46 protein-coding genes (2 of these 46 only partly in view) are annotated in these 57671 nt (G+C 48.7%); 25 read left to right on the forward strand and 21 right to left on the reverse strand.

The window, feature by feature from the left end:
• On the reverse strand, positions 1–888 hold the beginning of the coding sequence (gene gyrA / locus ACM9J1_RS02705) for a DNA gyrase subunit A (protein ID WP_415580361.1). Its footprint begins 1662 nt before the window's first position; only the first 888 of its 2550 coding nucleotides appear in the window; its start codon is at positions 886–888; the stop codon falls past the left edge of the window.
• Between the two features lie 266 nt (positions 889–1154).
• Between gyrA and ACM9J1_RS02710 the strand changes: the two genes are divergently transcribed.
• The 4 genes from ACM9J1_RS02710 (at position 1155) to ACM9J1_RS02725 (ending at position 6197) form a co-directional block, all read left to right on the forward strand.
• Positions 1155–3701 (forward strand): ATP-dependent Clp protease ATP-binding subunit, encoded by a 2547-nt coding sequence (locus tag ACM9J1_RS02710; protein ID WP_415580363.1) that lies wholly within the window; start codon positions 1155–1157, stop codon positions 3699–3701.
• 132 nt (positions 3702–3833) lie between these two features.
• Positions 3834–4658, forward strand: a complete 825-nt coding sequence (locus tag ACM9J1_RS02715; protein WP_415580365.1) for a hypothetical protein — start codon at positions 3834–3836, stop codon at positions 4656–4658.
• Between the two features lie 5 nt (positions 4659–4663).
• Entirely contained in the window at positions 4664–5593 is a 930-nt protein-coding gene (locus ACM9J1_RS02720; RefSeq protein WP_415580366.1) for a tetratricopeptide repeat protein, read from the forward strand.
• Positions 5574–6197 carry an alpha-ketoglutarate-dependent dioxygenase AlkB family protein gene (locus ACM9J1_RS02725; RefSeq protein WP_415580367.1) on the forward strand — a complete coding sequence of 208 codons (624 nt, stop codon included), beginning with the start codon at positions 5574–5576 and terminating at the stop codon, positions 6195–6197. The genes ACM9J1_RS02720 and ACM9J1_RS02725 overlap by 20 nt, the downstream gene beginning before the upstream one ends.
• Positions 6198–6204: 7 nt before the next feature.
• Here the strand turns inward: ACM9J1_RS02725 and ACM9J1_RS02730 are convergent, their stop codons facing one another.
• The 3 genes from ACM9J1_RS02730 to hutH form a co-directional block, all read right to left on the reverse strand.
• On the reverse strand, positions 6205–6474 hold the full coding sequence (locus ACM9J1_RS02730; RefSeq protein ID WP_415580368.1) for a hypothetical protein: 270 nt from the start codon (positions 6472–6474) through the stop codon (positions 6205–6207).
• A gap of 88 nt (positions 6475–6562) precedes the next feature.
• Positions 6563–6775, reverse strand: a complete 213-nt coding sequence (locus ACM9J1_RS02735) for a hypothetical protein (protein ID WP_415580369.1) — start codon at positions 6773–6775, stop codon at positions 6563–6565.
• A 77-nt stretch (positions 6776–6852) separates the two neighbouring features.
• Positions 6853–8361: a histidine ammonia-lyase gene (hutH, locus tag ACM9J1_RS02740; protein ID WP_415580370.1), complete on the reverse strand. Its 1509-nt coding sequence runs from the start codon at positions 8359–8361 to the stop codon at positions 6853–6855.
• Between the two features lie 343 nt (positions 8362–8704).
• Between hutH and thrA the strand changes: the two genes are divergently transcribed.
• Genes thrA through thrC form a run of 3 tightly spaced genes read left to right on the forward strand, consistent with a single transcriptional unit; the run spans position 8705 to position 13378 of the window.
• The gene (thrA, locus tag ACM9J1_RS02745) at positions 8705–11152 is read left to right on the forward strand and encodes a bifunctional aspartate kinase/homoserine dehydrogenase I (protein WP_415580371.1); all 2448 of its coding nucleotides are present in this window, start codon (positions 8705–8707) and stop codon (positions 11150–11152) included.
• A 10-nt stretch (positions 11153–11162) separates the two neighbouring features.
• On the forward strand, positions 11163–12092 hold the full coding sequence (locus ACM9J1_RS02750; protein ID WP_415580373.1) for a homoserine kinase: 930 nt from the start codon (positions 11163–11165) through the stop codon (positions 12090–12092).
• The gene (gene thrC / locus ACM9J1_RS02755; protein WP_415580374.1) at positions 12089–13378 is read left to right on the forward strand and encodes a threonine synthase; all 1290 of its coding nucleotides are present in this window, start codon (positions 12089–12091) and stop codon (positions 13376–13378) included. The genes ACM9J1_RS02750 and thrC overlap by 4 nt, the downstream gene beginning before the upstream one ends.
• Here thrC and ACM9J1_RS02760 read toward each other — a convergent pair.
• Together ACM9J1_RS02760 and ACM9J1_RS02765 are read right to left on the reverse strand one after the other, a co-directional pair.
• Positions 13367–14209 carry an NAD(P)H-hydrate dehydratase gene (locus tag ACM9J1_RS02760; protein WP_415580375.1) on the reverse strand — a complete coding sequence of 281 codons (843 nt, stop codon included), beginning with the start codon at positions 14207–14209 and terminating at the stop codon, positions 13367–13369. The genes thrC and ACM9J1_RS02760 overlap by 12 nt on opposite strands.
• 53 nt (positions 14210–14262) lie before the next feature.
• Complete coding sequence (locus tag ACM9J1_RS02765) at positions 14263–15351, reverse strand: ligand-binding sensor domain-containing protein (protein WP_415580377.1); 1089 nt, start codon at positions 15349–15351, stop codon at positions 14263–14265.
• A 217-nt stretch (positions 15352–15568) separates the two neighbouring features.
• On the opposite strand from ACM9J1_RS02765, the gene gcvT reads away from it, so the two are divergent.
• Genes gcvT through ACM9J1_RS02785 form a run of 4 tightly spaced genes read left to right on the forward strand, consistent with a single transcriptional unit; the run spans position 15569 to position 20225 of the window.
• The gene (gene gcvT, locus ACM9J1_RS02770) at positions 15569–16651 is read left to right on the forward strand and encodes a glycine cleavage system aminomethyltransferase GcvT (RefSeq protein WP_415580378.1); all 1083 of its coding nucleotides are present in this window, start codon (positions 15569–15571) and stop codon (positions 16649–16651) included.
• Positions 16652–16706: 55 nt separating this feature from the next.
• A complete protein-coding gene (locus tag ACM9J1_RS02775) occupies positions 16707–18761 on the forward strand; it encodes a S41 family peptidase (RefSeq protein WP_415580380.1) in 2055 nt (684 codons plus the stop codon).
• Between the two features lie 31 nt (positions 18762–18792).
• Positions 18793–19503 carry a YebC/PmpR family DNA-binding transcriptional regulator gene (locus ACM9J1_RS02780; RefSeq protein ID WP_415580381.1) on the forward strand — a complete coding sequence of 237 codons (711 nt, stop codon included), beginning with the start codon at positions 18793–18795 and terminating at the stop codon, positions 19501–19503.
• Positions 19500–20225: a DUF3667 domain-containing protein gene (locus tag ACM9J1_RS02785; RefSeq protein WP_415580382.1), complete on the forward strand. Its 726-nt coding sequence runs from the start codon at positions 19500–19502 to the stop codon at positions 20223–20225. Before ACM9J1_RS02780 ends, ACM9J1_RS02785 begins: the two co-directional genes overlap by 4 nt.
• A gap of 114 nt (positions 20226–20339) precedes the next feature.
• Here the strand turns inward: ACM9J1_RS02785 and ACM9J1_RS02790 are convergent, their stop codons facing one another.
• Positions 20340–21380 carry a PLP-dependent cysteine synthase family protein gene (locus ACM9J1_RS02790; RefSeq protein ID WP_415580383.1) on the reverse strand — a complete coding sequence of 347 codons (1041 nt, stop codon included), beginning with the start codon at positions 21378–21380 and terminating at the stop codon, positions 20340–20342.
• Positions 21381–21459: 79 nt separating this feature from the next.
• The gene (locus ACM9J1_RS02795; RefSeq protein ID WP_415580384.1) at positions 21460–23520 is read right to left on the reverse strand and encodes a S9 family peptidase; all 2061 of its coding nucleotides are present in this window, start codon (positions 23518–23520) and stop codon (positions 21460–21462) included.
• A 144-nt stretch (positions 23521–23664) separates the two neighbouring features.
• On the opposite strand from ACM9J1_RS02795, the gene ACM9J1_RS02800 reads away from it, so the two are divergent.
• Complete coding sequence (locus tag ACM9J1_RS02800; RefSeq protein ID WP_415580385.1) at positions 23665–23979, forward strand: YbaB/EbfC family nucleoid-associated protein; 315 nt, start codon at positions 23665–23667, stop codon at positions 23977–23979.
• Positions 23980–24147: 168 nt separating this feature from the next.
• Here ACM9J1_RS02800 and ACM9J1_RS02805 read toward each other — a convergent pair whose 3' ends face one another.
• Positions 24148–25170 (reverse strand): threonine aldolase family protein, encoded by a 1023-nt coding sequence (locus tag ACM9J1_RS02805; protein ID WP_415580387.1) that lies wholly within the window; start codon positions 25168–25170, stop codon positions 24148–24150.
• Between the two features lie 47 nt (positions 25171–25217).
• Here ACM9J1_RS02805 and prfB point away from each other — a divergent pair.
• The 3 genes from prfB to ACM9J1_RS02820 all read left to right on the forward strand — a co-directional run bounded on the left by prfB (position 25218) and on the right by ACM9J1_RS02820 (position 28427).
• Positions 25218–26316 (forward strand): peptide chain release factor 2 gene (gene prfB / locus ACM9J1_RS02810; protein WP_415580388.1). Its coding sequence is split into 2 segments (ribosomal slippage): positions 25218–25280 and positions 25282–26316, totalling 1098 coding nucleotides; the frame shifts between segments, so codons are not numbered across the junction.
• 54 nt (positions 26317–26370) lie between these two features.
• The gene (locus tag ACM9J1_RS02815; protein WP_415580389.1) at positions 26371–27165 is read left to right on the forward strand and encodes an endonuclease/exonuclease/phosphatase family protein; all 795 of its coding nucleotides are present in this window, start codon (positions 26371–26373) and stop codon (positions 27163–27165) included.
• A 53-nt stretch (positions 27166–27218) separates the two neighbouring features.
• Positions 27219–28427 (forward strand): porin family protein, encoded by a 1209-nt coding sequence (locus tag ACM9J1_RS02820; RefSeq protein ID WP_415580390.1) that lies wholly within the window; start codon positions 27219–27221, stop codon positions 28425–28427.
• A gap of 47 nt (positions 28428–28474) precedes the next feature.
• On the opposite strand, the gene ACM9J1_RS02825 is transcribed toward ACM9J1_RS02820, so the two are convergent.
• From ACM9J1_RS02825 to ACM9J1_RS02835, 3 genes are all read right to left on the reverse strand, one after another.
• A complete protein-coding gene (locus tag ACM9J1_RS02825; protein WP_415580391.1) occupies positions 28475–29548 on the reverse strand; it encodes an inorganic phosphate transporter in 1074 nt (357 codons plus the stop codon).
• A 5-nt stretch (positions 29549–29553) separates the two neighbouring features.
• Complete coding sequence (locus ACM9J1_RS02830) at positions 29554–30204, reverse strand: DUF47 domain-containing protein (RefSeq protein WP_415580393.1); 651 nt, start codon at positions 30202–30204, stop codon at positions 29554–29556.
• Between the two features lie 213 nt (positions 30205–30417).
• Positions 30418–31581 carry a hypothetical protein gene (locus ACM9J1_RS02835; RefSeq protein WP_415580395.1) on the reverse strand — a complete coding sequence of 388 codons (1164 nt, stop codon included), beginning with the start codon at positions 31579–31581 and terminating at the stop codon, positions 30418–30420.
• Between the two features lie 97 nt (positions 31582–31678).
• Between ACM9J1_RS02835 and ACM9J1_RS02840 the strand changes: the two genes are divergently transcribed.
• From ACM9J1_RS02840 to ACM9J1_RS02855, 4 genes are all read left to right on the forward strand, one after another.
• Positions 31679–33307 carry an acyl-CoA carboxylase subunit beta gene (locus ACM9J1_RS02840; RefSeq protein ID WP_415580396.1) on the forward strand — a complete coding sequence of 543 codons (1629 nt, stop codon included), beginning with the start codon at positions 31679–31681 and terminating at the stop codon, positions 33305–33307.
• The gene (locus ACM9J1_RS02845; RefSeq protein ID WP_415580398.1) at positions 33307–33588 is read left to right on the forward strand and encodes a hypothetical protein; all 282 of its coding nucleotides are present in this window, start codon (positions 33307–33309) and stop codon (positions 33586–33588) included. Before ACM9J1_RS02840 ends, ACM9J1_RS02845 begins: the two co-directional genes overlap by 1 nt.
• Positions 33589–33632: 44 nt before the next feature.
• Positions 33633–35246, forward strand: coding sequence for a M1 family metallopeptidase (locus tag ACM9J1_RS02850; RefSeq protein WP_415580400.1), 1614 nt, complete (start codon positions 33633–33635; stop codon positions 35244–35246).
• A 63-nt stretch (positions 35247–35309) separates the two neighbouring features.
• On the forward strand, positions 35310–35732 hold the full coding sequence (locus ACM9J1_RS02855; protein ID WP_415580401.1) for a DoxX family protein: 423 nt from the start codon (positions 35310–35312) through the stop codon (positions 35730–35732).
• A gap of 104 nt (positions 35733–35836) precedes the next feature.
• On the opposite strand, the gene ACM9J1_RS02860 is transcribed toward ACM9J1_RS02855, so the two are convergent.
• A complete protein-coding gene (locus tag ACM9J1_RS02860) occupies positions 35837–36892 on the reverse strand; it encodes an AMP-binding protein (protein ID WP_415580403.1) in 1056 nt (351 codons plus the stop codon).
• Entirely contained in the window at positions 36867–37808 is a 942-nt protein-coding gene (locus tag ACM9J1_RS02865; protein ID WP_415580405.1) for a CPBP family intramembrane glutamic endopeptidase, read from the reverse strand. Before ACM9J1_RS02865 ends, ACM9J1_RS02860 begins: the two co-directional genes overlap by 26 nt.
• A gap of 61 nt (positions 37809–37869) precedes the next feature.
• Here ACM9J1_RS02865 and arsC point away from each other — a divergent pair, with 61 nt between their 5' ends.
• Both arsC and ACM9J1_RS02875 read left to right on the forward strand, forming a co-directional pair.
• Positions 37870–38217, forward strand: coding sequence for an arsenate reductase (glutaredoxin) (gene arsC / locus ACM9J1_RS02870; protein WP_415580407.1), 348 nt, complete (start codon positions 37870–37872; stop codon positions 38215–38217).
• Positions 38218–38361: 144 nt separating this feature from the next.
• On the forward strand, positions 38362–40905 hold the full coding sequence (locus ACM9J1_RS02875) for a TonB-dependent receptor (RefSeq protein WP_415580409.1): 2544 nt from the start codon (positions 38362–38364) through the stop codon (positions 40903–40905).
• Positions 40906–41164: 259 nt separating this feature from the next.
• On the opposite strand, the gene ACM9J1_RS02880 is transcribed toward ACM9J1_RS02875, so the two are convergent.
• Positions 41165–41332: a hypothetical protein gene (locus tag ACM9J1_RS02880; RefSeq protein ID WP_415580410.1), complete on the reverse strand. Its 168-nt coding sequence runs from the start codon at positions 41330–41332 to the stop codon at positions 41165–41167.
• A 222-nt stretch (positions 41333–41554) separates the two neighbouring features.
• Between ACM9J1_RS02880 and fumC the strand changes: the two genes are divergently transcribed.
• The gene (gene fumC / locus ACM9J1_RS02885; protein WP_415580412.1) at positions 41555–42952 is read left to right on the forward strand and encodes a class II fumarate hydratase; all 1398 of its coding nucleotides are present in this window, start codon (positions 41555–41557) and stop codon (positions 42950–42952) included.
• 41 nt (positions 42953–42993) lie between these two features.
• Here fumC and ACM9J1_RS02890 read toward each other — a convergent pair whose 3' ends face one another.
• The 5 genes from ACM9J1_RS02890 to rpsA all read right to left on the reverse strand — a co-directional run bounded on the left by ACM9J1_RS02890 (position 42994) and on the right by rpsA (position 50541).
• Positions 42994–44484 (reverse strand): T9SS type A sorting domain-containing protein, encoded by a 1491-nt coding sequence (locus ACM9J1_RS02890; RefSeq protein ID WP_415580414.1) that lies wholly within the window; start codon positions 44482–44484, stop codon positions 42994–42996.
• A 41-nt stretch (positions 44485–44525) separates the two neighbouring features.
• Positions 44526–45146: a peptidylprolyl isomerase gene (locus tag ACM9J1_RS02895; RefSeq protein ID WP_415580416.1), complete on the reverse strand. Its 621-nt coding sequence runs from the start codon at positions 45144–45146 to the stop codon at positions 44526–44528.
• Positions 45143–46417, reverse strand: a complete 1275-nt coding sequence (locus ACM9J1_RS02900; RefSeq protein ID WP_415580417.1) for a T9SS type A sorting domain-containing protein — start codon at positions 46415–46417, stop codon at positions 45143–45145. The genes ACM9J1_RS02895 and ACM9J1_RS02900 overlap by 4 nt, the downstream gene beginning before the upstream one ends.
• 81 nt (positions 46418–46498) lie before the next feature.
• A complete protein-coding gene (locus ACM9J1_RS02905; protein WP_415580419.1) occupies positions 46499–48691 on the reverse strand; it encodes a DUF7619 domain-containing protein in 2193 nt (730 codons plus the stop codon).
• A gap of 80 nt (positions 48692–48771) precedes the next feature.
• Positions 48772–50541, reverse strand: a complete 1770-nt coding sequence (rpsA, locus tag ACM9J1_RS02910; protein WP_415580420.1) for a 30S ribosomal protein S1 — start codon at positions 50539–50541, stop codon at positions 48772–48774.
• A 534-nt stretch (positions 50542–51075) separates the two neighbouring features.
• Between rpsA and ACM9J1_RS02915 the strand changes: the two genes are divergently transcribed.
• The 3 genes from ACM9J1_RS02915 to ACM9J1_RS02925 are packed head-to-tail and all read left to right on the forward strand — an operon-like array spanning position 51076 to position 56592.
• The gene (locus tag ACM9J1_RS02915) at positions 51076–54300 is read left to right on the forward strand and encodes a T9SS type B sorting domain-containing protein (protein WP_415580421.1); all 3225 of its coding nucleotides are present in this window, start codon (positions 51076–51078) and stop codon (positions 54298–54300) included.
• Positions 54301–54328: 28 nt separating this feature from the next.
• Positions 54329–56119, forward strand: a complete 1791-nt coding sequence (locus ACM9J1_RS02920; protein WP_415580422.1) for a T9SS type A sorting domain-containing protein — start codon at positions 54329–54331, stop codon at positions 56117–56119.
• Between the two features lie 8 nt (positions 56120–56127).
• Entirely contained in the window at positions 56128–56592 is a 465-nt protein-coding gene (locus ACM9J1_RS02925) for a DinB family protein (RefSeq protein ID WP_415580423.1), read from the forward strand.
• A 149-nt stretch (positions 56593–56741) separates the two neighbouring features.
• Here the strand turns inward: ACM9J1_RS02925 and ACM9J1_RS02930 are convergent, their stop codons facing one another.
• Positions 56742–57671, reverse strand: partial view of a nucleoside permease gene (locus ACM9J1_RS02930; RefSeq protein ID WP_415580424.1) — the 3' portion only. 342 nt of this gene lie beyond the right edge of the window; the window shows 930 of its 1272 coding nt (coding positions 343–1272); the start codon falls outside the window, past its right edge; the stop codon is at positions 56742–56744.

Here is a 57671-nt window from a genome sequence, read left to right on the forward strand (position 1 = left end):
TTGACGGTCAGATTCGTCACGGATGTTGGCAATGCCTTCGATTTTCTTTTCGTTGACCAGATCGGCGGTTTTCTTGATCATTTCCGCTTTGTTGACCTGATACGGGATTTCGGTGACGATGATGGCTTCACGGCCTTCAACCTCCTCAAAACCTACTTTAGCGCGCATGACAATCCTGCCACGTCCGGTCTTGAACGCCTCACGGACGCCATCGTACCCATATACGACGCCACCGGTCGGGAAATCAGGCGCCTTGACGTATTGCATCAATTCGTCGATTTCAATATCGTTGTTATCAATATAGGCCAACGTGCCGTCCACAACTTCCGTGAGGTTGTGCGGTGGCATGTTGGTGGCCATACCTACGGCAATCCCAGAAGCACCGTTAACCAGCAAATTCGGGATTTTGGTCGGCATGACTTTCGGCTCTTCGAGCGTATCGTCAAAGTTGAGTTGGAAATCGACGGTTTCCTTGTCGATATCTGCCAGGATTTCTTCCGAGATTTTCTTCATCCTGGCCTCGGTGTAACGCATTGCCGCCGGACTGTCGCCGTCAATCGAACCGAAGTTACCCTGACCGTCCACCAAAAGATAACGCAGGCTCCAATCTTGGGCCATACGCACCATGGCGTCATACACGGATGAGTCTCCGTGCGGGTGGTATTTACCGAGCACTTCCCCTACGATTCTCGCAGACTTCTTGTGGGCACGGTTAGAAAGAACGCCCAATTCATACATTCCGAAAAGCACCCGCCTGTGTACCGGCTTCAGGCCGTCGCGCACATCAGGAAGCGCCCTTGATACGATAACCGACATCGAATAATCGATGTAGGCTGATTTCATTTCATCTTCGATATTAATCGGAATTAACTTATCTCCGTCAGCCATAAATAATAGTCAGTTTTATATAGAAATTACAGTGGTTAAAAAAATCCTGCTAATATAATGCTTTTAGCCCTTTTTTCATTTCGCGGAAATGCCTTTTTTGACAGTATTTATTAACAAAATCACAAGATTTTTCGGTTAATAAATTAATTATCTTCCACTGATTTTGATACCGTTTTTTTTGAACTTAGCTGACAAGAGTTCTGAGGGTATGGTTTTTGCCAGCCCGGCGGAAAAAATGAGTAACTTTACGACAATCCTACTTAGTTATGGACGATAATTTTTCCCCAAGAGTTAAAGATGTGATTACCTACAGTAAAGAAGAAGCGCTCCGATTAGGACACGACTTCATTGGTACTGAGCATCTCATGTTGGGCATCCTTCGCGACGGCAACGGAAAGGCCATCAACATCCTGAATAACTTATCGGTTGATTTGGATCATCTGCGCAGAAAGGTTGAAATCCTGAGCCCGGCCAACCCGAATACCGACATCAGCAACGAGAAGAAAAACCTTCATTTGACCCGCCAGGCCGAACGCGCCCTGAAAACCACATTCCTTGAAGCCAAGGTTTTCCAAAGCAGCTCCATCAGCACCGCACATTTGCTGCTGTGCATCCTTAGAAACGAAAACGATCCAACAACCAAGCTGTTGAATAAACTCAAGATTGACTACGATACAGCCAAAGAACAATATTTGAACATGAGCCAAAACGAAGAAGATTTCATGGAAAACCTGCCAAAGAACGAATCCTTCAATGAAGATTCAGGACAAGATGACAGTCTGAAAGAAAGCAGTTTCAACAATCCTGCAAACAAATCCAATAAAAAGTCAAAAACACCCGTGCTCGACAACTTCGGGCGTGACCTCACCGAGATGGCCGAAGAAGGCAAACTCGATCCGGTGGTCGGGCGTGAAAAAGAAATCGAGCGCGTATCGCAGATCTTGAGCCGCCGCAAAAAGAACAATCCTTTGCTGATTGGCGAACCCGGCGTGGGCAAATCGGCTATCGCGGAAGGTTTGGCGCTGCGTATCATCCAGAAGAAGGTGTCGCGTATTTTGTTCAACAAACGTGTGGTGACGTTAGATTTGGCCAGCCTTGTTGCCGGAACCAAATACCGCGGACAATTCGAAGAACGTATGAAAGCCGTGATGAATGAACTCGAGAAAAATGACGACATCATTTTGTTCATCGACGAAATCCATACTATTGTGGGTGCCGGCGGCGCAACGGGTTCGCTCGATGCCTCCAATATGTTTAAACCGGCGCTGGCCCGCGGCGAAATCCAATGCATCGGCGCCACGACGCTCGACGAATACCGCCAATACATCGAAAAAGACGGTGCGCTCGAAAGGCGTTTCCAGAAAGTAATCGTCGAGCCTACGTCGGTCGAAGAAACGATTACCATCCTGAACAACATCAAAAACAAATACGAAGATCACCACAATGTAACCTATACACCGGAAGCGATTGAGGCCTGCGTGAAGTTGACCAATCGTTACATGAGTGACCGCTTCCTGCCAGACAAAGCCATTGATGCGCTTGACGAAGCGGGTTCGCGCGTACACATCACGAACATTGACGTGCCGAAACAAATCCTGGATTTGGAGCGCCAACTTGAAGAAGTCCGCGAACTCAAGAACACGGTAGTCAAAAAGCAGAAATACGAAGAAGCCGCAAAGCTGCGTGACGACGAAAAACGCATAGAGAAAGACTTGCAGATTGCACAGGAACAATGGGAAGAAGACTCCAAGTCCAACCGCATCTTGGTGACAGAAGACAACGTGGCAGACGTCGTTTCTATGATGTCCGGAATTCCCGTAAACCGTGTGGCGCAAACCGAAAGCAATAAATTAGCGAACCTTCCGGAACTTATTGAAAACAAGGTAATTGGACAGCGTGAAGCAGTTGTAAAAGTAGCGCGTTCCATCCAACGGAACCGCGCTGGCCTGAAAGACCCGAACCGCCCGATCGGCTCGTTTATTTTCCTTGGCCAGACCGGCGTCGGAAAAACACAATTAGCGAAAGTGCTCGCAAAGGAATTATTTGATTCTGAAGATGCGTTGGTACGCATAGACATGAGCGAATACATGGAAAAATTCGCGATTTCCCGCTTGATTGGCGCGCCTCCGGGATATGTGGGTTATGAAGAAGGCGGCCAGCTTACAGAGAAAGTACGCCGTAAACCATACGCTGTCGTGCTGTTGGACGAAATCGAAAAAGCACACCCGGACGTATTCAATATGCTGCTCCAAGTGCTAGACGACGGTTTCCTGACGGACAGTCTAGGCCGTAAGATCGATTTCAAGAACACGATCATCATTATGACATCCAACGTCGGCGCACGGCAGTTGAAGGATTTCGGACAAGGCGTTGGTTTTGGCACCGCAGCACGAACGGCCAGCGCAGATGAGAACGCAAAAAGCGTCATCGAAAATGCGTTGAAGAAAGCCTTCGCACCGGAATTCCTGAACAGGATCGACGATGTGATTGTCTTCAATCCGTTGGAAAAAGAGCACATCGATCAAATCATCGAAATCGAACTCAAGAAGCTTTACGCACGTATCGCGGAATTGGGCTACAAGTTGACGTTGTCCGACAAAGCCAAGGCCTTCATCGCAGACAAAGGTTTCGACAAGCAATTCGGGGCACGTCCGCTCAAACGGGCGATCCAGAAATACGTAGAAGACGCGTTGGCCGAGGAAATTATCATCTCAAAAATAAGCGTTGGCGATGAAATCTATATCGATTTGCCTGACGATGCTGCGCAGGAACTGACGGTAACCGTCAACAAAGCACAAGAGCCTACTGTTTAGTAGGCTTTTTTATTCAGCGCGCAGTGAAAAAGCAAAGTGAAAATATGGAACCTAAATCGTTTGGTGTCAACAATATTTGCTTAGATTTGAGACATTAACATTTAAATACAACCAACCCTTTAGTGTTTCAAAATGAAAAAGTTACTTTTATTTTTTTTCGCAATAGCTAGTTCGGCGAACTGTTTTAGCCAAGAATGGAGTGAATGGAAAAGCTTTGACTGTCACCCTGCATTATATTACAGTTTCGCTAATTACGGATACTCCAAAGATGCTGGCGGCTACCTTTGGGGCGTGCGCTTCAAGAACGGCTACACTTCTTCACTTTCTTTTGCTTATAAAATTAACATTGGCGAAAAAGTAGATGTTAAAAACAAAAATTCTTTCCTCGTCACGCCGGAAATCGAACCTGGAGGTATTTTTACCGACGGCGGCAGTATGTTTACTGCGCATCTGTTTCAGAACCCGTCGCCTAATGCTGAAATAGCTGGGGACGACGTCTGTTTCAACAGGGCGCAATGCGCATATTACAGATGCTTCGCCCGTTGCGACCAAGGCACCCCTAGACAGTCAGATTGCAGTGGAAAGACCACGCAGCAGCAACCCGATAATGGCTATGTTCCGGTTGACAATAAAAAACCTAGCAGGGAAAAGCTTCTTGCAACCTTCAGCAAATCAAATGGGACTGCCATCGCCGATAAAATTTTAGACCTATTCCAAACGATGGGCTACACGTTGGTAAATAAAGGCGCCCATGCTAACCTCTACACCATAGTGTTTAAAGAATTTGACATTAGGATACAGTACGATTATGGCCCAGGCAACAATCTTACTAATCCTCAAGTGTCTATTTGCTTCGATGCACAGACTTATGTTAACCGATATGACCTCTTAGTGCAACTGGCACCAATCAACGGCAGCATCATTGAGAATGGGAAATGCATGCAAATCAAAAATTAGACGCCATGAAAAAAACCGCACTAATACTAGTTTTGATTTTCGGACAAGTACAAGCCCAAGATGTCATTGTCAAAAATGACAAGGTAAAGATCAATGCAAAAGTGATCGAGATTACCGACACGCATATCAAATATCGCAAATGGGAAAATCTCGAAGGGCCATTGTACAACATCAAAAAACTGGAAACATCCATGATTGTGTATGAAAATGGTACCGAGGAATATTACACCTATAAAAAGCCAACAACGGCAACGGCAAAAAAGACGGTGTCCAAGACTAATCCCGCACCTGCTAAAAAGGAAATTGCCGAAGTGGCTACAGTTGGCTCAGCGACAGTTCCGGTATCTAGAAAACAAACTGATAACTTACCAGACATAGATTATGTGCGGCTGTCTGAGGAGCAAGCCTCCTTGGGAACAGCCGAAGGTTACCAAAAAGCAATAGAAATACTGACACCATACACTTGGCGACTAGATGGAGAAAGACTAAATTACCTAGGCATGTACCACTGGAAAATAAATGACTTTACGGCAGCAATCCGACTTTTCCGGATGGCAGCAGCAAAAGGTAATGACTTGGGCAATTTTAATTTAGCGCATTGTTACGCCAACGGCAACGGCGTTCCGAAAAACATCGCGGCAGCAATCCAGTTCTATTCGCAAATAAATTCAAACTTTGAGACCATCGCGAACGTTTACCATCAGATAGGCCATCTGTATGAAGCTGACAATATCAACAATGAAAAAACCCAGGATTTCAACTTGGCCTACACCTATTACGACAAAGCCCAAGCCTTAGGGAATGCCGAGTGCATGGATCATATGGGAGACTTTCACCGCGATGGAAAACACAACGGTGCCAGTCCGGATTTAGCCCGCTATTGGTATGTAAAAGCTTGTCAACAAGGATTCAAGGATGCTTGTGGGAAAATATAACATCAAAACCGCGGGCGATTTTCCAAACCTTTTACCCTACGACGGAACCGTAACGTACTTCGGGCCAATCCTTGACCAACACCAGGCCGACGACTTTTTTCAAAAGCTCATTGGACTGATTCTGTGGCAACGGGACGAAGTCACCATCTACGGCAAAAAGTACATTACGTCCCGGAAAACCGCTTGGTACGGCGAACCCGGGCTTGAATACACTTATTCCGGCAATAAACGCACGCCGCTTCCTTGGACGCAGGATTTGCTGACGCTAAAATCTTTAGTGGAAGGCCTATCCGGCGAAACCTATAATTCCTGTCTTCTCAATCTATACCACGACGGTTCCGAAGGCATGTCATGGCACACCGACGACGAAAAAATGCTGAAAAAAAACGGCGCGATCGCGTCAATCAGCTTGGGCGCCGAACGCAAATTTTCCTTCAAACACAAGCAAACAAAAGAAACCGTGTCGGTATTATTGGAACACGGAAGCCTACTGGTCATGAAAGATGTCACACAGCAACATTGGCGTCATGCCCTACCCAAATCCATGAAAATAAAAAGTCCGAGGGTGAATCTCACCTTTCGGACTATTATAAATCACGATTGACACCAGATCAGGCACCGGTATCGGTCGCGGGCTGGTCGTCGGCAGAAGAGTGGTTGCTGAAACTCTCATATCGACGATTGCCGTGCGCCTCGTGGCGTCGCACCCGGTCGCGCTCCTCTTCGGTCTTGTCGTTCCCCGAAACGTCTTTGTTAGATCCAAGGTACGTGTCATCCTTGTGCCTTGAGGTGATATCGCGTTCTGCTGAATCGGAGTTTGCCCAAACCGGCGCATCATCCTTGTCATGATCGCGCAAATAATTGCTTTTTTCCCTTTCCATGGCTTTTGATTTTAATGTGAAAACTAAAGTTACGGAATGTATCGGGAAAGCAAATCACAATTGGCGCAACATTGGCACGCTGTTAAAATCAGAAGCTTGTGTTGGTATGCGGCGAATCGCCGTAAGATGAATGGTTCGAGAACAACTTGTACTTCCTGTTGACATGATGATCCTCGTGCTTTACGCGCTTCTTGGAATCATGCGGTTGTTGTGCGTCGGGGTCATTGATTTCCGGGACGACTTCAACTGGTAAAGTTTCACTTTTTTCCGATTCCGGAACGGTGTTGAATGCTGTTTCCATAACGTTGATTTTAAGCGATTAACCTATCTCAAAGTTACGAAACGTTTGACCTTCCGGGTGAAAATGCGCGTTAAATTTTAACCCATCAAATCCTCATCGATCTGCATGGCCTGCAGGAAACGAATCGTCTTGTCGATGTCATAATGCAGAATACGGTCCTCTTTTAAAAGCGGCACTTCACTGCGATACGATTTCAAGAACATTTCGATGAAATCGCTTGACTTGTGCGGCTTCCTGTATTCAATGGCCTGTGAGGCGTTCATTAGTTCGATGGCTAAAATACGTTCGAGGTTGTTGACGACTTGTAAGGCTTTTACCGCGGCGTTCGCGCCCATGCTCACATGATCCTCCTGGCCGTTGCTCGACACGATGCTGTCTGTGCTGGCGGGCATCGAAAGTTGCTTGTTCTGGCTGGCAATGCTGGCCGCGGTGTATTGCGGGATCATGAAACCTGAATTCAACCCTGGATTGTCCACGAGAAATGCCGGCAACCCGCGCAATCCTGAAATCAACTGATAGGTGCGGCGTTCTGAAATACTGCCAAGTTCGGCCATGGCAATGCATAGGAAATCCAGCGCGATGGCCAACGGCTGCCCGTGGAAATTACCGCCGGAAATGATTTCGTCGGCCTCCACGAAAACATTCGGGTTATCGGTCACCGAGTTCACTTCGGTCTTGAAAACTTTTTTGACATAGTCGATGGCATCTTTCGACGCGCCGTGCACTTGCGGCATGCAACGGAACGAATACGGATCCTGCACATGTTTCTTCGGCTGGCTGATGATTTCGCTGCCTTCGAGGAACTCCAGTATGCGTTTAGAAGTCACAATCTGTCCTTTGTGCGGCCTGATAAAATGGATGAGTTCGTTGAAAGGTTCTTTCCGACCGTCGAAACCTTCTAACGAAATTGTACCGATTAAATCCGCCAGATACGAATACTTCGCCGCCTTAATCAGCACATATACGCCATAAGCGCTCATGAATTGCGTGCCGTTGAGGAGCGCCAAACCTTCCTTGGATTGCAACGTTATGGGTTGCCATCCGAACTTGCCCAAAATATCGGCAGCTGGCTGTTTTTTGCCTTGATAATGCACTTCGCCCATACCCAACAATGGCAAGGACAAATGTGCCAACGGTGCCAAATCGCCGGACGCACCTAGCGAACCTTGCGTATAAACCACCGGCAACACGTCATTGTTGTAGAAATCGATCAGGCGTTCTACGGTGGCCAGTTGCACACCCGAATTCCCGTAAATCAAGGACTGTATCTTGAGCAACAGCATGATCTTTACGATGTCCTGCGGCACTTCATCGCCTGTCCCGCAAGCGTGCGACATTACTAGATTTTCCTGTAGTTTGGAAAGTTGCTCTTTATCGATTTTAATATTGTAAAGCGAGCCGAACCCGGTATTGATGCCGTAAATCGGATCGGTATGCGATTCCATTTTCCGGTCCAGGTATTCGCGGCACTTTTGGATGTTGACCTTAGCTTCTTCAGATAACGCGAGCGCGCTATGGTGGGAAATAATCTGCTGAAGCGTTTCAAGGGAAAGTACATCTGTACTGATGTAATGCGTGTTGTCCATGTTTGTTTTGATTTGCCCGGTTGACGGTGCGCCCCAAAATTCCGAAATGTGGACGAATACACAAAGAAAAGGCGTACAAATTCGACAACGGAAACACGAAATACATTTCAATTTGACATTACGTCATTTATAGCGCAATAAAACCTTTAAAAATTCATACGAATAGTTAAATCATTTTAATTTTCGTAAAAATTTAAGGTTATTGTGCCACAATTCTAAAATTGGCTATTTTTGACGTATGTCAACCTTCCACTTTATCGGCATTCAAGCAAGCACGAAACCAACCCCATTGGGGTAAGCCGTTGACATATTCCAAAAACATTCCCTAACCTAATCCCACGTCATGAACGTACTCAAGTTTGGCGGCACCTCGGTAGCCAACGCCAACCATATCAAACTGGCCTGCCAAATCGCGATAGAAAAAGCCACGCACGAGCGATGCATCGTCGTTGTTTCGGCGCTTGGCGGCGTGACCGATGCCTTGCTGGAGGCCGCCCGCACCGCCGCATCAAAAAACAATGCCTACATCGGCATGGTGGACGAAATCCAAAACCGCCACATAGAAGCCATCGACGGGCTCGTTCCGGCGCAGGCGCAGCATGCATTGCGCGACCACATCAACCAACGGATGTCGTCATTGCGCATGTTACTTGACGGCTGTTTTTTTCTGGGCGAATTGTCCCAGCGCACCGCAGATTCCGTGGCGGGGCTGGGCGAATTGTTATCGTCGGCCATTTTCGCCGAAGCCGTTAAAGTGCATTTCCCGGACTGCGACCTGAAAGACAGTCGCGAACTCATCAAAACCAACAACCAATTTGGGAAGGCCGTCGTAAATTTCGAGGCGACAAATACGTTGATTCGGAACCATTTCAATCATTCGCATGCCCGGATTACCGTGATGCCGGGATTCGTGGCATCGTCTACCGACGGACACAATACCACATTGGGGCGCGGCGGATCAGACTACACGGCCGCCATTATTGCAGCGGCCATGAGCGCCACCCAACTGGAAATATGGACCGATGTGGCAGGGATGTTTACGGCAAACCCTCGCATCGTGAAACAGGCACGCGCCATCGCGTCGATTTCCTATCACGAAGCGATGGAACTGTCGCATTTTGGGGCAAAAGTCCTTTATCCGCCAACGATCCAGCCGGTACTGGCCAAAGGAATTCCTATCGTCATCAAGAATACGTTCGATCCCGATGCGCCCGGTACGCATATTTCCGCACGACCCGACGTCGCCGGAAACCCGATAAAAGGCATCAGCCACATTGGCGACATCGCATTACTTACGCTCGAAGGCTCCGGCATGATTGGCGTAGCCGGCTCTTCGAAAAGATTGTTCGAAGTCTTGTCCAACGAAAACATCAACGTCATTTTCATCACGCAGGCATCTTCTGAGCATTCCATCTGCATCGGCATCCAAAGCGTAGACGCCGACCGCGCCAAAGCTGCCATAGACCAAGGTTTTGAAATGGAAATCGCACAAGGCAAAATCGAGCCTTGCATCGTCGAGCAAAACCTCTGCATCGTGGCTTTGGTGGGCGAAAACATGAAGAACCACCAAGGCATTAGCGGAAAAATGTTCAGTACGCTGGGAAAGAATAACGTCAACATTCGTGCAATCGCACAAGGCGCGTCCGAACGGAATATCTCGGTAGTCATCGCCGAATCCGATGTCAAGAAAGCACTCAACACGTTGCACGAAACTTTTTTCGAGGACAACGTCAAACAGCTCAACCTCTTTGTCATGGGTGTGGGCAACGTCGGCGAAAAGTTCGTGGAGCAAATCCATGGGCAGCGGAAATTCCTGCGCGACCAAAGGAAAATCAATATTCGCATGATTGCGCTTTCGAACTCGCGGAAGATGCATTTCGATGCAGACGGCATTTCGTTGGACCATTGGAAGGATTTGCTTTCCAGCGGCGAAACGGCGGAAAAGTCGGCATTCATCCAACGCGCTAAAACATTGAACATGCGCAACAGTATTTTTGTGGACATTACCGCGAACGCTGAGATTGCTAGCACATACGGTGATTATCTGGCGAAGAACATCGCCGTGGTGACATGCAATAAGATTGCGTGCGCGTCGGCGTTCGAGAATTACATCGGGCTGAAAAACCTGTCTAGAAAATACAACGCGCCATTCTTGTTCGAGACCAACGTCGGCGCCGGGTTGCCCATCATCGACACACTCAAACACATGATCGCTTCGGGTGACAACGTCCGCGAAATCAGGGCGGTTTTATCCGGCAGTCTCAATTTCATTTTCAACAACTTCAATGACTCCAATAGTTTTCACGATGTCGTAAAGGAAGCCGGCGTACAGGGTTTTACCGAACCCGATCCGAAGATTGACCTCAGCGGGGTTGACGTGGCAAGGAAAATCCTAATCCTAATCCGCGAAAGCGGCTACCGCATGGAAATGGAAGACATCGCCAATGAATCTTTCTTACCCAAAGAATGCCTGGACACTACATCCGTGGATGACTTCTTTGTATCTTTAAAAACGCACGCGGCACATTTCAATGATTTGTATCGCGCCGCTGCAGCAAAAGGTTGCCGTTTAAAATACGTAGCCCGGTTCAAAGATGGGAAAGCCAGCGTCGGGCTACAGGAAATACCGGCAGACCATCCGTTCTACAACCTCGAAGGAAAAGACAACATCGTGCTGTTCTATACCGACCGTTACGCCGACCAGCCGCTCATCATCAAAGGCGCGGGCGCAGGCGCAGCGGTAACGGCGTCCGGGATTTTTGCGGATGTCATCCGAATGGGAAGCGTTTAAATTGACTGAAATGAAATCGATCAAACTGTTTTGCCCGGCCACGGTGGCCAACCTTTCCTGCGGATTCGACGTGCTCGGCCTTTGCCTGGACAACGTGGGCGACGAAATGATCATCCACAAAACCAATGAACCCGGCGTCCGCATCACGAAAATCGTCGGGGCAGATTTGCCACTGGAGGCCGAAAAGAACGTAGCCGGTGTGGCCGCGCTTTCCATGCTTTCGCAATGGCAAACCGATTTTGGTTTTGACATCGAAATCCACAAGAAAATAAAGGCTGGAAGCGGCATCGGCAGTTCGGCGGCCAGTGCGGCAGGCGCGGTTTTCGGCATCAACGAATTGCTCGGAAAACCATTCGAACCCAAAGACCTGGTCTGGTTTGCCGGCTGGGGTGAACACGCGGCGAGCGGCAGCTACCATGCAGACAACGTCGCTCCTGCCCTTTTGGGCGGCTTTACTTTGGTGCGCGGCTACAACCCACTGGACGTCATCAAAATCGACAGCCCGCCGGATTTATTCGTGGCCGTCATCCATCCGCAGATCGAAGTCAAGACCGCGGAAGCCCGGGCCGTGTTGAAAAAAGAAGTGCCACTCAAGGCCGCAATCGCCCAATGGGGAAACGTTGGCGGGCTGGTAGCCGGATTGTACACCCATGACTACGAACTCATTGGCCGCTGCCTGCACGACGGCGTGGCCGAACCCTATAGGAAAGCACTGATTCCCGGCTTCGACGAAACCAAGAAAACCGCGATGGCGCACGGAGCTTTGGGCGCAGGTATTTCGGGTTCCGGACCATCGATTTTCGCGCTATGCAAAGGGTTGTCGACCGCCGAGAAAGTGGCCGACGCGATGAGTGATATCTATGAAACCATTGGGCTGCCGTACCACCGACACGTGTCTCCGGTCAATCCGGATGGCGTTAAAATATTGGAACAGCAATGAATTATTACAGCCTCAACCGCACCGCTCCCAAGGTTTCGTTCCGCGAAGCTGTCATCAACGGATTGGCACCCGACAAAGGATTGTATTTTCCGGAAACGATTAGGCCACTGCCATCCGCTTTTTTTGAAGAAATCGAAGTTACCCCCGCGGATGCCATCGCATTGGAAGCCATAAAGCAGTTCGTCGGTGATGACATTCCTGAAGATGATTTGCGACACATCGTGCGTGAAACGCTCAGTTTCGATTTTCCTACGGTCCAGATTGACGACCCAGTTTTTTCGTTGGAATTGTACCACGGCCCGACGATGGCATTCAAAGACGTGGGTGCGCGGTTCATGGCGCGTTGCCTGGCGCATTTCAACAAGGGCGAGACAATGCACAATACCGTTCTGGTGGCAACGTCCGGTGATACAGGCGGCGCCGTGGCCAGCGGTTTTCTGGACGTGGACGGTGTTGACGTGGTCATTTTGTATCCGTCCGGAAAAGTGAGCGACATCCAAGAAAAGCAATTGACCACTTTAGGCCAAAACATCACCGCATTGGAAGTCGATGGAAATTTCGACGATTGCCAGGCGATGGTCAAAAAAGCATTTTTAGATGATTTACTGAAAAACAAAAACTTAACATCGGCCAATTCAATTAATATTGCACGTTGGCTGCCGCAGATGTTCTACTTCTTTTTTGCCTACAAAGCCTTAAAAAAGTTCAGCCGGCCGCTGGTGGTTTCGTGCCCGAGCGGTAATTTCGGAAACATCTGCGCAGGCGTCATGGCGAAGAAACTCGGGTTGCCCATTACCCATTTCGTGGCCGCAACCAACGCGAACGACACCGTGCCGCGTTTCCTCGAAAATTGGCGCTACGAACCAGACGCAACTGTTGCGACATTGTCAAACGCCATGGATGTGTCCGATCCGAGTAATTTTGTGCGCATCAGGGAAATGTATCAGGACGACAAAAGCGCATTCCTTCGGGATTTCTCATCGTATTCATTTACCGACGCGCAGACACGGAAAGCCATGCAGGAAGTATTCTCAAGAACGGGTTATTTGCTTGAACCGCACGGCGCCGTGGGCTATCTGGGACTGACAAAGGAATTGGAGAAACATCCCGAAGCCATTGGCGTGCTGTTGGAAACCGCGCATCCCGTAAAATTCCTGGATTCGGTGACCGAAATATTGGGTGTGACGCCGGCCATTCCGCCGCAGATCGAGGCTGTGCTGCACAAGGAAAAATGCAGCGTAAAAATCAAGACGTATGACGATTTAAAAGCGTTTCTACTGCGCTGAAGACAAGGACAAATAGGCCTTCCCTATATAGTTGATAATGTCCGACGCGATAAAGGCTTGCATCCCTGTTTCCGGTAGCGCCAAGTCGGCAGTCTTTCCGTGCAGGTAAACCGCAATGAGAGCCGCATCCAACGGATGGTATGATTGCGCAATCAGACTTGTGATCATCCCCGTGAGTACATCGCCGCTGCCGGCCGTGGCCAAAGCCGCGTTACCGGTTGTATTCTCAAACACTTCGTTTTGCCAGACAATTTTGGTGGGCGCGCCTTTCAAGACCAGGACAACCTGATGCCGGGCGGAAAATGTTTTGGCCTGCGCGACGCTGTGTGCTACGGAGTCTGATTTCCCGATCAAACGCTCGAATTCTTTCGGATGCGGCGTCAAGACCGATCCTTTCGGGACAAGCGACAACCATTCCTGGTGTCCTGATAAGATATTCAAGGCGTCGGCGTCGATGACCAATGGCTGTGTGCTTTGACGCAGAAACGCATACAGTGCCTGTTGCGTAGCCGCGTCCTGCCCCATTCCCAGCCCGATGCCGATGGCTTGCGGCAGAAAATCAAACTGTATATCCGAGATGCATTTGTGCTGGACGTCAGTAATCGCCATGGCTTCCGGGACAACGCTTTGAATGATGTCATAACCGCATTCCGGGAGAAATACCGTGGCCAAACCACAGCCTGTCCTGAGCGCCGCCTTAGCCGACAAACACACCGACCCGATTTTGCCGTAACTGCCGCCAATAATCAGCGCATGGCCGAGCGTGCCTTTGTGCGACTTCGGGTCGGTTTTCTTTATGCGACTTATGATTTCGCGGTGGGTGATCTTCATGGTTGTAAAGCGTATTTTAAATGATTGGATACCGTTAGCCGATCGATTTCCGGCTAACGTTGGTACTGCGAGTAAGTAAAAAACCTCCCGCCATCAAAAAGTGACAGTCCAGTTGCCCTGGTGCCTATCCAGATATTTCCATCTTTATCCTCTAGGATTGACCAAATACTGTCGTTTATCAGCCCATCTCTTGTCGTAAACTGCACAACCGATGTGCCGTCATAACGGCCAAGCCCCGCCGACGCATCACCACCAAACCACAGATTGCCATTTCGGTCTTCAATTATCTTGGTAACGCCGCCCTTCAGCCCGTCTTTCTTTGTAAAGGTTGTGAAGGTATTTCCATCATACCGATAAGCACCACCCCAATTGCTGAACCAAATATGGCCGTTTTTGTCCTGTAGTTGCGGCCATGCCCAATCGTGGGCTTTTGGCTTTGGACCGTCTTGGAATAACACCTGCAACTTGAGATTGGTTACCGATTCACCATCATACCTATACACGCCCGGATTGGCCCGGCACCCAAACCAGATGTTCCCTGCATTGTCCTCAAGCATGCGTTCAACATTGTGATTTGTGTTGAGAAAGCCGCCTGCATTTTTGTCAATGGTAAACGGCGTGAAGGACTTGCCGTCGTAAATATAGACGCCATTAATCGTGGCGAACCATAGTTTTCCTGTTCTTGATTCCATAATACTGAATATATGATTTGCGCTCCTATAGTAATCATTTCCATTGGGAGGCAGGTTCTTGGGTAAAGGAATCTGGATTTCTGTGAATTTTTTGCCGTCATAAAGGCAAAGGCCAGCTTCCGTACCAATCCAAATCTTGCCCGCCTTGTCTTCCAGAATGGAAAGAATACTATTGCTGTTTAGCCCATTGGCCATCAAAAACTGGGTGAAAGATTTCCCATCATACCTATAAAGTCCATTTTCGGTGGTGCCGAACCATAAGTTGCCGATTTTGTCCTGCAGGATGCATTGGACATTGCCATAATCAGGATTACCAATGGTTTTGGTAAGTTTTGGCAACTTCTCCGCTTTTGTCAAGTTATTATTACGTGGCGCATTACAGGAGATCCCCAAAATCAGTACGGCCAGCAAAGCAAAAGCGCGATGGTAAGAAAACTGTCTGTTTGTCATCGATGAAAGGTGTTTTTTTTTTCGTCACCCGGGATGGCGCTACGTGTGCAACCGGGACACGGTGTGAATTTACGAAATATACCCAATCCGGCACCGCAAGCTACCATCAGTTCAGTAAGTGGCGAACCGTGTAACGCCTAAATAATTCGCCAGCGGTCGCCAACAGCATTGTCAATTATCAATTTCCCCTTACCTTAGCGGCTCAAAATACAACACCATGAAAAACACTCCGCTACACCACATCCACGAAAGCCTGGGCGCTAAAATGTTGCCTTTCGCGGGCTACAACATGCCAATTCAATATGAAGGCGTCAATGCTGAACACGAAACCGTACGCAATGGCGTGGGCGTTTTTGACGTGTCGCACATGGGTGAATTTTTATTGAGCGGGCCACACGCGCTGGATTTGATCCAGAAAGTAACCTCGAACGACGCCTCGACGCTTACTGTGGGGCGCGCGCAATATTCGTGTATGCCGAATGCTGACGGCGGCATCGTGGACGACCTGATTGTCTATAAAATGGCCGATGACCGTTACATGCTCGTGGTGAATGCCTCGAACATCGACAAGGACTGGGACTGGATTTCTGCCCACAACAGTTGGGGCGTGACGATGGAGAATAAATCTGACGATTATGCACTGCTGGCCATCCAGGGCCCGAAAGCCGTGGAAGCGATGCAATCTTTGTCGTCGCTGGATTTGGGCGCGATCCCATACTACCATTTTGCCGTGGGCGATTTTGCCGGATTTGACGACATCATCATTTCGGCGACGGGCTACACCGGATCGGGCGGTTTTGAGATTTACTGCAAGAATGACCAGGTGGAAACGCTTTGGAACAAGGTTTTCGAAGCCGGAAGATCTTTTGGCATCAAGCCAATCGGGCTGGCCGCGCGCGACACGTTGCGTCTTGAAATGGGCTTTTGCCTCTACGGGAACGACATCAACGACACCACGTCGCCGCTGGAAGCCGGACTGGGCTGGATCACGAAGTTCACTAAGGATTTCGTCAATGCCGAAAATCTGAAAAAGCAGAAAGAAACAGGCGTATCGCGCAAACTGGTGGGTTTTGAACTTACGGGCCGGGGCATTCCGCGCCACGACTATGAAATCGTTGACAAGGACGGAAACGTAATCGGCATCGTGACTTCGGGGACGATGGCGCCGTCATTGGGCAAAGGAATCGGGCTCGGTTACGTACCGACGGCGCACAGTACCGCCGACAGCGAAATCTTTGTCCGTATCCGAAACAATGATGTGCCTGCAAAGGTCGTGAAACTGCCTTTTTACAAGAAATAAGAAATCTGCGGATTCATGCACTACTGTTATTCGTGAATTCGCGGGACAATAATCCATGGGAAAGCATCTCGTTGCCTTGTTGCTTCTTTCGTTTGTGGCCAAAGCGCAGACGAACGGGCAAACGTGCGAATTGCTGGGCAAGATCGACGATTTGATAAAGCGCGAGCATTTCCGGCCGAAACCCATAGACGACAGCCTTTCGGCATTTGTCTTTGACCGGTTCATCGACACCATAGACGAAGACCACGCACTTTTCACCAAAACCGAGTACGATTCCTTACGCCTGCACAGGCTGACGCTCGACGACGACATCAGGCAGCGAAACTGCGAGTTCCTGTCGGATTTCGTGACAGCTTACCGTCGCGCGCTCCAACGCAAACGGGACATCATTTTGTCATTGCAAAGCCAGCCGCTGGATTACACCGGAAAGGACTCGATGCGTTTCAGCAAAGATCCTTATCCGTTTGATCTGGAAGCGGCGAAAATGCATGACGTGTGGCGCAAACGGATGGCTTTTGACATGTTGCAGGACATTTCACAGCAGGCCACGTCGGTCGATTCACTGCGGCAGCATTTTTCGGCCATCGAAAAAGCCACGAATGCCCGCGTATTTGAGAGCACGCTTTGCCGCATCAACAGCGAACTAGAACCGCGCAACGGCTTGGAAATGCAACTGCGCAATGATTTCCTGAACGTGTTCTGCCAATATTTCGACCCGCATACGAACTATTTTTTCTTGGACGAGAAAATGAGTTTCATGTCTGGCCTTTCTACGAGCAACCTCTCGCTGGGGCTGGAATTTTCAGTGAACGAGAAGAGCGAAGTCATTATCGTGGATGTTATTCCGGGCGGTCCGGCGGCCAAAAGCAAATTGCTGGAGAAAGACGACCAAGTCATCAAGGTTTCGGACGTATCCGGCCGGGAATTCATCGTGTCGTGCACGTCGCTGGAAACCATTGGCGACATTATATACTCAGATGCCAACAAAGACGTTTTGCTGACCGTAAAAAAGAAGAACGGCGCATTGCTGGACGTCAGGTTGCGCAAACAGGTGATGAAAGCCACTGAAAACAGCGTGTACGGCTTGCTGGCCGAAGAAGGGCAATCAAGGATCGGCTATCTGAAAATACCGAGTTTCTATTCGGATTTCGAAACCTACAGCAGCCACGGTTGCGCCGAAGACGCGTTCAAGGAAATCGAGAAACTCAAGAAGGAAAACATAGACGGATTGGTGATTGACCTTATGGACAATGGCGGCGGATCGATGGAAGAAGCGGTCAGGCTGGCCGGATTATTCATAGACAGCGGCCCGATTGCCGTGGCAGTGAACCGAAACCGCGTGCAGGACATCATGCGCGACTACGTTCCGGGCGCGGTTTACTCAGGACCATTGATCGTGCTGATCAACGGCGGTTCGGCATCGGCGAGCGAGTTCTTTGCGGCGGCCATGCAGGATTACAACCGCGCCATCATTGCCGGGGCAAATTCATTGGGAAAAGCGACCGTACAGGTCGTGCTTCCTGTGGATGAAACCCAGCAGGATTTCGTAAAGACGACCATCGAAAAATTTTACCGCATCACTGGGCAAAGTGCACAGATCAACGGCGTGACACCGGACGTGAAAATGCCCGTATTGTATGACCAGATCACGCCACGCGAGAAAAATGAAAAGACCGCCATGCCGTCTGACCTGAATGTGCAAGTGCCGTTCAGGAAAAGTACGAGCGGTTTTCCGGGTGCCATCGCCCAAAGTAACCAGCGGGTGAAAAACAATGCGCGCTTCAATGGGATTGCGGCATTGGATCATGAAATTACGGCATTGTACGACAGACCGCTCGGTGCACTGGCCATCAAACTGGAAGATGTTTTTGCGCTGATGAAGCGCGTGGACGGTGTATGGAAGAAGATCAAGATCGAATCGGAAAAACCCACCGGATGCAAGGTTTCTGTCATCGGTAAGAAGGCCAAACGCGAAAAGACCGATGCTGTCGGGCAACAAAAAATACAGGAAGCGGCGAGCAACGTTTACCTGCAGGAAGCGGCGCGCATCATCGGTGACATGAAAAATCAGCCGGGCAGGCCAATTCGTATTGGGAAAACTGGGGAATAATTTTAAATTTGCGACATAATTTTTAGAATCAATGGGAAGAGCTTTTGAATTCCGGAAGGGAAGAAAAATGAAGCGTTGGGCCGCCATGGCCAAAGCATTTACGCGTATTGGGAAAGACATTGTCATGGCCGTGAAAGACGGCGGGCCGAACCCGGAAGCCAATTCAAGGTTGCGCGCCGTCATCCAGAACGCGAAGGCAGCGAACATGCCCAAGGAAAACATCGAGCGTGCCATCAAGAAAGCAACCGACAAAGATACGGCCAACTACAAGGAAGTCTTGTTTGAAGGTTACGCGCCCCACGGCATTGCCATCCTGATTGAGACCGCGACCGACAACAACAACCGCACGGTGGCCAACATCCGTAGTTATTTCAACAAATGCAACGGCAGTTTGGGCACGCAAGGTTCGGTGGAATTCATGTTTGACCACATCTGCAACTTCCGCATCCCGAAAGGCACGATTGATTTGGAGGAACTCGAACTGGAAATGATCGATTTCGGCGTAGAAGAAGTGTTCGAGGACGAAGACGGCATCTTGATTTACGCGCCATTCGAGAGTTTCGGTGCCATCCAGAAAGAATTGGAAAACCGCAACTTCGAAATTTTATCTTCAGGATTTGAGCGCATTCCGCAAGTCACCAAGGAACTCACCGACGAGCAAGTGGCCGACGTCGAGAAATTACTCGAAAAGATCGAGGAAGATGACGATGTGCAGAATGTATATCATACCATGCAGGAATGACGACTTCGTCCGGAGCACATCGGGCAGTTGACGATGACCATGCAGAAAAAAAAGGCGTAGATTCGCTTGCCCGCATCGACCGACACTATGTGTCACACGAATTGTTTCACCTCTTTCATCTGGAAAAAGGCTTCCTGTTCAACTTCAAGGAGTTGCTGGTGCGGCCAGCCGCGAGTATCAGGGAATTTCTGTTCGTCAATCGCAGTCGGCACATGAAACCTATAGCGTACCTGATTTTCAGTGCGCTGTTGTACACATTCATTTACAACTATTTCAAGCCGCCGCGTGCGTCGGTTGTCGAAGAAAGTTACTTTCACGGTTCTTCGGTTGAAACGATACAGCATTGGCTCGACGCACATTTCGGGTACACGTATATCATCAAGAGCTTCTTTGTGGCATTTGTCGTAAAATTACTCTTCCGCAAATACCAGCTGAACATTTTTGAGATCATGACCATGATGTGCTTTGTGTCGGCGCAAGGGCTTTGGATCATCGCGTTCTTGTTGCCGCTGCATCCGTTATTGACTCAAACAGCAAACAACATCATTCTCATCGGGGCGTCCGTATTGTATCCCGTAATCGTAATCGCACAGGTATTCGACCGTTCAAAACCGCTGAACTATCTTAAGGCTTTGATCGGTTATTTCGTTGGAAACACGCTCGTTTTCTTAATCGTAGTGGCTTCTGGACTAACCATCGACTGGCTGGCGAAATTACTGTAACGAATCGGCGCCCATATTACGCCAGAGGATTCGGGCCATTCATTCCATTTCCTACTCTAAAACAAAAAAGCCTCGGTTTCCCGAAGCTTCTATTAATTATTTACAGACGATCGATTACTTGATGAATTCGATCCGCTGCGCTTCTTCGGTTTTGTTGCTATCGAAAAAGCCTTGCTCGTTCATCCAATCGTCCGAGAATACCTTACTCATGTAACGCGAGCCGTGGTCAGGGAAAATCGCGACGACATTGCTGTTGGCATCGAACTCGCCTTCCTCGGCGTATTGTTTTACGGCCTGCAACACCGCACCTGAAGTGTAACCCACGAACAAACCTTCAAGTTTGGCGATGTCGCGCGTGGTATGCGCACTTTCCTCGTCGGTGACTTTCATGAACTTGTCGATCAGGTCGAAATCGGTGGCCGACGGAATGAGGTTCTTCCCTAGCCCTTCGATACGGTAAGGGTAAATTTCGTCGGTATCGAACTCCTTGGTTTCGTGGTATTTCTTCAGCACCGAACCAAAAGCGTCAACGCCCAGGATGCGGATCTGTGGATTTTTTTCCTTTAGGTATTTCGCCGCGCCGGAAATGGTTCCGCCCGTACCGCTGCAAGCCACCAAATGCGTAATCTTTCCGCCGGTTTGCTCCCAGATTTCAGGACCGGTGGTTTTGTAGTGTGCATCGATGTTGAGTTGGTTGAAATACTGGTTGATGTAGACCGAACCCTTGATTTCCTCGTGGATTCTTTTAGCGACATTGTAGTAAGAGCGTTCGTCGTCGGCCGAAACGTGCGCCGGGCAAACATATACTTTGGTGCCCATGGAGCGCAACATGTCAATCTTGTCTTTGGATGATTTGGAACTTACGGCCAGGATGCAATTGTAACCTTTGATGATGCTCACCATCGCAAGGCTAAATCCTGTATTTCCTGAGGTGGTTTCGATGATGGTGTCACCGGGTGAAAGAATACCCCTTTTTTCAGCTTCTTCAATAATGTACAGCGCGATGCGGTCTTTGGTGGAATGACCTGGATTGAAAGCCTCTACTTTGGCGTAGAAATTACCGGGTAGGTTATCGGTAACTTTATTCAGCTTAATTAGTGGCGTATTGCCTATCAAATCCAGAACACTATTGTAAGCTTTAATATCTTCTTTCATAAAAATTGGGTTAATCAAGGCGAGCTACCGCTGGCGGCAAACCTCAAATCCTTGCAAATTTAAGAAAAAAATGTTCTCGTTAATTCTTAATTCCTTCTAAATCCAAAAAAAAGGCGAATTCGCGGGCCAGTTCCCTGAGCGCCTCGAAACGTCCGGAAGCGCCGCCGTGGCCTGCATCCATGTTGGTATCGAGGAACAATAACTGGTTGCCGGTTTTGGTCGCGCGCAACTTCGCCACCCATTTCGCAGGCTCGAAATATTGCACCTGCGAATCGTGTAACCCAGTAGAAACGTACATATTCGGATAATCATGTGCCCCGACATTGTCATACGGCGAATACGAGCGCATATAATCGTAATATTTCTTTTCGTTCGGGTTGCCCCATTCGTCGTATTCGCCCGTGGTCAAGGGAATCGTGTCGTCGAGCATCGTCGTTACAACGTCCACGAACGGCACTTGCGCGATTACACCGTTGTAGAGTTCCGGCGCCATATTGACCACCGCACCCATCAGTAATCCGCCGGCAGAACCGCCTTCTGCATACAGGTGTTTGGGCGATGTGTATCGCTCGGCAATCAAATACTTCGAACAATCGATGAAATCCGTAAAGGTATTTTTCTTCTTGAGCAGTTTTCCGTCTTCATACCATTGCCGTCCCAAATCCTCGCCGCCGCGAATGTGCGCGATGACGTAAATGAAGCCGCGATCCAACAATGACAGCCGTGTCGAGGAAAAAGTGGCATCCATTGAATTCCCGTACGAACCATACGCGTATTGCAACAGCGGGTTGTTGCCGTCTTTCTTGATGCCTTTCCGGTAAACGACGGACATTGGGATTTTTGTGCCGTCGCCGGCTGTGGCCCAAAGCCGTTCTTCTACATAATTATTCTTGTCGAACTTCCCGCCGAGCACTTGCTGCTCTTTCAGGACGGTTTGTTCCTTGGTGCGCATGTTGAAATCGATGACCGATGGCGGCGTGGCTAAAGACTGGTAGCTGTAACGTAAAATCTCGGTGTCAAAGTCAACATTCACCGACGGATAGGCCGTATAGGTCTCGCTTTTGAACGGCAGATAGTATTCGCCTTTCCCGCTCCAAGGCATGATCCTTATTTTGTTCAGGCCGTTGCTGCGTTCATCCACGACGAGATAATTCCGGAAAATTTCGATGCCTTCCACCAAAACGTCGTCGCGATGCGGAATCAAATCTTTCCAGTTTTCGATTCCCGTAGCAGTTTCAGGCGTTTTCATAACCTTGAAATTCGTGGCCTTATCGGCGTTGGTCATGATGTAAAAATGGCCGTCGAAATGCGAAACATCGTATTCAAGCCCGCGTTTGCGCTTCTGGAACACACGGAATTCCCCATCGGGATTGTCAGCTTCCAGGAAACGCGTTTCGGTGGTAAGCGTACTGGAAGATTCAATCATCAGGAATTTCCGCGATTTGCTTTTGCTGATGCCAACGTTGAAAGTATCATCGATTTCGTTGAAGACCAAAACATCTTTTGAGATGTCTGCGCCGCGGCGGTGTTTGTAAACCTTATCGGAACGCAAGGTCACGGCGTCCTGCCGGGTGTAAAACAACGTCGCGTTGTCATTGGCCCAGACCGACCTGCCTGTAGTATTCTCAATCTTGTCCGACAGGATTTCTCCGGTTTCGAGATTCTTCACGCCGATGGTGTAAATCCTGCGTCCGACAATGTCCGTGGCGTAAGACGCAAATTTATTATCAGGGCTGACACTTAGTCCGCTCAACTGAAAGTATGCGTGGCCTTTGGCCAGTTCGTTGCAGTCAAAAAGAACCTCTTCCTTGGCGTCCAAGCTGCCTTTCTTGCGGGCGTAAATCGGGTAATCTTTCCCTTTTTCGTATCGGGTAATATAATAATAACCGTTGTAGAGATACGGCACGGATTGGTCGTCTTCCTTGATGCGTGCCTTCATTTCCTCGAATAAATCCTTTTGGAATTGTTCGGTGTGCGCGGTCATTTTATGGTAATAGTCGTTTTCCTGTTTGAGGTAATCGATCACTTCCGGATTTTCACGCTCATTGAGCCAGAAATAATCGTCGATGCGTTTGTCGTTGAACTTCTCTAAAGTCTTCGGGATTTTCTTCGCGACAGGCGCTGGTATGTTTTGGGCCATAAGTGAACTGTTTTGCACAATGCAAGAAGCCGCAAAAATAAAGGTTATGCAGCTTGCCCTACGAGGGAATTTCATAAAAAGTTTTTGACAAGGTTACGGCAATATAATAATTTTGCACCTCGAGAAATCCTAAAACTTATCAACATGTTTGGAGACCTGATGGGCATGATGGGCAAATTGCGCGAAACCCAGCAAAAGATAGAAGAAACGAAAATCCGACTGAATTCGGTACTTATCGACGAGCAAAGCACCGACGGCCTGCTCAAAGTAACCTTAAATGCCAACCGCGAAATCAAAAGCATCACTGTTGATGATTCGTTGCTGCAAGACAAAGAGCAACTCGAAGATTACCTTGTCTTGGTGTTGAACAAAGCCATCGCCAAGGCCACAAACGTCAACGAAGCCGAACTGGGTGCGGTGGCGAAGGAAGGCATGCCGGATATTCCGGGGCTTTTTTAATTGTGAATGGTAAGTTTTGAATGGTAAATTGTGAATTCTGAATGGTAAATGGTGAATTCTGAATGGTGATTTTTATTGCTTTTAATATAATTTATAATTTATTTAGAACCATTGTTGAAGTTTAGAGAGAACACAATTCACCATTTACCATTCACAATTAATTCACCATTATTTCAACTTCCCCAACGTTTCCAGCACATATTCATGCATCACTTGCTTGTAATCCAGGTGCGTGACGATGCGGAGTTTCCCTTGCCCCATCGACGAGATGAAAATGCCTTTTGATTTCAGTTTTTCGATCACCGAATTTTCGTCGATCTGCGGCTGCACCTCGAATATCAGGATGTTGGTCTCGACGGGCTCGACCTTGGCCACCCATTTCAGGTTTTGCAACACCGACGCGATTTCACGGGCGCGTTTGTGGTCATCGGCCAAACGTTCAATATGGTGGTCGAGCGCATACAATCCGGCGGCGGCCAAATAGCCGGACTGCCGCATGTTTCCGCCGAATACTTTCCGGATGCGCAGCGCACGCCCGATGGTTTTCTTGTCTGAAAGCAAGACCGAACCAACCGGCGCGCCCAATCCTTTGGATAGGCAGACAGAAATGGTATGGAACAATTTCCCGAAGCTCTCCGGCGCCTGGTTTTTCTCGACCATCGCATTCCAGATGCGCGCGCCGTCCAGGTGGAATTTCAGGTGGTGCGCGTCGCAGACTTTCCTGATTTTCCTCAGTTCGTCGAGTTCATAACAAGCGCCGCCGCCTTTGTTGGTGGTGTTTTCCACGCAAACGAGTGTCGTCAGCGGGTTGTGGTAAAAATCCGGCGGATTGATGCTTGACTTGACTTGATCGGCGGTAATCATGCCGCGGTTTCCGTCGATCAACCGGCAAGACACACCGCTGTTGAACGACACGCCGCCCGCTTCATAATTGTAGACATGCGCCCATTTGTCTGCGATGAGTTCGTCGCCCGGATTGGTCAGGAGCTTAATCGCGGTTTGGTTGGCCATCGTCCCGGACGGAAAAAACAGCGCCGCTTCCATCCCAAACATCGCCGCCAGCCTTTCCTCGAGGGCAATCACGGTCGGGTCTTGCTTGAACACATCGTCGCCCACCTTGGCACTGAACATCTGCTTGAGCATTCCCGACGTGGGCCGCGTGACCGTATCGCTGATTAAATTTATTTCCATGATTGGGTTTGAAGTGGTATTTTTGCCCGACAAAATTACTACTATTTATGACAAATGCCGAACAAGTGAAAGGTATTGTAGAGCGTCTTGGTGCGCTGAGGAGGTATCTTTGACGTCGATGCCAAACTGATCGAGATCGCGAACGAGGAAGAAAAAACCTTCGCCCCGGACTTCTGGAACAATGCGCGTGAAGCCGAAATCATCGTCCGGAACCTGCGTTCGAAAAAGAAATGGGTCGATGACTACCAGAAAGCTGTCGACTTGACCGAAGAACTCCAACTGGCCTTTGATTTTTACAAGGAAGGTGAATTGTCCGGCGAAGAATTGGACGAAACCTATGATAAGGCCAATTCCCATATCGAAAACCTGGAATTCCGGAACATGCTCTCGGACGAAGGCGATTCGCTGAGCGCCGTATTGCAGATTACGGCGGGCGCCGGCGGTACCGAAAGTTGTGATTGGGCATCGATGCTCATGCGTATGTATTTGATGTGGGCCGAAAAATCGGGTTATAAAATACGGGAGCTGAACTTCCAGGAAGGCGATGTGGCCGGTATCAAAACCGTGACGCTAGAAATCGAGGGCGACTTTGCCTTTGGTTGGCTCAAAGGTGAAAACGGCGTCCACCGATTGGTGCGCATCTCGCCGTTTGACAGCAACGCAAAGCGGCATACTTCGTTTGTGTCCGTATATGTTTACCCGTTGGTTGACGATACTATTGAAATCGAGATCAATCCGGCCGACATCGAAATCACGACCGCACGCTCCAGCGGCGCCGGCGGACAGAATGTCAACAAGGTCGAGACGAAGGTGCAACTCGTCCACAAACCTACGGGCATCCAGATCCAATGTTCCGAAACACGTTCGCAACACGACAACCGCCAGCGCGCGATGCAGATGTTGAAATCGCAGTTGTACGAAATCGAATTGAAAAAGCGTTTGGAACAACGCGCCGACATCGAAGCCAGCAAGATGAAGATTGAATGGGGTTCGCAAATCCGGAATTACGTCATGCAACCCTATAAATTGGTGAAGGACGTGCGTACGGCGTATGAAACCAGCAATGTCGATGCTGTGATGAACGGCGAAATCGATGAATTCCTGAAGGCATACCTGATGATGATGGGACAGCGAGAGAATGAATAATTAATAGTGAATAATTGATAATTGTTGCGGAATTGGTTCATATTACTGCTGCTTTTGGGGAGATTCGCTTTCGGGCAGGAAGTCAAGGTCATGTCGTACAACCTACGGGTTGATTTTGGTGGCGACGGCGAGAACAACTGGGAATTCCGGCGCGATTTCCTGGCCGACCAAATCCGGTACAATGCGCCCGATTTCCTGGGTACGCAAGAAGGAAAAGCGCACCAATTGCAGTTCATCGAAAAGCAACTCGAAGGCTACGCATACATTGGCATCAGCCGCGACAATTCTAAGACCGAAGGCGAATTCAGTGCGATTTTCTACAACACCAAGAAATTCAAAGTGCTCGCCGAAGACACTTTTTGGCTTTCCGACACACCTGATGTGAAGTCAAAAGGCTGGGATGCGGCACTCGAGCGGATCTGCACCTACGGCCTGTTTCAGGAGACAGCCTCGGGCAAAAAATTCTATGTATTCAATACACATCTCGACCATGTCGGCGAAGTCGCGCGGGCCAATAGCGCAAAGCTCATCGTCCGTAAAATTGCTGAAATCAACAAAGAAAACTGGCCCGTTGTGGTCACGGGCGATTTCAACTCCGAACCGACTGGCGGCGCGTACAAGAACATGATTGCCACCCTGACCGACAGCAAAACCATTAGTGAAACCAAACCATTCGGGCCATCGGGTACATTCAACGCCTTTAAATTCCATGAGCCCGTTACCACCTGCATCGATTACATCTTTGTATCGGGCCGCGTCAGGGTATTGCGCCATGCGGTGCTGAGCGATTCCAAGGATTGCCGATACCCGTCTGACCATTTGCCGGTTTTTGCAGCGTTGGCCTATTAAAAGAATAAATTTCCAGAATCTTTTATTATCATTGTTCCGAAATCCAGAACAATATGAATAAACTTTACACGCTATTGTTGCTTTTGCCCGCGTTGGCTATGGCACAAATCAAATTTGAGAAGGGCTATTTCATCGACAACAAGAATGTCCGGACAGACTGTCTGATTCGTGATATCGATTGGAAAGACACGCCTACTTCTTTTGAATACAAACTATCCAACGACAGCGCCACGGAAAGCAAAACCCAGAATGATGTCGTGGCTTTTTCGGTTGGCGACAATACGTACATCAGCGCTACCGTAGCCATGGACATGTCGTCTGACTGGACCGGAAAACTCACCACCAATAGAAATCCTATTTTCGAGAACGTCCGGATCTTCATGAAACTGATGGCTGATGGACGACACAAACTTTACCGCTACGACAAGAATGAAATGGTGCGGTTTTTCTTCGCGACGGAAAACCAACCGGTAAAACAACTCATCTACAAAAAGTTTCTGGTCGATAACGACAGGATTACCGCAACCCAGAAAAACAACACTTTCAGGCAGCAGCTGCTTACGGACGTGCGTTGTGAAGGCCAAACCACCAAGGCCGATGTGGAACAGCTCGACTACACCAATAAGGATTTAATCGGATACTTCAACAAAGTGAATGGCTGCAATGGTTCGTTGGCGGTAAAACAGAAAGAAGAAAAAGAGGCAACCAAAAAAGGCGGTTTCCGACTGAAAGGTTCCGTATTTCTTGGACAACACAGTTTGGCCTTTGACCATCCGCGGCTCACAAGCCATGATTTCGGAAGCAAAGTTTACGTGAGTCTAGGGGCCGAAGGCGAGTACATCCTGCCGATTTGGAACAACAAGTGGAGTGTCATGGGTGAAGCATCTTTTGTCAGTTTCAATGATGAACAAACCACCGACGCAGGAGACAACTACAAGGTGAAGTTGGGATACATCTTGTTTTCGGTTGGCTTTAGGCACTACATGTTCCTGTCCGACAACGCCAAATTGTTCTTAAATGCCGTCTTGAACTACCACGCCATCAGGAAAAGCTCCATTATCGAATACTCCGATTTAGACGATCTGTATTCGCCATACAGCTTTTCGCCTAACAGCATTACGCCGGGTCTTGGCATGGGCGTCAATTACCACATGATTGACATCGAACTCAGATACGACATAAAGGGCAACCCGACGCCGTATCCCGCTATCGATTATGAATACAATAACATCAAGCTGATTGGACGCTTCAAATTCCTTTAAATAAAAAAAGCCGCTATCGAGCGGCTTTTTTTATTTTATATGAATTCTTACATAATCGCCTTCAAGAGGAAGTAGAAAATGGCGGCGATGATTGCAGAAACCGGAATGGTCAGGATCCAAGCCCAAAGCAAGTTGATGGTCACGCCCCAACGCACTGCGGAAACCCTTTTTACGATACCAACCCCAATGATACTGCCGGTGATGGTGTGCGTAGTCGATACAGGAATACCCAAATGCTCAGTCAGGTAAAGGGTTACGGCGCCAGATGTTTCGGCGGCAACACCTTCGAGCGGTGTTACTTTCGTGATTTTTGAACCCATGGTCTTGACAATTTTCCAGCCACCGCTAAGTGTCCCAAGCCCAATGACCACGAAACTCGCCAACGGAACCCACCACCAATGCGGGTCCTCCACAAACATCCCGAAACGCTCTTTGGAATCGGCTGCCTGATAAATCGCGTCACCCGCATCCAGCTTGTAGCAAATCACGGCAGCACCAATGATACCCATTACCTTCTGCGCGTCGTTACCACCGTGGCCCAAGCTGAACAATGCCGATGACACCAACTGCAAACGCTTAAACCAACGGTCGGCGCGCGACGGATTGGCTTTGCGGCAAATCCACATGATGATGACTGTCAGGAAATAGGCGATGATCATACCTACCAGCGGCGCGCAAAAAATAAACAAGAACGTCGGCAATACCTTAGCGTAATTGATGACATCTACGCCGTCTCTCGACAACGCGCCTGCATTGGCCAGCGCGGCACCCATGAAACCACCTAAAAGCGTGTGCGATGACGACGATGGAATACCGAGTTTCCACGTGAGTAAATTCCAGATGATGGCTGCAATCAAACCGGCAAGGATGACCTCCAGCGTAATGAAATGCTCATCGACCGATTTCGCAATGGTGTTGCCAATCTTGAATTCGCCGATGATGAACTTCGAGATGAAATAGGCCGCGAAGTTAAAGAGCGCCGCCCAAAGCACCGCCTGGAACGGCGTCAAGACCTTGGTGGCGACAATCGTGGCGATGGAATTGGCCGCATCGTGGAAACCGTTGATGTAGTCAAAAACCAGCGCCAGGACAATGATGACAATAAGTAGCGTAAAATCCATACGGGTTACGAGTGTTTAACCACAATAGATTCCAGCACGTTGGCCACGCTCTTGCATTTGTCCGATGCGGATTCCAACGCCGAAAGCACTTCTTTGTACTTGATGATGTTCTTGGCGTCGGTTTCATTTTCGAAAATGTCGGCAACAGCCTTGTCGAAGACGATATCGGCCTTGCTCTCCAATTTGTTGATGCGTTTACACGCTTCGGAGATGGCTTTTAGATTTTTTAAATCTTTTAACTCCTTGATGGCCATTCCGATATGCTGGCATGCTTCAAGGTTTATTTCAGTAAGTTTCCGAATGGATTTCGTAATCTTCTCGACCTGATACAAACGCATGCGGCTTGCAGCACCGTGCATATAATCGGCCACATCGTCCATGGATTTTACCAGTGCGTGGATGTCTTCCCGATCAAATGGTGTGATGAAATTTTTGTTCAATTCCAAATGCGTCTTGTGCGTAATTTCCTCGATGACCGCTTCCAGTTCTTCAATTTTCTTGAGATACGGATCGCGCTCTGCTCGCGGTGCATTAACGCCTTCGTGCAGGGTTTCGGCCAAAGAGATCAGGTTCATGGACGCTTCCTCAAACAGCGGATAAAATTTCTTATCCTTAGGAACGAGGAACTGGAAAAAGTTGTTCAGGTTGAAAGACATACTGTTTGCTTTTAATTTCGGCACAAAAGTAATATTCCAATGTTAAGGCAACATTAAGTTATCGTATTTGAGATTTTTTATTACATTTATAGGGTACGCTTTTGAACATCAGTTTATTGATTTTCTAAAACCTATACAAAACTTAACGTTGTCGTAATAGTTTATTAGCTATTTTTGTTAANGATTTAATTTTCTGATAACCATCTGTAAAAATCACACCATGGCAGACCAAAACTCCCAAAAGCCTGCGCGGAATACCACTAAGCCGGCGGCAGGCAATGCAAAGAAAACAGCTCCAGCTAAGAAAACGGTTCCCGCAGCCGCAAAAGCACCAACCATAAAAGCAGCCAGCAAACCTGCCGCGAAAAAACCAGTAGCCAAAAAGCCGGCTACGGAAGCGGCCGGTGTAAAAACAGCCAGCAAACCCGCGGCGAAAAAGCCCGTTGCCCAGACAGCCGTTGCCGCAAAACCTGCTGCTCCGGCAAAAAAAATAACTGCTAAGAAGACCGTAACAAAGAAAACCGCTACAAAAACTGTTGTTGCAAATCCAACGGCCGCAACGGCAATCCCAGCTACGGTTTCCGCAGCGACACCGGCGGCAAGAAAGCCGGTGGCAAAGAAGAAACCAGCAAAAAAAACCGTGGCTAAAAAACCGGTCTCCGCGGCTTCTGTACAGGCGGCCGCCAAAACACCAATCGCATCGCCAGCAGCGACAAAACCTGCGGCAAAAAAGAAGTCTGTTGCGAAAAAACCGGCCACCAAGGCAACTCCGAAAAGTACCGCAAGTGCCGCTACGGCCAAGCCAGCTGCTACTCCCGCCAAAAAAACGGTAGCCAAAAAAGCGTCGATTAAACCCGCAACAAGTAAGACTCCGGTTGCGGCCAAAACAGCGGCAGCAAAACCTACAGTCGCCACGCCAACAAAACCTGCTGCAAAAAAAGCTACGGCTCCTAAGAAAGCAACGACGGCCAAAGCAGCATCGAAACCTGCTGCAAGTGCAAAACCGGCAATGCGGAAATCAACGTCAAAGACAGCTACAAAAACAGCGGCAAAGACCGAAACACCCGTCGAGACAGCAGCACCGGTAACGCGTACGGTAGCAAAAACAGCAAAGAAAACACGCAAGGCAAAATCGACTGCTGGTAAATCATCCAAAGCCGAGGATGTAAAACCGAAAGCGTCTGCGAAGCCGGACGCCCCCAAGTCCAAGGACAAGAAGGCGAAAGGCAAAGCCGACGATAAAAAGAAAAAAGACACCAAGGCCAAGGACAAAAAAGCCAAAGACAAGAAGCCGAAAGACAAGGACAAAAAGTCTAAAGCGAAAGACAAAGCCAAAAAGTCGAAGGGCAAGGACAAGAAAAAAGACAAGAAGTCCAAAAAGAAAAAATAACAGCAAGCCGGTTCATGCCGGCTTTTTTTATGCCCGTTTCAAACGTTTTCGTACTTTAGCGTGCGCAAAACAAGCCAAGCATTTATGGACCTGAATTTCAACAAGAACGAAGACCACAATAAACTCCTACTTTCCGACCTGAAGCAAAAATTCGCCAAAGTCAAACTCGGCGGCGGCGAGAAACGCATCGAAAAATTACACGGCGAAGGAAAAATGACGGCCCGTGAACGCATCGACTATTTGCTGGACAAAGATTCGAAAAGCATCGAAATCGGCACATTTGCCGGCGATGGCATGTACAGCGAGCACGGCGGTTGCCCGAGCGGCGGCGTAGTCGTGAAAATCGGATATGTAAAAGGAAAACAATGTATTGTCGTGGCCAATGACGCCACCGTCAAAGCCGGCGCATGGTTCCCGATTACGGGCAAGAAAAACCTTCGCGCCCAGGAAATCGCCATCGAAAACCGTTTGCCGATCATCTATCTCGTAGATAGCGCGGGCGTTTACCTGCCCATGCAAGACGAGATTTTCCCCGACAAGGAACATTTCGGGCGCATTTTCCGCAACAATGCCGTCATGAGCAGCATGGGCATTACCCAGATTGCCGCGGTCATGGGCAGTTGTGTGGCGGGCGGCGCGTACTTACCGATCATGAGTGACGAAGCCTTGATCGTAGACAAAACCGGAAGTATTTTCCTTGCGGGAAGTTATCTCGTGAAAGCGGCCATCGGCGAAACCATAGACAATGAAACCCTTGGCGGCGCCACGACGCATTGTGAAATTTCGGGTGTGACCGATTACAAAGCCAAGGATGACAAGGACGCACTCGACACAATAAAGAACATCGTAGCCAAAATCGGCGATTTCGACAAGGCCGGATTCAACCGCGTCAAGCCTGAAAAGCCGGCTCAGAAGCCTGAGGAAATTTACGGGATTTTGCCTAAGACACGCTCTGAGCAATACGATATGATGGAAATCATCAGTCGCTTGGTAGATAATTCCGAATTCGACGAATACAAAGCCGGTTACGGCCAGACGCTCATCACCGGATACGCACGCATCGATGGCTGGGCAGTGGGCATTGTGGCCAACCAGCGAAAAGTCGTCAAATCCAAGAAAGGCGAAATGCAATTCGGCGGCGTAATTTATTCGGACAGTGCAGACAAAGCCACGCGATTCATCGCCAATTGCAACCAAAAGAAAATCCCACTCGTGTTCTTGCAGGATGTAACCGGATTCATGGTCGGGTCAAAATCAGAACACGGCGGCATCATTAAAGACGGCGCCAAAATGGTGAATGCCGTGTCCAACTCGGTCGTACCGAAATTTACCGTCGTCGTCGGGAATTCCTATGGGGCCGGAAATTATGCCATGTGCGGTAAAGCGTATGATCCGAGGTTGATTTTCGCTTGGCCGAGCGCAGAACTCGCGGTCATGGGCGGCACACAGGCGGCCAAAGTCTTGATGCAGATTGAAGCGTCGGCCCTCAAAGCCAAAGGTGAAGCGGTCGACGAGAAAAAAGAACAGGAATTGTTCGACAAGATCAAAGCGCGTTACGACGCACAGGTTTCGCCGTATTATGCAGCCGCCAGGTTGTGGACCGATGCCATCATCGACCCGCTCGACACGCGCACCTGGATTTCCATGGGCATTGAAGCGGCCAACCACGCACCGATACAAAAGCCATTTAATTTGGGCGTTATACAAACTTGATGCATCGGCGTATCGTCATTTTTACGTTTGTCTTGTCACTGCCATTGATCGTTGTTTTCTTTGCTTTGAATGCAGTGACACAGTCGGTTCTGATTGCCGATGAATGTGATGGTCATTCAGGAAAATGGTCAATCGGTTTTCATTGGTGGTATGATACGCCAACTTGGAACGGATGCCATCCCGTCCCGTCAAATTTAAATCTCGCGCTTACCGTTTACCTGCCGGCTGTATATTTGGCCTATCGTTTCACCAAACGATTCTTCGCATACCGCCATTCGTAACGTAACGTATAAGTTGCCAACCAATTAGTCCTTACATTAGCCGTATGAAAACAACTGCCGCTTTTCTTTTGCTGGCCGTAACAGTGTCTGCACAGACTTTTTCCCGAAAAGATTCGCTTCAGGGCGGGCTTCGGCCGGAACGGACGCGATACGACGTCCAGCGCTATGACTTGAACATCAGGATCAATCCGGAGGAACGATCAATTGTCGGGTACAACGACATTTCCTTCAAGGCCTTGGCGGGTACGCCTACCATCCAGTTGGATTTGTTTGAAAACATGCGTGTGGACAGCATCGTATACGACAACAAAAAACTGCCTTATCGCCGGGAATTCAATGCGGTGTTCGTCTTTTTCGCTGACGGCATCCAAGGCACCGGATTGCACAAGCTCCGTTTTTACTATTCCGGAAAACCTTTGGTGGCGCGAAATGCGCCTTGGGACGGCGGCTTCGTGTTCAAGAAAGATAAGAATAACAAAGATTGGATCGGCGTGGCCGTACAAGGAACCGGTGCCAGCCTTTGGTTTCCGTGTAAGGATTCGCAAAGTGACGAACCCGATTTGGGCGCGACGATAAAAGTCGCCGTTCCAAATGGGTTGATGAACGTATCCAATGGTCGGCTTCTCGGCAGCGAAGATCTAAAGGACGGTTACACGCGCTGGGACTGGGAAGTCAAGAACCCGATCAACAATTATGACATCACGGTAAACATCGCCGATTACGCGCACCTGCACGACACCCACGACGGCATCGACCTCGACTATTATGTACTGCGCGGAAACGAAGCCAAAGCTGAAACCCATTTCGGGGATGTCAAGCCGATGCTGGATTGCTTCAAGTCTAAATTCGGGAAATATCCATTTGCCGACGACAGCTATAAATTGGTGGAAACCGCCTATCTCGGCATGGAACACCAAAGTGCCATCGCTTACGGAAACCGCTACCTCAAAGGCTACATGGGCACGGATTTGTCCCGGACCGGCATCGGGTTGCGGTTTGACTACATCATCATCCACGAATCCGGGCACGAATGGTTCGGCAACAGCATCACGTCCGAGGACATCGCCGACATGTGGATCCACGAAGGTTTCACCATGTATTCAGAAGCGGTTTTCGTGGAATGCCTCTACGGCTATGAGGCAGCGATGACATACATCAACGGCATGCGCGGCAACATCGGCAATGACAAGCCCATCATCGGGCATTATGGCGTAAACAACGAGGGTTCTGGCGACATGTATTACAAAGGCGCGCTACTTGTCAATACGTTGCGGCATATCGTAGGCGACGACAGCAAATGGTGGCCGATGCTATTGAAATTCTCCGAAACCTACCGTCATAAAATCATCAGCAACGAAACCGTGATCAAATTCTTTAACAAGGAATCGAGCCAAGACCTCACACCAGTATTCGACCAATACCTCAAAACCACGAAAATCCCAGTGCTGAAGCTGACGCTCAAAAAAGGCAAATTGGATTACCAATGGCAAAATGCCTTGGACGGTTTCAATATGCCGATGGATGTGATAATAGCCGGAAAAGCGGTTCGGCTCTATCCTACCGCGACGCCGCAATCCATGGATGTCGGTAAAAAACTGAAACTGTCGGAAATTTCGCCCGAGACCGGAAAATTCCTCATCGACGTTGTTAAATCCTGAAGAAAAAACCGCCATGTGTTTGGGAATGAGTAACTTTAAGTAGAAACTTTAAACCAAACGATTATGGAAACGGTAAAAAGCCTGAACAAATGGGCCAACCGCCATACCAGCTATCCGGTGGATTTGTTGCGTATTGCGCTCGGTGCATTCCTGTTCTTCAAAGGAGTTTCATTCATTAACGGCAGCCAAGAGGTTGCCGATGTCTTTTCGCCTGTAGCCAATTTCACCGGCGGCATGTTTGTCTTGACCTACGTGGCATCGGCGCACATCATGGGCGGTATCATGATCGCGGTCGGGTTGCTCACGCGTTGGGCGATTTGGGCGCAATTGCCGATTTTGATCGGTGCCGTTGTCGTGGCGGCCTTGGGTTACGCGAGCCCGTCGAGCCTTCTGCTGGCGATCGTCACGATGATCGTTTGCGTGTTTTTCCTGTTTTATGGCAGCGGGAAACACTCGGCAGACTATTATTTTAAAATGCAGCAGTAACGAGCTACATTAAAAAACACCTCGGATTCACGAATTACCTATTTGTATCAATTCGCGACCCGAGGCTGCAGGCCGAACTGTTCGAAGGAAATTCGTGGTTACATTCAAATGGCTGAAGCCAGCGTTTCTTTCCGCATGATTTTACCCGTACCGGTTTCCATGAATTTCGGTACGAAAAGGATTTCCTTGGGTTTTTCAAACCGATCGAGCGCGTTGAAGATTTGCGGATCGATGTCGGTCTTCTCGCCTTCCATCACCAGCACGAGCTTTTCGCCTAAAGTATCGTCGGGTTTGCCGATGACGAAAAAGCGTCCGGCAAGGCTTTGCGAGAGTTTTTCCTCGATCGTTTCCGGAATCAGTTTTACGCCACCGCTGTTTACGACGTTGTCTATGCGGCCCAGGAATACGAACTGGTTTTCGTTCACCAACTCGACCAAATCGTTGGTGACGATGACGTCCTTGGAGATGTGCGGCGCATGGATGACCAGACACTTATTATCATCGTACGAAATGGTCACGCCAGGCAAAACGGTAAACGCCTTCTCCCCGATTCTTTTGGCGGCGATATGCGTGATGGTTTCGGTCATACCGTAGGTTTCATACGCCTGGACCGGAAGTTTCTTCAAGGCCGATTCCAAAGATTTGCCAAGCTGGACACCACCGATGATCATCTTCTTGACATTGTGCAGTTGTTTAAGCGAATATTGCGCCTGCAACGGCACCATGGCGGCAAAATCGTATTTTGTGTCATTGTTGTGCAGCGGATGCGAACTCGGTGCGACGAAATCCATGTCTAGCCCGAGGATGAAACCCCGGACGAACATCATCTTTCCAGCAACATATTTTGTAGGCAGGCAGTGCAGCACTTTATGGCCGGGAAACAGGTCGAAGAAATCACCAGTGGCCAAGGCGGAATTCACCATGGCTTGCTTCTCGACTGTGATGATCTTCGGTGTTCCTGTGGTTCCGGAAGTCTGCATTTCTATGGTATCGCTGGCATCGAACCAATCCAATAGGAAATGCCCGACGGATTTCTCAAACTCCTCACCTTCCTTTATGAAACTGTAGGCCACACGGCACAAATCATCCTTGTCAAGATGAAAACCGTTGAGCTTGAACGCCGGATGAACGTCATTATAAGTCGGGACTGAATGTGGCATCGGGCGGAGTGATTGGTTTGCTTATTTTGCCGGTGAGCTTTTCGCGCCAGCCGGTCCATCGGTACTTCTTCGCTAATATAAGCAAAATGACCGGATACGTAATAGCGATACCAAGGAGCATTTCACTTAAGGTGTCGGCGGCATTTTCCTGTCCCGAATACCGGAACATGGCATCGGTCTGCAAAGCCGAATAGTCTGCGGTGACCAACCACGCGGCCAGCAGGTTGTTGCCCAAATGGAAGCCCAGGGCGAGTTCCATGCCTTCGTCCATGAGCGTCATGATGCCCAAAAGCAAACCTGTGCCGATGTAAAAGCCCATGGCACCGTAACCCATTTCGGCCACCTCGGGATTCGCGCTATGAAACATGCCGAACACGACCGAAGTCACGACGAGCGGGAACCAGCGGTTGCGCACGACAATCCCGATCTGCTGCATCAAGAAACCCCTGAACAGATATTCCTCAAACCCAATCTGGCAAGGGAACAACAACAAACTGATGAACACCATGATGGCAAACGGCACCGGCTTGAAATTCCAGACGATATTGGATGCGTCATTGAAATAGGATATTGCAAAACCAACCACAGTCACAATCGTAACCAATAGAAGGGAAAACCCGATACGCTTGAAATCGATTTTTGTCCGAGATGTAGTCAACGACAAAATGCTCCGTTCGTGCAACAGGAAAACAAGTAAGAATAGGGCTCCGATTAGGAATGCAAATGGCGCAAGGTTAACGATTAGGCCAAGGCTATTGGGCATTTCCTTCATGGATTCATAGGTTTCCTCCAATTGTTCGGCAGGCATGATCAGAAAGACGATGAAATTCAGGATGAAAATACCAGTGCTAACCGCCGTGGTAATGGCTACGCGCCACCAGTCGTTTTTTCCTTTGTAGGCTTGTTCGATAAACATAGGTCTGTTTTATGTTGCCTAAAAATACATTTTAATTGAGTTTCTTTGCAAAAAAAATTCTGTGATTACCGTCTTCCACAATACCAAATGTTCCAAATCGCGCGAGTGTCTCCTGTTTTTGGAACAATCCGGGCAGCCGTATGAAATCGTCGAATATCTGAAACAGCCGCCAACCGCCGAGGAGTTGCAGTTGCTCATCCAAAAACTAGGCATCAAACCCATCGAACTCGTCCGTCGGAAAGAATCCGTCTGGAAGGACAATTTCGAAGGCAAGACGTTACGAAATGCGCAAATCATCCGCGCCATGGTGAAATACCCAATCCTGATCGAACGGCCAATCGTCATCAAGGGCAACAAAGCCGTCATCGCACGTCCGCTCGAACGCGCAATAACAGTGATGGAAGACTGATTGTCGCAAAAAAGACAGGTCTCACAGCGAAAGCTTTTTCATCGGGCAAACAATTTACAGCAATCCTTTTAACAGCATTTTGGGATTTCCCCGCTAAACCAAAAACTACCTTTGCGTTCTAAAACCGCGTTTAAAAAAAAGCCCGTGCAGCCATCCATAAAGACCTTCGCCCTATTTTTGATCTTAACGGTTTCCGCGTTTGCCCAGAGACCAAGAAACGCCGCCGACACGCAGGCGCAACCTTCCAAAAAAGTCAAAGTGACCGGGTCGGTCATCGAGAAAACCACCAAACAACCGCTTGAATACGCCACCGTGACGTTTTTCCTGCCCGACGACGCGAAAGCTTTATCCGGCGGCATTACCGACAACAAAGGCCAGTTCAGCGTCGACATCGCACCCGGAACGTATGACATCAAGATCGAATTCATATCGTTCCAGGCTACCGAAATCAAGAAAAGAAGCATCACGCAAGACACCAGTTTGGGCATTGTGGCGCTGTCTGAAGATGTCACGCAATTGCAGGAAGTCGTGGTGCGCGCCGAGAGTACGACCGTAGAGATCAAACTCGATAAGAAAGTATATAATGTCGGCCAGGATTTGATGGTGAAAGGCGGCACCGTGAGCGACGTACTCGACAATATCCCGTCGGTAACGGTCGATGCGGACGGCACAGTAGCACTCCGCGGCAACGACAATGTGCGCATCCTTATTGATGGAAGACCATCGAACGCCGCCAATGTTTCCGAAGCCTTGCGACTGATCCCTGCCGATGCCATCGAGAAAGTGGAAGTCATCACCAACCCATCGGCACGGTATGATTCCGAAGGCGGCGGCGGTTTGCTCAACATCATCCTCAAGAAAGGAAAAAATCAAGGCGTGAACGGTTCCATCATCGGAAGCTGGGGCAATCCTGAAAACTACGGCCTGTCTGGCACGATCAACTACAAGACCGAAAACTTCAACCTGTTTACGACAAGCGGTTACAACTATCGCGTGAATCCTGGCCGCGGCATGACCAACACCGAATATTTCAACACCGATGGTTCAACGCGAAATTTCATCAACGAACGCCGCGACAATGAAAGATTGAGCAAAGGCTTCAATACCAATTTCGGATTCGATTGGTATCTCGACAAATCCACAACATGGACCAATTCCATTAACCTGCGCAGAAGCCGCGGCGAAAATCCTGAGCGCGTATTTTTCGACAATTTCGACGCCAACCAGGATTTCCTGTTCACGGATTTCCGTTTCAACGACCAGCGCTCAAAGGATACGAATGTGGAATACAACACCAATTTTGTCAAGAATTTCGAGAAAGACGGCCACAAACTCACCATTGACGGTTCATTCTCGCAAGACCGCGATCGCGACGATTCAGACATCAATTTCCCGCTGGAGCGCACGTCAAACAACCAATTGAACGAACGCAACACCATCAGGACCGATTATGTCCTGCCACTCGGAAAAGACGGTCAAAGCCAGTTCGAGTTTGGTTATAAAGGGGATTTTAACCGACTTTTGACTGATTACCGTGTGGATTCGTTGAATACGACCACGGGCAATTACGACGCGAATCTGCAGTTCACGAACAAGCTCGAATACAAGGAGAAAATCAACGCACTTTATACACAGTTCGGGACCAAAATCAAGAAATTCTCTTATTTGTTGGGCATGCGTTGGGAATATTCAGACATCGACATCAACCAACTGACCACGCAGGATTTCAACAACAAAAAGTACAACAACTTCTTCCCGAGCGTATTCCTGACCTACGAATTGCCCAAGGAAAGCAGCGTGTCGCTCAGCTACAGCCGTCGCATTTCGCGTCCGCGCGGCCGCCAGATCAACCCGTTCTCCAATTACTCGAGCAACATCAACATATTCCAGGGCAACCCAGACTTGGATCCGGCTTTTACCGATGCCTTTGATTTGGGTTATTTGAAACGCTGGAAGAAACTGACGCTGAGCACGTCGGCTTACGTCAATAAAACAACGGATGCTTTCCAATTTATCCGGAAAGAATCAGGCGATTTCGTCACAACGGTCGTTGGCGGGCAAGACATCCAAAACCCGGACGGCACGGTGACCATTATCGACGGAGAAGATTTCCAGACGCCGATCATCCTAACTTCGCCGATTAACTTGGCTACCGAATACCGCTACGGCTTCGAATTTACGCTCAACTACAATCCGTTCAAATGGTGGCGTCTGAACAGCAACTTCAACTTTTTCCAGGTCAATACGCGCGGCGACTATACCTATGTGGATTTTCAGGGCAACACCCAAACCCAGAATTTTGACAACAATGCCAGCTCTTGGTTCACGCGCCTGACTTCTAAAGTGACGCTGCCTTACAAAATCGATTGGCAAACCAACATGACCTACAACGGGCCGCAGGACAATGCGCAAGGCCGCGTACGTGGACAGTTTGCGATGAACCTGGGTTTCAGCAAGGATTTCTTTAAGGAGAAAGCGACGCTCACCGTGAACGTGCAAGACGTGTTCAACTCGCGAAAGCGCATCTTCGAGACCGAACTGGAAAGCCTGCGTTCTTACAATGAAATGCAATGGCGCGTCCGACAGGTTACGGTATCGCTCACCTACCGGTTCAACAAAAAGAAAGAAAAAGAACGCGACCGCCAGCCGCGCAACGAGAATGGTGGCGACGACGAGTTCCAAGGATAGCCATAATGGCCCGGCGTGTCCGGGTCTTTTTTTTGGGTTTTGGTGCGGTTTTGCCGCCATGGAAACTTTCCGGAAAATCGTACCTTCGGGATGATGGGAAGGGGGCGATGGGATTTATCCCCGCAAAAATAAACGAGACTACCGTGCGGAAAAACCGCATTTATTCTTAAAGTTTCCGTCAATACAAACGAAAAACAGCCACAAAAAAAAGGACCCAATCGGATCCTTTATTCGTCTGTAAAATTTACAGAGCAGATTGTTATTGTTCAGCGGCTCTCTTTGCTGCCCTACGCTCTTTCCAAAGCTCGATGCTGGCACCGGTCAACCAGTAAAATACGAAGTGGACCAAGAAAATCATCAGCCAGAAACCCATCGTGAAAATGGTCAGGAACATCAAGAAACCCAGATATTGTTGAAATGTAAACATTGCCGTTCGGTTTGATTTACCGCAAATGTAACAACATTCTTCCTTTTTGCCAATGAAAAAATCAATTTTTATTAACGGGGTTTTTAACGTAATTTTGGGCGACGCTTTTTAGGAGCATTTTCCGGCTGTACGCTGTATCTTTTTTGCCTCGCGCGCTCACCAAAAAAGGATGCCGCTTCCATCCGGGCTAGGCCGTACACTAACATCATAATTCAACATACAATGGAATACAGGATTGAAAAAGACACGATGGGCGAAGTCAAAGTTCCAAGTGACAAATACTGGGGCGCACAAACCGAACGTTCCCGCAACAACTTCAAGATCGGGCCGGCGGCGTCCATGCCCAAGGAAATCATCGAAGGTTTCGCTTACCTGAAAAAAGCGGCAGCCTACGCCAACCATGACCTGGGCGTCTTGTCTGTAGAAAAACGCGACGCCATTGCCGCTGTCTGCGACGAAATCCTGGCTGGCAAACTCGACGACCAGTTTCCGCTCGTGATCTGGCAAACCGGTTCGGGCACGCAATCCAACATGAACGTCAACGAAGTCGTGGCCAACCGCGCGCAAGTATTGGCCGGCAGCAAAATCGGCGAAGGCGAACCCGTAGTGAAAGCCAACGACGACGTCAACAAATCACAATCTTCCAATGACACCTACCCGACCGGCATGCACATCGCGGCCTACAAAGCCGTGGTGGAAGTCACGATTCCGGGTGTAGAGAAATTGAAAGCCACACTAGATGCAAAAGCCGCCGAATTCATGAACGTCGTCAAAATCGGGCGCACGCACTTGATGGATGCCACGCCGCTCACGCTAGGCCAGGAAATTTCTGGCTACGCCGCGCAACTCGGCTACGGCATCAAAGCCTTGAAAAATACGCTGGCACACTTGTCTGAACTCGCACTGGGTGGAACGGCCGTCGGTACTGGGTTGAATACGCCAGCCGGTTATGACGTAAAAGTCGCCGAATACATTGCAAAATTCACGGGGCATCCGTTCAAGACCGCACCGAACAAATTTGAAGCATTGGCGTCGCACGACGCCATTGTTGAAGCACACGGTGCGCTAAAACAACTGGCCGTTTCCTTGAATAAAATCGCGAATGACGTCCGAATGCTGGCTTCCGGGCCGCGGTCGGGCATCGGCGAAATCCTGATTCCTGAAAACGAACCGGGCTCATCGATCATGCCGGGCAAGGTCAATCCAACGCAGTGCGAAGCGTTGACCATGGTTTGTGCACAAGTCATGGGCAACGACGTCGCCATTTCGGTCGGTGGCATGCAAGGCCATTATGAACTGAATGTATTCAAACCGGTCATGGCCGCGAACTTCCTGCAATCGGCGAGGCTTTTGGGCGATGCTTGCGTTTCGTTCGACGAGCATTGCGCACAGGGCATCGAGCCAAACTACACTAGAATTAAAGAACTGGTTGACAACTCACTGATGCTGGTAACGGCGCTCAACACCAAAATCGGCTATTATAAAGCCGCGGAAATCGCGCAGACTGCACACAAAAACGGCACGACGCTTAAAGACGAAGCGGTTCGTTTGGGTTATGTGTCGCCGGAGGATTTCGATGCCTGGGTGAAACCTGAGGATATGGTCGGGAGTTTAAAATAACTGACGATTCTGTAAAGCAAAGCCTGCGGTAATCGCGGGCTTTATTGTTTAATGAATCGCCTTAAAAGAGCTCCTTGATCCGACATCAAACTTAAAATATATTGCCCTGTTGTTAGGCGCGACACATCGATTGAAGTCGGTACGTTATGCTGCTCGAAAACGATTTGCCCCATTAAATTATAAATGACAACCGAATTAACCGTTGACAATCCGTCAAAATCAATGTGAAGCATTTCGCCGACCGGATTGGGGTAAATCGATACCTCGGCGGTAAAGGCATCTGCCACGGACAATTCGCAAGCATCATCGACGACAACTGAAGCCATCCCCGCATTTGACAATTTTTGCAGGATGTCCGGAGTTTCTCCAATGTCGGCGCAGATATAAGTCAGTTGTGGACAATTTTGAAGAGAAACCGTGTTGTTTACACCATTCTTTAAATAAACAGATTGGAGATAAGAACAACCCCGAAAGTCCACTATACCAAGTTCATGTTGGTATCGCACATCCAAAGTAGCGATTTCAGTATCGCCAACGTTAAGGTAGGTCAACTTGGTATTTTGCGACAAATCAAGCGTGGTAATGTTATTGCCATCGCACTCCAAAAAATTCAAATGGGGATTATTCGACAAATTCAGTTGCTGGAGCCAATTATCGTTCACATCCAGATATTCGAGATTCGTGTTGCTTTGTAAATCGAGTGACGTCAAGCTATTTCCCCAGGCCGTGAATTTCTTTAGGGATGTACATCCCGTCGTGTTAATCATTTGCAATGATCCGCCATTACCGTAAAACTCTTCAAAATTTGTCAATCCAGAAAGGTTGATCCCCGTGGTTACGTTTGACCAAATATTCATCGATTTCAGGTTAGGAAATATGGAGAAATCTAACGCGCCAGGCTGATACGGCTCAAAAGATATGGTTTCAAGTGCGGTATTGGGCGAGAGATTAAATGTCGTAATGTGGTTGCCCGCAATCGTTAGATATTTGACGGTGCTGTCGCCCGGCAGATTAAACGTCGAAATATCACATCCGATGCAAGCAAAGGTTTCAAGGGCAGGAAAGTCGCTCAAATTCCAATCTGGTAAATCATTGCCGGTCGCTCTCAAAAATTTTAATAATGGTGCGGCAGAAGTATTCACAATCGATGAAACATTGGCGTCGATGCAGTCAAGACTCACTAAAGACGACAGGTTTGATAAGTCGATTTGCGCGATATGGTTAAAATTAGAAAGCACGTTATTCCCGCAATCCAGCGTTTGCAGGTTTTCGAAGCTATCAAGGCTCGTCAATGAATGAATTCCGGTAGACCTAAGATTTAACGCACTGACCTCGAGGGCTTCGACGACCGAAATTTCGCCATCGCCATCGGCATCTATTTTGAAATACGCGCCGGCCAGGTTTTTCGCTGTTGTGTTAGCCGGACTTGCCGCTACCAATTTGGCTTTCAGTATGGCATCGTCAAAAGCGATATTTTGCGCGGAGACAAAACCAAACAAAATGAGTGCAATGCAACTGCAAAAATATTTCATGGATTATAGGTTTATTTAAAGTGATTAGATACAAATATAACCTATTTCACGATAGCGGCTTTCCGAATAATATCCAGTTTCGGATAATCCCTGTAAAACCCTTGGCGGTCATTGTACATCTTTTCATAGTGCGCCATCGTTTCTTCGCCATAACCCTGGTACAATGATCTGACGACGTCCATCCCTTCGGTCACCTTGCCGAACGCAGGAAATCCGCGCACGCCGTTGTAAAATAAAGTATCGAGCTTTGGATTGTCATCCAGGTTGATGAACAATTCCAAATCGCGCGATTCTACTCCGTCGCGCGCAAAACTGATTGTTCCTTTTTTGTTGGAAAGCAATACCGGTTCGTCCGGAATTTTTTGGCTACGCCATTGGTTCATCTGGATCGTATCGGTGTTTCCGAATTGGACAACAAAATCTTCAACGACCCGATAAAACAGCGCGTTGTCGAAATAACCGTACTTGACGAGTTGGTAGAAACGGTCGGCGGCGGCCGGAGAATGGCTTCGGGTAACGGTTACTTCAAAGTCACCCTTGGTAGTTTCAAAAACGGCGGTGAATGTTTCGGGTGCGGTTTCTTTCGTCCAATCCGGATTGAACTTCGGCTTGGCGCACGCGGCCAACAACATTGCTATACAAAACGCAGCTAAACGCATCATTCCTTGATGAATCTTGCGGTAGTCGTCCCATGTGCCGCCTCCAAACGAAGTACGTAATTTCCTGAGGCGAGCGCCGACACATCCAGAGTGTTGGCGCCAGCAACCTGTGTCATCATCAACTGGCCGAGCATGTTGAAAACTGAAACCTTACCTGAAAAATCGCCTTCAATGAAAAGTGTTTGCTTAACTGGATTCGGGTACAATGCGATTTTCTTAAATTCCGGATCTGCCGCACCTAAAGTGCACGACGTTGATACCGTGACATTCGTGTAACCGTAAAGTGTAATCTTATCTTGAACATACGCGGCATTCATCGGATAAACCGATACCGATGTAAGGTTGGGCGTACCCTGAAAATACAACGACGGCCCAGGCAATGGCGGCTCTTGCCAAATGGCATCAAAAAATTCAATATCGTTACAGGCATTGATTGAGGTCAGATTCGGGTTGTTGCTTACATCGGCAATCACATATTTGTCGCTCATGACCGAAATGTCAAGTGTAGAAAGGTTGTTGTTTGCGGCGTTCAGAAAAAACCAGACCCAAGGCTGGTCCGGTCTCCCGGTGCCAGTCAAATCCAGGCTTGTAATCTGGTTGCCGTCGCAATACAACCAATTTAGGAAACTTTTCCCGGAAACGTCGAGTTCCGAAATCATATTGTTGCTGCATTCCAAAGTTTGCAGTAGCGGCGAATTACTGATATCGAGTACCGCGATCTGGTTGTTGCTGCATCTCAAATCGACGAGTTGTGTCAGGCTTGAGGCATCCAGGACTTCGATATTGTTATTCTGACAGGAAATACTTTTAAGGTTTGGGCAATGACTGATATCCAACGTACTTAAAATACCCCAAGAACAATTCAAAATTTCCAGTTGGTCGTTGAGAAGGATTGTCGGGGTATTGGTTTCGGTGGCGGTCAATGCCTTCAAGTTGGTCAACATGCTGACGTCGAGCGACGTGAGCGGGTTGTCATAAATGGCCAGTGCGGTAAGATTCTCAAAGTAAGCAATGCCGGTAACGTCGGTGATTTCGCCCGGGTTGGCGTCAAGCACCATTCTGTAGACGAGAAGCGCTTCCGATTCCTGGATTTCACCATCATTGTTGGCATCGATCACGATATAATTGCCATTAGCATCATAACCGACCGGGCTTATGGTGGAACTCGACGTCAGCAATTTGGCCTTAAAAGCCGGATCGGGAAAGTTGATGATTTGCGCATTGCCCACAACAGCGACGAACAAACATGCAATCAAAATGTAATTCTTTACCATAAGGCCCATCAATTTAAAAACTTAAATATATCGAAACCAGTCGCAAGAAAAACGCCCCAATGATTATTTCGGGGCTTTGAGTTATTTTTTGATGAATTGGGCTACGCTACCGCCACGGTCGGTTTGAATACCAATAAAATAGCTTCCGGGCGGCAAATGCGAAACGCTTATTGACGTATGGCTTCCTGTTTCCACCATGAGCAACTGCCCTAACATATTGTAAATGCTGATGGAATTTACGGTTAGGCCATTTTTCGACTGGATGTTTAACACCTCGCCCACCGGATTCGGATACAACGTAAACGCTTCCGAAAAATCGAAATCAGGATTGCTCAGCAATTGGACCGTGGTTGTGGCCGTGTTCGTTATGACTGGAATATTATAGTCGAAATAGATACTCGCCGTGTTGCTGAACACACTGCCCGGCACAAGATCATGGTTGGTTTGTACCTTAAAGGCGACGTATCCGTCGTTGTGGGCATCATCAAACGGCAAATTGATGTTTTCGAAAACAAACTCCAGTTGGTTGCCATTCACGATTCGCGTCGTGAACGGATGGCTGCCGCCTATGGGGACAATTGTTTCTGGATATAAGAAAACAGGATGCACGAGATCTTTGACAATCACGTTCTCGGCATTGGCAGAACCCGTATTTTCAAATCGGATAAGATAATGGACAAAATACCCCACCGAAGAATATGGGATAACATCTCCTTCGAGACACGTCTTGTCATTCGGGTCAAACGAATTGACAATCGTTTGCCGCAGTACGGAGACATTGTCGTCCGTAACTTGGTCGGGCAAACCGGAAATCGTTGCGCTGACTACCAAGATATCATCAGCGTTCAGAGGCGGCGTATCTACAGGGGAATTAAAATCCATTGTCAAGACAATTTCCCTTACTTCAAATGGCGCGAAATTGTCTAACGACCAACCCAGACTTCCCGTACTACTTGACGCGGGCGGAACATCCGAAGAAACAAAATCCACTACGCCGTCGTCGAAACCCAACGTCAATCCTGCATTTTGTGTTACCGTTCCTATGTTTTTACAAATTAGCTTATAACGGGTCTGAAAACCCGGACGCGCAGGCTCAAGGGGAATCAATACCACAGATAAATCAGCATGCACGCCGTTCGGTGAAAAACAGAAATCCTGGATTTTAGGGCCATCAATATTTATTGTGGGTTCCCACGGAGAAACATCGAAATACGTAAACGTGTCCAATATCGCAGATACCGTGTAATTTCCTGGCGCCAGTGGCAAACTAAAAGTACCGTCCGCATCTGTGTAAAATATTTCTGTTGTAGAACCGTTGCTGATAGAGAACGGCTGGAAGGCTATGTTAAAATCTGATGCATCGCATCCGTCGGCGTTGAAGTCGTACCGAACCTTCCCCGTAAAATTATAGTACGTACCGCCCGGAACCAATGAACAATACGTATTCACTTCGAGTCCAGGAACCAACGGCGCAACCAGGTTCTGGAAGTCCTGCATTTCATTTTGATCGGTGCATAAATACGTCAAATTCGGCAACGTAGCAAAATCGGTTGTGGTAAAAATCATTTCCGCAAAATCTATCGCGCCGTTCTTGATGGTAATGGAATGGAGCGGCGGGTTGTCTGAAGTATTGACGTATTGAAAACGACATTGGCTCAAATCCAACTCTTGAAGTTGGTTGCCTTGACAATTAATCTGGTGCAAATCGCCGTAAACATTCAGGGTTTCAAGTTGGTTATTTGAGCAGTCGAACATGACCAAAAATTCTGTAACCAAATCAAGCGTGGCGGTCAAAGAACTCAGCTGGTTGTTGGAACAGTCCAACTTACCCAATACCAGATTGGAAAGAATCAAGCTGGTGAGTTGGTTGTTGGCGCAAACCAACTCAGCTATCGGATACATACTCAGGTCAAGCTGCGTCAACGAATTATTCGAACAATAAAACAACACCAACGGAAGCCCCGGCGCCGGATTAAAAGACGTGACACTACAGTCGCTGAAGTCCAAGTGGTTCACGCTTGTGAAAAACTCTATGCCGCCTAAATCGGAAACCGCCGAATCGTGAATGATGATCCGCTCGGCGAGCACCGCCTCAGAAACCTCTATTTCTCCATTGCCGTTCGTATCCAATACGATCGGTTCGCCCATCATATCCTGCGCACATGATGGGTTGGCCAGCAAGGCGGCCTTGAAATCCGGATCGGCAAAATTGATGACCTGTGCATTGCCCAGGAGCGGCATCAACAACAGTGAGAACAAGTAAGCTTTTTTCATGAGACGTTGTTTTGTGGAGAGTAAATGTACAAAAAAAGCCCCGCGTTGCTGCGAGGCTTTTTATATCCAGAATCAAAGAATTACTTCTTCTCGTTCTTCTCCATTTTGGCTTTCAAGCCGGCAAGGATATCGTTGTTGTCGCCGAGCGTTGCAGCAGGTGCATTGTTCGTTGACGCATTCTCCTGGGCTTGGCGTACATTCTTCTCTTCTTCCTCACGGAAAGTCGCAGTATGCGAAGCCACTACCCTTTTGAACTCCTTGTTGAACTCGATTACCTTAAAGTCAGCTACTTCACCTTTTTTCAGTTTTTTACCGTCTTCTTTCTCCAGGTGACGTGCCGGGATGAAAGCAACGATGTCTTCGTTGAATTCTACGGTAGCGCCCTTGTCCACGATTTCAGCTACAGTGCCGTTGTGAACGGTACCCACGCCGAATCCGTCTTCATATTTGTCCCAAGGATTTGGTTGTGTCTGCTTGTGGCCGAGTGACAACTTGCGTCCGTCAACATCCAATTCCAGAACCACAACGTCCAACTTGTCGCCTACGTTTACGAACTCGCTCGGGTGTTTGATTTTCTTGGTCCAAGACAAGTCAGAGATGTAGATCAAACCATCGATGCCTTCTTCCAATTCAACGAACACGCCGAAGTTGGTGAAGTTACGCACGATACCGGTGTGCTTAGAACCTACTGGGTATTTCGCCGTGATGTCTGTCCATGGGTCTTGTGACAATTGCTTGATGCCGAGTGACATCTTGCGGTCTTCGCGGTCGAGCGTCAGGATTTGAGCCTCTACCACGTCGCCCACTTTCACGAAGTCCTGGGCAGAACGCAAGTGCGTAGACCATGACATTTCAGAAACGTGGATCAAACCTTCAACGCCTTCAGCCACTTCGATGAACGCACCATAGTCAGCAATAACCACTACTTTGCCTTTCACTTTGTCGCCCACGGCCAGGTTCGCATCGAGTGCGTCCCAAGGGTGTGCGTTAAGCTGCTTCAAGCCCAATTGGATACGTGTTTTCTCGTCGTCGAAATCCAGGATAACCACGTTGAGTTTCTGATCCAGTTCGAGCACTTCGCTCGGGTGGTTGATGCGTGACCAAGACAAGTCGGTGATGTGGATCAAACCGTCTACGCCGCCCAAGTCGATGAATACACCGTAAGAAGTGATGTTCTTGACAACACCTTCCAATACTTGGCCTTTTTGCAATTGGCCGATGATTTCTTTTTTCTGTACTTCGATGTCCGCTTCGATAAGCGCTTTGTGCGATACCACTACGTTCTTGAATTCGTGGTTGATTTTCACAACCTTGAACTCCATCATCTTGTTCACGTATACGTCGTAATCGCGGATCGGCTTCACGTCGATCTGTGAACCTGGCAAGAACGCCTCGATACCGAACACGTCTACGATCATACCGCCTTTCGTACGGCATTTCACGAAACCATTCACGATTTCGCCTGTATCGTGTGCAGCAATCACGCGGTCCCAAGACTTGATGGTACGCGCCTTACGGTGAGACAACACCAATTGGCCGGTCTTGTCTTCGCGAACGTCGATCAAAACCTCAACCTTGTCGCCCACTTTCAGGGCTGGGTTGTAACGGAATTCATTCAGTGAGATAACACCTTCAGATTTTGCATTGATGTCCACAATCACGTCGCGGTCGGTGATGCGTACTACAACGCCTTCCACTACTTCTTCCTGATCGGTGTCGATGAAGGTTTTTGAAACGAGTTCTTCAAATTCCTTGAGGTTTTTCTCGTCAACGGCGTCAATTCCTTCCTGGAAATTGTGCCAGTTAAAGTTGTTCAAAAACTCTTCTTGTGTTTTCAATAATTCAGCCATGCTGATAAAAAATTTGTATCCTGTTTTCTCCGGGTTTCTGGTTACAGACAAAAAACAGAAGTTGTTTTTATAAATGATTGATACCTAGTGGTGAAACCCTATCTGCCAAAAGGTGCGCAAAAGTACGGAAATTATTTGAATCTGCAAGCGATTTGAGAATAATGATTAATGGTGAATTGTCAATTGTGAATGGTGAATGGTGAGTTGTGAATGGTGAATGGTGAATGGTGAGTTGTGAATGGTGAACCGCGGACGATAAAATTTGGGCGTTGCGCATCGTGGCCTCGCGCCGGGCTGTCCGCTGTATCTTTTGCTCGTGGCCTCGCAAAAGGATGCCGCTTCCATCCCTAACGCGGCCCAACCTTGAACTTTAAACTTTGAACCTTAAACCATTTAACGCTCAAAAACTTAAATCCTACTTAATTTTTCCCTAACTTAGTTTCGCCGAAAAAAAATTGCGACTTTCCGGTGAAAAGAAAACTACACAAACGTTCCCGTGTCCAGCGGACGAATGGCTTATTACTACAAATGATAATGCTGTTCTTCGCTACGGTATTTTACGCAGCGCCGCCAGAATTCACGCTCACGGTCACCAAAACCGACGAAAGCTGTCTGGGCAACGGCACGCTCTCGTTTTCGGTATCCGGGACAGATGCTGCCGCAACCGTGGAATACCGCATTTTCCAATTGCCGGACACGATCAATCCCATCGCCGTACAAACCGCCAGTTTCCTCGGCGGGCGCGTCGCCGGAACGTATTTGGTTGTCGCCGTGCAAACCCTCAATGGCGAATCCAACAGCCAGCAACAGCAAGTCACAATCAACAATACCATCGTCCCGCTCACGTACAACGTCAACAGTACCGATGCACTCTGCGGACCGGACGGCAGCATTTCCGTCACCATGACCTCCGGTATCGGTGCGTTCTATGAAATCATTTCGGGACCGGTTATCCGAAGTCCGCAAACCGCGCCGGTTTTCACCAACATTCCCGCCGGCCAGTACGAAGTGCGCGTCATCGACAATTGCGGCGTCGGCTGGGTGACCACGCATACGGTTGTTTCAGACGCCGTCGAAATAAACATCGGGCCGGTACAATTCCCCGAACCCGAGCTGCCCAGTTGTAACAGCGTAGTGATTTCCAACACGCTCACGCCATCGGCCAACGATGCGCTCACCTACCCGATTTCGCTGCAATACACGCTATATCCGCCAGACGGCAGCGGCCCAATCATCATGACCAAAACCTTGGCATCGGGCGGCGCCGCCAGCGAAGACGTGCAAACCATCGTTCCGCTGTATTATGGCCAGCCATACATGTACGACCTCGCCGTGACAGACCACTGCGGCAACGTTTTTACACTCACCAACAATGTTGTGGATGCAACGCTTACCGTGGCATTGCTGGCCGAATTCGCAAAATGCGGGCAAAAGTTCCTGACACTTAACCCGGGTTTTTACGTCTTGCCCATCAGCGTGAACTGGATTGCCGCGCCCGCCGGTTTTGACCCGACCACTTTCAATCCGAACCATCCCGGACCATTTACTGAAGTTCCCATTGCTTACGGTGATTTCGACCATCCGGTGCCGTGGGGCAATTACGAAGTCCAGATTACCGATGCGTGCGGCCACACCGCGAATGCGCAAATCGAGTTGGAATATGTGCCGCCTCAACCCACGGCCGAAATCGAACCGTATCCCGGCTGCCAATCCAACACAAGCGCGGTGACCATCAAGATTCCGGGTTTTAAAATTGTATCGGGTATCATCACGGCAGCGCCGGCAGCATACGGAAACCCGATTCCGCATGATGTTTCATCGCTTATCAACGCCGATGGCGAACTCATCCTCGATCCATTGATTACCGGCAATTACACCGTACACCTCATCGATGATTGCGGCAACGAATACGACTATGATTTCTTCGTGCCCGATACGGCTACTTCCGTAACGCAACTCACCCGCCCGGATTGCACGCCCGGTACCGGCGGCGTTCGCATCCGTGGCAGCAGTACGGTCTTGACGCAAGCCATCATGACGGCAGCTCCGTCTGGTTTTCCGCAACCGATGCCGTACGACGTGACGTCCAACATTTCGTCCATCGGCACATTTTCCATGGCCGATTTGATGCCCGGTAATTATTCGTTCACGGTGACCGATAATTGCGGATTGCAACACCAGGTCAATGCAACCATCGCGGGTTATGCCGTGTCCACCAACAATTTTTCGATATCGCCCAACTGCGGCTCTTTTGATTTTACACTGAATCATGTATCCAATGCGAGCGCGACGTTTTATCTGCAACAATTGAATCCGGCCACCGGAAATTGGCAACATCCGGGAACAGGCGCGGCTTATGTGGAAGGCGCGGTGCCGTCTGCACTCACCGGCATCCCGATCATGCCCAATACGACGACATTGAACCTGACCTACACCGGGCAATTCCGGATCATCAAATATTTCCAGGGATTGGAAAACGGCAACGTCGGGTCTTTCCGGGATTGCATCGAAATCATCCAGACGTTTGAATACACGGGCATTTTCGCGATCATCGGTTTCGAAAAAATCACCTGCGACGGCACTTCGGCTTCCATCCGCGTGCTCACCAATGGTGTCCCGCCACTGACCTACAAAATCATCAAGAAGAATGGCCTGCCCTTTTTCGTGGACAACGGCAACAACAACGTCTTTACCGGATTGGAACAAGCCATCTACACCTTTCAAGTGCAGCACGCGTGCAACCACATTGCCACCGGCGATGCCAATGTGGCACAGTTACCGTCTTTGGCTACGGCCACGCCACCTGACGACATGGAAACCTGCGACGATAGCACCAATAACGGCACGGAAACTTTCATTTTGAATTCACAAAATGACCAAATCCTCAATGGACAAAACCCGGCCGATTTCCAAGTGACGTATCACCTATCGGCCAACGATGCCACGCTCGGCATCAACCCGTTGCCCGATGCATACGTTTCCGGAAACACGACGATTTATGCGAGGATGAAATACCTGCTCAGCTCGACGGATTGTTTTGACGTGACTTCGTTCCAACTCATCGTGCATCCGTATCCGGTACCTCCAATGCCAAGCCTTTGGGGATTGTGCGAAGGCGGCAACGTGACTATTACGGCGCCGCCGGGTTATGACAGTTATGTATGGTCCACCGGGCAACAAAACGTGCAAGCGATTACCCTGTCACAAAGCGGGCAATACACTTTGACGATTACCCAAGGCGATTGCACGGGCGTATTCCCGTTTGAGGTTACAGCCTCGAACGCCGCTACGATTCAGGATATTGTAGTTGACGACTGGACGGCCGACGACAACTCGATTACGGTTGTCTTGACCGGAGACAGCGTCGGGAATTATTTATATTCCTTAGACGGCGTTCATTTCCAGACGTCGAACGTATTTGTTGGTTTACCGGCAGGTGAATACACAGTACATGTCAAGGACGACAACGGATGCGGTACTATCAACGACACGGTGTTCCTGCTGAATTACCCTAAGTTCTTTACCCCGAACGCCGATGGCTACAATGACTTCTGGCGCATCAAATTCTCTGAGAACGAACCCCACTTGATGACCTACATATTTGACCGATACGGCAAACTCATCACCGGATTCTTGCCCGACAGCCCCGGCTGGGACGGCACCTATAACGGTGAACCTTTGCCTTCTACGGACTATTGGTTTTTGGTAAAACGCGAGAACGGCAAACTGTATCGCGGGCATTTTGCGATGAAACGATAATTTTTAACTACTTTACAAAAAATTCTCCATGAAAAAAATCTACCTGCTTGTCACGTCGTTGATCGTGTCGGTTTGCTTTTCGCAAAACACCTACATTCCCAATCCTGAGTTCGAACAGGCTTTGATTGATTTGGGATATGATTCCGGGGCAATCGATCATTATGTTCCTTCGGCGAACATAGCAGGCGTAACAACCATTGACTTGGGCTTCGAAGGTTCACTCGAAGGACTCGAGGATTTTACGTCTTTAATTGAACTACACATCACTAACCCTACGCTTGAAAGCTTGGATTTAACAAATAATGTGGCCCTCCAGACGTTAACGATATATTCCTATTCTTCTAATTTTGACGCGCTGGATCTTTCTCAAAACACTGCATTGACGACCTTGGAGGTTTGGAGCGCTTCCCTCAATGACTTGGATTTGTCGCAAAACACCAACCTTAATAAACTCACACTGTATTGTTTAAGCGATTTTCCTTACAGTTACGATATTTCGGCATTATCGGCATTGGAAGAATTTAAGCTTAGCGCAAACATCACGCAGATAGATGTTGCCGCCAATGCGGCCTTGAAGAAACTTGATGTCACATCTTCAAATTTTGCCATCACAGACACGCCTATCTATTTCCCTGACAACAATGCCTTGACAACGGTATGGCTCTCGGCACCCATCGCAAATGATTCCTTCCTCAACAACCTTCCGATGGTAAAGAACATGGTTATCATGTCGAATGCAATTGAAAGTTTTGACAGCACACCTTTGCCGGCATTAAAAACGCTGCATTTGGTCAGCGATACGCTCGATACCTTGGTCGTATCCGGTAATCCTGCGCTGGAAATACTTTCTGTTGGCCCCATGAACGCCCCTGGCAATTTAGTTGAGGCGTTGGACGTAACACAAAACACAGAGTTAAAAGCGCTTCATTTCATCGGTTCGGACGCAATCACCAACCTGGATGTCAGCCATAATTTGAAACTCGAGCTTTTGAATGTACATGGCGGATTTTCGACATTGGATATCTCGCATAACATTAAATTGAAAGAACTGGCGATCGGGTATTCGCAGATTGATGCAATCGACACCTCACAGAACCAATCGCTTGAAACATTTCGATTGTATCATTCGTCAATCTCGAGTGTCGATTTGTCACAAAATCCATTAATTTACTATGTGATGATCGCAGACGTGCCGCTTACGGAAATCGATTTAGCCAACAATCCGGCTTTGCAGACCTTAGCGCTTCGGGAAATTTCAACAATGACAAACGTTGATTTGGGTCAAAATCCAGATTTGGTTTCGTTCGAGGCTTCAAACACAAGCCTCACCAATATCGATCTATCAAATAATCCTGACTTGCTGTATACCATACTGACGGACAATGTACAGTTAAATGCCGTAGACCTACGCAACGGCAACAATGAAGCCATGCACACACTCTATATCATCGGCAATCCTGAGCTTCATTGCGTCTATGTCGATGATGCAGCGGCCGCCTACATGAACAATGATGTATGGCTTTACGGATTTTACGACGGCAATGGTTATGCAAATGATGAGGCCGGCTGTGCGCTTTCGACAGATCAGCCGCAGCAACAACAGATGATGGTAACGCCAAATCCTGCCTCCGACTATATCATTTTTGGTGACGGCAACAAAATTCCCGATTTGGTTACCGTTTATGACATGACCGGCAAAATAATCGCGAGATTCGATAACCAAAACCAACTCGACGTGTCGTCATTGAGCAAAGGCATTTATTTGGTGCGGATACAGACCGGCGGCAACGAATCGGTCACCAAACTCGTCAAGTTGTAGCCTGGGCCATGGAATCGATCGCGCAGCAACAATATGAATGGGTTAAAGATTCCCGACGCGTCCTGTTCGACTATTGCCGGACGATTGCACCTAAACATTTTGTGGACCAGAATACTACTTTCGGGCGCGGCGGCAGTATGCGGAATTTGCTTGTGCATATCGCGAACACCTATCAATTCTGGATTGCAAATACAGGGTTGCAAATGAACATCGGTTATCCGGGATACGAAGACCTCCATAACATCGACGAAGTAATCCGGCTATTTGACGACGTTGATGCATTTATGGATACGTATATTTCCCGAATCGACGACCGCGACATTCCATATGAAATCGGCGGTGTCAAAAGCAATGCGAAACCATTGAAACTCTTTACGCACGTGATTACGCACGAATACCATCACAAAGGGCAAATCCTATCGATTTCACGACATTTGGGCTATGTTCCGGTTGATACGGATGTTATGCGATAAGGCAATGCTGCGTTAGCGATGGCAGCGGAAATCCTTTTGTGGAAACCTCACAGGTTTTGAAAACCTGTGAGGTTTAGAAAAAGATTGTAGCGTACAGCGCGGGCCAAAGGCAACGCCCAAAAAAAAAGCCGTCCGAAGACAGCCTTATTTTAATGTGAAATGTTTTCCATTTCGGAAGGTTTATGTTCGTGTTTGAACAGCAACATGAACAAAACGGCAATGGCCAGCGCGTAGCCTGCAAACGACAGCCATATCTGGTGCCAGTCTTTCGTGCCATTGCCGAGTGTAAAGAACTCGTCAATCGCGTAGCCGCTGATTTGACTACCCAGATACGCACCCACGCCGTTGGTCATCATCATGAACAAACCTTGCGCGCTCGAACGGATGCTGGAATCGGTCGTTGTTTCCACGAAAAGTGAACCGGAGATGTTGAAGAAATCGAACGCCATACCGTACACGATGCACGACAGGACAATCATCCACAAGCCGTCGGCCGGATTGCCGTAAGCGAAAAGCCCAAAGCGCAGCACCCAGGCCAGCATCGAGAACAACATCACTTTCTTGATGCCGAAACGTTTCAGGAAAAACGGTATGGTCAAAATAAAGACGGTTTCCGATATCTGCGAAATCGACATGATGATCGTCGAATATTTCACGACGAAAGATTCCGGACCGTACAACGGATTGTTCTTGAAGTCATCCAGAAAAGTGTCGCCATACATGTTGGTGAGTTGCAACGCGCCGCCCAACAACATCGAAAACATAAAGAACAGCGCCATTTTGTAGTTTCCGAATAAGGTAAAACCGCGCAACCCCAACTGGTCAATCACGCCGGCGTCTTTTGCGATGCTTTTCGGCGGCGGGCATTTCGGCAAGGTAAAAGCGAAAATCCCGAGTAAGATGGCCATGACGGCCGCGATGATGAACTGGTTCGCGTTGGCCTTGCTTCCAGACAGGTTCGTAATCCACATCGCGACGATGAAGCCGATCGTGCCCCAAACCCGTATCGGCGGGAACACTTTCACCACGTCGTAATTGTTGTTCTTCAGGATGGTGTAAGCGATGGAATTCGAGAGTGA

The organism is Flavobacterium longum (genome assembly GCF_965137575.1).
In the GTDB taxonomy this organism is placed as follows: Bacteria; Bacteroidota; Bacteroidia; order Flavobacteriales; family Flavobacteriaceae; genus Flavobacterium; species Flavobacterium longum.

Bases quoted from the DNA above. Each gene is read 5' to 3' on its own strand.
- ACM9J1_RS02710 (WP_415580363.1), top strand. From the start codon at position 1,155: ATGGACGATAATTTTTCCCCAAGAGTTAAAGATGTGATTACCTACAGT.
- ACM9J1_RS02715 (WP_415580365.1), top strand. From the start codon at position 3,834: ATGAAAAAGTTACTTTTATTTTTTTTCGCAATAGCTAGTTCGGCGAAC.
- ACM9J1_RS02720 (WP_415580366.1), top strand. From the start codon at position 4,664: ATGAAAAAAACCGCACTAATACTAGTTTTGATTTTCGGACAAGTACAA.
- ACM9J1_RS02725 (WP_415580367.1), top strand. From the start codon at position 5,574: ATGCTTGTGGGAAAATATAACATCAAAACCGCGGGCGATTTTCCAAAC.
- ACM9J1_RS02730 (WP_415580368.1), bottom strand. From the start codon at position 6,474: ATGGAAAGGGAAAAAAGCAATTATTTGCGCGATCATGACAAGGATGAT.
- ACM9J1_RS02735 (WP_415580369.1), bottom strand. From the start codon at position 6,775: ATGGAAACAGCATTCAACACCGTTCCGGAATCGGAAAAAAGTGAAACT.
- hutH (WP_415580370.1), bottom strand. From the start codon at position 8,361: ATGGACAACACGCATTACATCAGTACAGATGTACTTTCCCTTGAAACG.
- thrA (WP_415580371.1), top strand. From the start codon at position 8,705: ATGAACGTACTCAAGTTTGGCGGCACCTCGGTAGCCAACGCCAACCAT.
- ACM9J1_RS02750 (WP_415580373.1), top strand. From the start codon at position 11,163: ATGAAATCGATCAAACTGTTTTGCCCGGCCACGGTGGCCAACCTTTCC.
- thrC (WP_415580374.1), top strand. From the start codon at position 12,089: ATGAATTATTACAGCCTCAACCGCACCGCTCCCAAGGTTTCGTTCCGC.
- ACM9J1_RS02760 (WP_415580375.1), bottom strand. From the start codon at position 14,209: ATGAAGATCACCCACCGCGAAATCATAAGTCGCATAAAGAAAACCGAC.
- ACM9J1_RS02765 (WP_415580377.1), bottom strand. From the start codon at position 15,351: ATGACAAACAGACAGTTTTCTTACCATCGCGCTTTTGCTTTGCTGGCC.
- gcvT (WP_415580378.1), top strand. From the start codon at position 15,569: ATGAAAAACACTCCGCTACACCACATCCACGAAAGCCTGGGCGCTAAA.
- ACM9J1_RS02775 (WP_415580380.1), top strand. From the start codon at position 16,707: ATGGGAAAGCATCTCGTTGCCTTGTTGCTTCTTTCGTTTGTGGCCAAA.
- ACM9J1_RS02780 (WP_415580381.1), top strand. From the start codon at position 18,793: ATGGGAAGAGCTTTTGAATTCCGGAAGGGAAGAAAAATGAAGCGTTGG.
- ACM9J1_RS02785 (WP_415580382.1), top strand. From the start codon at position 19,500: ATGACGACTTCGTCCGGAGCACATCGGGCAGTTGACGATGACCATGCA.
- ACM9J1_RS02790 (WP_415580383.1), bottom strand. From the start codon at position 21,380: ATGAAAGAAGATATTAAAGCTTACAATAGTGTTCTGGATTTGATAGGC.
- ACM9J1_RS02795 (WP_415580384.1), bottom strand. From the start codon at position 23,520: ATGGCCCAAAACATACCAGCGCCTGTCGCGAAGAAAATCCCGAAGACT.
- ACM9J1_RS02800 (WP_415580385.1), top strand. From the start codon at position 23,665: ATGTTTGGAGACCTGATGGGCATGATGGGCAAATTGCGCGAAACCCAG.
- ACM9J1_RS02805 (WP_415580387.1), bottom strand. From the start codon at position 25,170: ATGGAAATAAATTTAATCAGCGATACGGTCACGCGGCCCACGTCGGGA.
- ACM9J1_RS02820 (WP_415580390.1), top strand. From the start codon at position 27,219: ATGAATAAACTTTACACGCTATTGTTGCTTTTGCCCGCGTTGGCTATG.
- ACM9J1_RS02825 (WP_415580391.1), bottom strand. From the start codon at position 29,548: ATGGATTTTACGCTACTTATTGTCATCATTGTCCTGGCGCTGGTTTTT.
- ACM9J1_RS02830 (WP_415580393.1), bottom strand. From the start codon at position 30,204: ATGTCTTTCAACCTGAACAACTTTTTCCAGTTCCTCGTTCCTAAGGAT.
- ACM9J1_RS02840 (WP_415580396.1), top strand. From the start codon at position 31,679: ATGGACCTGAATTTCAACAAGAACGAAGACCACAATAAACTCCTACTT.
- ACM9J1_RS02845 (WP_415580398.1), top strand. From the start codon at position 33,307: ATGCATCGGCGTATCGTCATTTTTACGTTTGTCTTGTCACTGCCATTG.
- ACM9J1_RS02850 (WP_415580400.1), top strand. From the start codon at position 33,633: ATGAAAACAACTGCCGCTTTTCTTTTGCTGGCCGTAACAGTGTCTGCA.
- ACM9J1_RS02855 (WP_415580401.1), top strand. From the start codon at position 35,310: ATGGAAACGGTAAAAAGCCTGAACAAATGGGCCAACCGCCATACCAGC.
- ACM9J1_RS02860 (WP_415580403.1), bottom strand. From the start codon at position 36,892: ATGCCACATTCAGTCCCGACTTATAATGACGTTCATCCGGCGTTCAAG.
- ACM9J1_RS02865 (WP_415580405.1), bottom strand. From the start codon at position 37,808: ATGTTTATCGAACAAGCCTACAAAGGAAAAAACGACTGGTGGCGCGTA.
- ACM9J1_RS02880 (WP_415580410.1), bottom strand. From the start codon at position 41,332: ATGTTTACATTTCAACAATATCTGGGTTTCTTGATGTTCCTGACCATT.
- fumC (WP_415580412.1), top strand. From the start codon at position 41,555: ATGGAATACAGGATTGAAAAAGACACGATGGGCGAAGTCAAAGTTCCA.
- ACM9J1_RS02890 (WP_415580414.1), bottom strand. From the start codon at position 44,484: ATGAAATATTTTTGCAGTTGCATTGCACTCATTTTGTTTGGTTTTGTC.
- ACM9J1_RS02895 (WP_415580416.1), bottom strand. From the start codon at position 45,146: ATGATGCGTTTAGCTGCGTTTTGTATAGCAATGTTGTTGGCCGCGTGC.
- ACM9J1_RS02900 (WP_415580417.1), bottom strand. From the start codon at position 46,417: ATGGTAAAGAATTACATTTTGATTGCATGTTTGTTCGTCGCTGTTGTG.
- ACM9J1_RS02905 (WP_415580419.1), bottom strand. From the start codon at position 48,691: ATGAAAAAAGCTTACTTGTTCTCACTGTTGTTGATGCCGCTCCTGGGC.
- rpsA (WP_415580420.1), bottom strand. From the start codon at position 50,541: ATGGCTGAATTATTGAAAACACAAGAAGAGTTTTTGAACAACTTTAAC.
- ACM9J1_RS02915 (WP_415580421.1), top strand. From the start codon at position 51,076: ATGCTGTTCTTCGCTACGGTATTTTACGCAGCGCCGCCAGAATTCACG.
- ACM9J1_RS02920 (WP_415580422.1), top strand. From the start codon at position 54,329: ATGAAAAAAATCTACCTGCTTGTCACGTCGTTGATCGTGTCGGTTTGC.
- ACM9J1_RS02925 (WP_415580423.1), top strand. From the start codon at position 56,128: ATGGAATCGATCGCGCAGCAACAATATGAATGGGTTAAAGATTCCCGA.